The following is a 55,325-nucleotide window of genomic DNA, read 5'->3' on the forward strand; positions in this document are numbered from 1 at the left end:
CGGGCGCATGGACGAGCCCGAGGACCTGCAGCGCCCCGACGCCTACCTCTACCGCATGGCGCTCAACGTGGCGGCCGACCGCCGCGCCCAGGACGCGCGGCTGCTGACCGGTGCCGAGGTGCAGGTGCTGCTGGAAAGCGTCGAAGAGCCCCGCGACCCGGCAGCGATCGTCGGCGGCCAGGTGGAAATCCTCGCCCTGGTCGAGGCGCTGGCCGAACTCAGCCCGCGCCGCCGGCAGATCCTGGTGGCTTCGCGCATGGAGGAGGTCCCGCACCAGGAACTGGCCCGGCGCTTCAACATCTCCACCCGCACGGTGGAGAAGGAACTGAAGGCCGCCCTGGCGCATTGCGCTGGTCGGCTGGAAAGAAAAGTGGTGCAGCGGTTCGGTCCCGGCGCCGGAAAACAGTCCTAGGAACAGGCACGCGCCGAATCGATTACCCAACCCGAGTCCCCGCGCTTGAACGACGACCTCCAGCCCCTGACCGACCCCGACGGCCGCCACCCCCTGCGGGACGAGGCCCATGCCTGGTTGCTGCGCCTCACCTCGGGCGAAGCCACCGGGCGGGATGCCGAGGCCTTTCGCCAGTGGTGCGCGCGTAGCACCGCTCATGCAGCTGCGTTCCGCCAGGTCCATGGCCTGTGGCAGGCCCTGGGGCCGGCGGTCGAACGCCTGGCCTTGCCAGCCGCGCCGGTGATTCCGCTGCCATCCCGTCGCATTGGTCGACGCGCCTTCCTCGGAGGCGCCATCGCGGCCTCGGTGGCGCTGGTCATGCTGCGGCCTGCCTTGCACGACCGGGGTGACTACAGCACCGCCGTGGGTGAGCAGCGCCGCATCGAAGCGGGCGAGGGGCTGGTGCTGGAACTGAACACCGACACCCGCATCAAGCGGCAGGCGACGGGGGCCGGCCGGGTGAACCTGGAAGTGCTCGAAGGCGAAGTGGACGTACTGGCCCGCGTGCCGGTGCGGATCCTCGCTGCCGGCGGCACGGTGGACGCCCAGGGCGCGCGCTTCAACCTGCGTGCGCGGGAAGGGCAGGTGTGCGTCACCTGCCTGGCAGGCAACCTCTCACTGGTGCTGCAGGGCCATGCCCTGGTGCTCCCGGCGGGGCGCCAGCTGCGTTATGACCCGCAGCAGCGGGGCGAGCCGCAGCCCTTCGACGCGGAGCAGGTCACCGCCTGGCGACGGCAGATGCTGGTGTTCGACGACACCCCGCTGGCGGAGGTGATCGACGAGATCAACCGCTACCGGCCCGGGATGATCCTGCTGCTCAATGCCCAGCTCGGCCAGCGCCGGGTGCAGGCCCGCTTCCGCCTCGATCAGTTGGCCCAGGTGGCGGGGTTGATCCGCGATGCCTACGGCGCCCGGGTGGCCGAGCTGCCGGGTGGTGTGTTGCTGGTCGGCTAGCGCTTCAGCGTGGCGTGAGCAGTGCCTTGATGTGCCCGTCCAGTTGCTTCTGCTGGCTGATCCGCTGGTCGGCCTCACGAAGGATGGCGACGGCAGCGGCTGTGGCCTCCGGATGGTGGCGCAGCGACAGGCAGGTCACGTCCATCCAGATGCAGTCGCCATTGGCCTTGCGCACCTGGACGTAGCCGACTTTTTTCGCGCGAGGTCTCCCAGCAGGCACGCACTGCCGGCCATCTCCTCGGGTGAGGCCAGCAGCAGGCTGCAGTGGCGACCGAGCACCTCGTCCGGCCCATAGCCCAGCAACTCCAGCAGGGGTGGGTTGGCAGAAGCGATCAGACCGTTGGCCTGGGTGTAGAGCAACGGCAGTTGCAGGCGCAGGGCGTCTGCCAACTGGGTGTCCGGTGGGGTGGCTGGTTTGTTCGGGTCGTCCACGTCGTTCTCCCCTCGGGTGTGCTTGCAGGGCGCCTGGCCCGGTTCAACGGGCCTGCAGGGTGCTGGTGAAGCGCTGGATGGTGTCGACCACCCGCTGGGCGCCGTCCTGGATGCTCTGGATGGCTCGGCCTGCTTCGTGGGCCAGCTGCACGCCCTGGTCCACCTTGTCGCAGCTCTCGCGCATGCTGCTGACGGCTTCCTGGGCCAGCTCATGGTTGCGCTTGACCACTTCGACGATCTCCTCGGTGGCCCGTGCGGTGCGGGCTGCGAGGTTGCGCACCTCGTCGGCCACCACCGCAAAGCCCCGGCCCTGTTCGCCGGCGCGCGCTGCTTCGATGGCGGCATTGAGGGCCAGCAGGTTGGTCTGGTCGGCGATGCCACGGATGGACTGCACGATGCTGTTGATCACGTCGGACTGCTGGCTCACCGCGCCGATGCGTTCGGCGGCATGGTTCAGTTCGCCGGCGATGCCCTGGACCAGCGCCACGGTGCGGTTCACCACCTCCGCGCCGCCCTGGGCCTCGGCATCGGTCTGTCGCGCGGTGTCGTACGCCACATGGGCAGCTTCTGATTCGGCTTGCTGCTCCAGCACCTCGGCGGTGATGTCGGAGGCGAACTTGACGATCTTGTACAGCTTGCCCCGGGTGTCGAAGACCGGGTTGTAGCTGGCTTCCAGCCAGATCACGCCGCCGTGACGATTGCGCCGCTCGAAGCGACCGCTGACGTACTCCCCCCGGTTCAACCGCTGCCAGAACTGCTGGTAGGCCGGACTGCCGGACTCTTCATGGGAGCAGAAGATCCGATGGTGCTGGCCGACCACCTCCTGTTTGCGGTAGCCGGTAACGGCGAGGAAGTTTTCGTTGGCGGCGACCACCTCGCCAGCCGGGTTGAACTCGATGACCGCCATGGAACGGTTGATGGCGTTGATGATCGCGTCCTCCTCGTGCTCATGCAGGAGGTTGGCGCTGATGTCGGTGGCCAGCTTGATCACCTTGGTGACCCGCCCTGTGGCGTCGCGTACCGGGTTGTAGGTGGCCTCCAGCCACACGTCGCGCCCTTGCTTGTCCAGCCGCAGGAAGCGTTCGCGGATGAACTCGCCCTGGGCCAGCCGCTCCCAGAAGCGCCGGTATTCGACGCTGGCAGCCAGTTCCGGCTCGCAGAACATGCGGTGGTGCCGGCCGACGATCTCGTCCAGGCGGTAGCCCATGGTGCGCAGGAAGTTGTCGTTGGCCTTGACGATGGTGCCGTCGGGCAGGAACTCGATGATGGCCTGCGATCGCTCCAGTGCTTCGCGAAGGGCCTGGGCTTCTGCCAGCTCCTCCTGGCATCGAACCAGTTCTTGCTTGATGGCTGCACTGAACAGAATCATCTTGTTTGCTCCAGACGGGACGCCGGGTATGCGGGGGCACACCGATCGATTCAAAAGGGCCCACCGGCACCGGCGACGGAGTGGGGAAGTCGCCGACGACGTGTCGATGGGCCGCGAACTCAGGGGCGGTCGCCCCTCAGGATGTAGGCCGGGATCTGCTCCAGGGGGATTTCCCTGTGCACCGCGTCCAGCTTGCGGGCTTCCTTGGGCATGCCGTAGACCACGCAGGTGGCTTCGTCCTGCCCGAGGGTGTAGGCCCCGGCCTCGTACATTTCCCGCAGCCCGCGGGCACCGTCGTCGCCCATGCCGGTCATGATGATGCCGGTGGCGTTGGCCCCCGCCGCGCGGGCGGCAGAGCGGAACAGCACGTCCACCGAAGGCTTGTGCCGGGACACCGGCGGGCCGTCGACGATGTCCACCACGTATTGCGCACCGTTGCGCTTGAGCAGCATGTGGCGGCCACCGGGAGCGATCAGCGCACGGCCGGGAATCACCCGGTCGCCATGGCGCGCCTCACGCACCTCGATCTGGCACAGGGCATCCAGTCTCGCGGCGAAGGCCGCGGTGAACTTCTCCGGCATGTGCTGGACGATGACGATACCCGGGCAGACCCGGGGCAGGGCGGTGAGCACCTGCTCCAGGGCCTGGGTGCCGCCGGTGGAGGTGCCCAGGGCGACGATGCGTTCGGTGGTGCGGGTCATGGCGGCTGGCCCGCCAGCCGGCAGGATGGCGTCGGCGGTGAGCTTGGGCGCCAGGGCGGGTGCAGGGGCCGATGCGCTGCCGGGCATGCGCTTGAGGCGGGCCTGCGATGCAGCCTTGATGGCGCTCACCAGCTCTTCGGTGGCCTCGACGAGGAACTGGCGCAGGTTGCCCTGGGGCTTGGTGACGATGGCCACGGCACCGGCGGCCAGGGCCTCCATGGTGGTGGCCGCGCCTTTCTCGGTCAGGGTCGAGCAGATCACCACCGGTGTGGGGTGCTCGGCCATCAGCTTTTTCAGGAAGGAGATGCCGTCCATGCGCGGCATCTCCACGTCCAGCACGATCACGTCCGGCCAGTTGCGGTTCATCCGCTCCAGGGCGAAGAGCGGGTCGGCGGCTGCGCCGATCACCTCGATGCCACTGTGGCCGGACAGGCTGCCGGTCAGTACCTGTCTCACGACTGCGGAGTCGTCGACGATCATCACCTTGATCTTGTTCATGGCGAGCAGGCCTCGTAGCGCCGACTGGCAAGTTGTTGCGGATTGGGGTGGCGGAGCGCGATGTTGCCGCTCCACACGTCGAAGATCAGGTTGCGGTAGCCCTCGCCGCCCACATGGCGGGCGTGGCAGGTGAGGCCATGGGCGGCCAGCAGGGCCAGGCCGGCCTCGATGTTCTGCTGGCCGATGTGCCGGCGCTCGCGGGCGCCGAGCATGTTGCCGCCGCCGAACAGGCTGATGCGGTAGTCCGTGGCGCGGGTGCCGCTGTTGCGGATCTCCTGCAGCAGCTGGTGCAGGGCGGCATCGGCGTAGCGCCCGTCCGGTTCCACCCCGGGGTGGCGGCAGGCCGGCAGCATGTAGTGGCACATGCCCCCCAGGAGCGCCTCGCGGTGCCAGAGCACGATGGAGACGCAGGAGCCCAGCAGCGTGCGCAGGCGGGTGTAGCGGTCGCCGAAGTACAACTCGCCCGGCTGCAGGAACACCTCGATGACGCCCTTGGGCTTACGCATGGGGCCTCCGGTAGATCGAAGGGCGTACGGATTGCAGCTCTTCGCTGATGCCGTTGAGGCTTTCCGAATGGCTGACCAGGAAGTAGCCCCCCGGGCGCAGGCGTGCGCACAGCCGTTGCACCACCTGGCGCTTGGTGTCGGCGTCGAAGTAGATCATCACGTTGCGCAGGAAAATCACATCGAACACGCCCACGTCCGGCAGCGTGTTGTTGAGGTTGATCTGGCGGAACTGCACACGGCGCTTGAGGGCCGGGTCCAGGGTGAACAGCCCCTCGTTGCTGCCGGTGCCCCGCAGGCAGAAGCGCTGGCGCAGGTTGCCGGGGATGCCTTCGGCGTCCTCCAGCGGGTAGAGCCCGGCCCGGGCCTTGTCGAGGATGCGCGTGCTGATGTCCGAGGCGAGGATCTCCCAGGGGCGGCTTGCAACGGCATCGGCCAGCAGCAGGGCCAGGGTGTAGGGCTCCTCGCCGCTGGAGCAGGCAGCGCTCCAGATGCGCAGCGGGCCGCTGCCGCTGCGCAGCTCGGTGCCCAGCTTCTCGCGCAGGAACTCGAAGTGCTTGGGCTCGCGGAAGAAGTAGGTCTCGTTGGTGGTGAGGAGGTCGACGGCGATCTGCAGCTCCTCCTTGTCCTTCATCAGCAACTGGTAGTAGTCGCCGTAGCTGCCCAGGCCGAAATGGCGCAGGCGCTTGTTCAGGCGGCCGGCGATGAGCTGGCGCTTGGCCTCCGACATGGCGATGCCGGCGATCTCGTGGATCATTCCGCGGAACTGCTGGAACTCGCGGTTGGAGAGGCTGAGATCGGTCATGGCGGGCTCCTGTTCAGGCCGACTGTTGCAGGTCGCCGGCGTTGCCGACGTCGGCCAGGCGTTGCAGATCATCCAGGGACAGCGCCTGGCCGATGTTCAACAGCACCACCAGGTGGCCGTCGAGCTTGGCCATGCCGTGGATGAAATCGGTGCGGATGCGGGCACCGAAGCGGGGGGCCGGCTCAATGTCCTGGGCGGCGATCTCGATCACGGCGTTAACCGCTTCGACGACGATGCCCATCACCTGGCGCAGCTCATCACGCTCCACTTCCAGGATGACGATGCAGCTGCGGCGGCCGATGACGGTCTGACCGGCGCCGAAGCGCTGGCGCAGGTCCATGATCGGGACGACCCCACCGCGCAGGTTGATCACCCCCAGCACGCAGGACGGCATCATCGGCACCGGGGTCAGGTGGCCGTATTCGATGATCTCGCGGACGCTGCGGGTGCCGACGGCGAACACTTCGTCGGCCAGGGTGAAGGTCAGGTACTGCTGGGGCGCATCCGGCTGGGTAGCGTCGCCGGGGCGGCTGAAGAAGCTGGACATGCTTCGCTCCTGGGGGCACCGGTGGGTGCCCCGGTCACGGTATCGAGAGGTCGGTTCAGTGCTGGAAGCGGACGAAGCCAGCCGGTACCGCGTCGTCGAAGTCACTGTCGCTTTCGTCAACGACCGGGCGGGAGACCTTGCGCGCCTCACTCGCCTTGCCCTTGGCGCCGACGCTACGGCCGCCCTTGCCACCGTTGTTGACCTTGAAGAAGTCCATCAGCTGTTGCAGCTGCTCGGCCTGGCCGCTCATTTCCTCGGCGGTGGCGGCCAGCTCCTCGGCGGAGGAGGCGGACTGCTGGGTGATCTCGCTGAGCTGGCTCATCGCCGTGTTGATCTGGCTGACGCCGGTGGTCTGCTCTTCCGAGGCGGCGGCGATCTCCTGCACCAGGTCGGAGGTCTTGGCGATGGAGGGCACCATCTGGTCCAGCAGGGTGCCGGCGCGTTCGGCCAGGGAGACGCTACTCTTGGCCACTTCGCTGATCTCCTGGGCGGCCACCTGGCTGCGCTCGGCCAGCTTGCGCACCTCGGCGGCCACTACCGCGAAGCCCTTGCCGTGTTCACCGGCCCGTGCGGCCTCGATGGCGGCGTTGAGAGCCAGCAGGTTGGTCTGGTAGGCGATGTCGTCGACGATGCTGATCTTCTCGGCGATGGTCTTCATGGCCGACACGGTGTCGCGCACGGCCTGGCCACCTTCGTTGGCCTCGCGGGCGGCCTTGCCGGCCATGCCGTCGGTGACCTTGGCGTTCTCGGTGTTCTGGGCGATGGAGGCGGACATCTGCTCCATCGAGGCACTGGTTTCTTCCACCGAAGCCGCTTGTTCCGAGGCGCCCTGGCTCATGCTCTGGGCGGTGGCGGAGATTTCCTCCGAGGCGCTGCTCAGGGAGTCGGCGTTGCTGCGTACTTCACCGATGATCTGGCCGAGCTTCTCCACCATGGTCTTGATGGCGGCGAGCATGCTGCTGGTATCGCCAGGCTTGGTGTCCACGGTGGTGGTCAGGTCGCCGGCGGCGATGCGGCTGACCACATCGGCGGCGTAGGCCGGTTCGCCACCCAGTTGGCGCAGCAGGTTGCGGGTGATCAGGCCGCCAATCAGTGCGATCACGATCAGGGTGATGACGGACACGGTGATGGAGATCAGTGTGGCCTGCTGGCGAGTGGCCTCGGCGCTGAGACCCGCGTCATTGGCCATCTTCACGTTGTAGTCACGGTGCTTGTTCAGTGTGTCGCGCAGCGGATTGATGACGTTCAGGGTGAGGTGGATCATCCCGTCACGGGCTTGCTCGTTCTGGTTGGTACGCGACAGCACCAGGACCGCCTCGGCGCCTTGCAGGAACTCGCTGATGCCCTTGCGATCAGCGTCCAGCAGTTGCCGGTCCTCATCATCGGCGAGCAACTTGGCGTAGTCGTCGATGGCGACCTGGATGTCATCGCGGTTGGTTTTGATGGTGGCGTCGATCTCCCCCATGGTCTTGTCGTCGGTGGTGAGGATGTGGGTGTAGACCAGTTGGACCTGGGTGTTGACCGCATTACGCAGCTTGTTCAAGGCCACGATGCTCGGGACCGAGTTGACGTTGGCGAAGTTGGCTGCGGTGTAGACCTGGTTCATCTGCTGGTAGGCGATCCCGGAGAGCAGGATGATGCCGAGCAGGGCGGACATCACCAGGAGGATCATTTTTTTGCTGATGGTCATTTTCAGGACTCCTGTGCGCGTCTGCGCAATCAGACGAGGGACAGTCGGGGGGTGTTGCGCTGGCCGGCCAGGGCGGCGATCTGGTCGACGTTCAGCACCTGCTCCATGCGCAGCAGGGTGAGAAAGCGTTCGTCCACACGGGCGAGGTCTTCGATGTATTCCGGGGGTACGCGGCTGCCGAAGGCCGGGGCCTGGCGCAGGGCGGGCGGCTCGATCTCGGCGACGGCGGTGACGGCATCCACCAGGGCGCCCATCAACTGGGCCTCCTCGCCGTCCTGCAGCTCGATGATGACGATGCAGGTGCGCGGGCCCAGCTCGGTGCTGCCGAGGCCGAAGCGCTCGGCGAGGTCGATGATCGGCACCACGGCGCCGCGCAGGTTGATCACCCCGCGCACCAGCGGCGGCATCATCGGCACCTGGGTGATGGCGTGGAATTCGAGGATCTCCCGCACGTAGCGGGTGGCGACGCCGAACAGGTCACGGCCGACCCGGAAGGTCAGGTACTGGCGCTGTTCGTCGTCGACGAATTCCGGCAGGGGCAGGCTGGCGGTACTCATTGCAGGCTACTCCGTTGGCTGAGGGCGGCGCCGCTAGCGCCAGGGCGGCCAGGCTGCGCGAACTGGGCGAGCAGGCCGGGGATGTCGAGGATCAGCGCCACCGCGCCGCTGCCGAGGATGGTGAAGCCGGAGAGCGACGGGACCTGGCCGAAGACCTTGCCGAGGGGCTTGATGACGGTCTGGAACTCACCGTGGAGCTGGTCCACCACCAGGCCGGCGCGGACCCCGGCGTAGCTGACCACCACCACGTTCTCCCGGCGGGGCCGCAGGCTGGCTTCCTCGAACAGGTTGCGCAGGCGGATGAAGGGCAGCACGTCGCCGCGCAGGTCCAGCTGGTCGAGGTCGTCCAGCTCGCTGCTGGGCAGCTCGATGCATTCCTCCACCATGTCCAGGGGCACCACGTAGCTGGAGCTGCCGACGCCGATCAGGAAGCCGTCGATGATGGCCAGGGTCAGCGGCAGGCGGATGCGTACGCAGGTTCCGGCGCCCAGTTGGCTGTCCAGCTCCACCGTGCCGCGCAGGGCGGTGATGTTGCGCTTGACCACGTCCATGCCGACGCCGCGGCCGGAGAGGTTGCTGATCTGGTCGGCGGTGGAGAAGCCCGGCTCGAAGATCAGGTTGAAGGTGTCCTTGTCCGAGAGCTGCTGGCCTTCGGTGATCAGGCCGCGCTGCACGGCCTTGGCGATGATCTTCTGCGGGTTGAGGCCGCCGCCGTCGTCGCTTACTTCGATGACGATGCCGCCGGCTTCGTGGTAGGCGTTCAGGCGCACCACGCCCTGCAGGGGCTTGCCGCTGGCGCGACGCTGCTCGGCCGGCTCGATGCCGTGGTCCATGGCGTTGCGCACCAGGTGGGTGAGGGGATCGCCGATCTTCTCCACCACCGTCTTGTCCAGCTCGGTGTCACCGCCGCTGATGTGCAGGACGATGTCCTTGCCCAGCTCCTTGGAGACGTCGCGCACCACCCGCTGGAAGCGGTTGAAGGTGGCGCCGATCTGCACCATGCGCAGGGTCAGGGCGGAGTCGCGGACTTCCTCCACCAGGCGCGAGAGGGTCTCGGCGGATTCGCTCATGTTCACCAGGCCGCAGCCCTGGGCGAGCATGCGGGTGTTGGCGCCGGCGATGATCAGCTCGCCCACCAGGTTGATCAGCTGGTCCAGCTTGCCGGCGTCGACGCGGATCAGGTTGGCGTCGCCGCTGGCGCGGGCGGTTTCCTTGAGGGCCTTGCCGACGGCGGCGGTCTCGCCCGGTTCGGCGGCGGCCGCCGGTGCCTCGGGGCTGGAAACGGCCTGGGCTTCGTTGGCTTGCGGGGCATCGAGGCTGGCCAGTTCGGCTTCGCTCAGGGTGCCGCAACGCAGCAGACGCTGGCGTTGGGCCTCGCCTTCATCGGTCTGCTCGGCCAGCAGCTCGGCGTAGCGGGCAAGGGGCGCGCCGGGCGGCAGGATGCGGATGCGGCCCTCTGCGCGGACGAAGTCGAAGGCGCCTTCGATCACCGCCTGGTCAGCCTCGGTGGTGAAGGCCACTTCCAGGCCCAGGTAGCAGGCTTCGGGATCGAGGGCCTCGAAGCTGGGCAGGTGGTCGAGCACCGGTTCGATGTGCAGCAGGTCGCCGAAGGTGACGAGGTAGCGCAGGAAGGACACCGGGTCCATGCCGTCGCGCAGGCTGTCGGCACCGAAGCGCAGGGACAGGTGCCAGTGCTGGCTGGCGACGCCATCGTGGGGGGCGGCTGCGCATTCGGAAGGCGTTTCGGCGGTGGCGGCCAGGGTGTTGTTCAGGTACTGGCTGAGGCGTTGCACCAGTTCGGCTTCGTGGATGCCCATCACCTCCGGCAGCTCGGCCAGGTCGCGGCCCTCGGCGAGGTGGTTGACCAGGCCGGCCAGGTGGTCGCCCACCAGCAGCATCAGGGCGCTGAGGTCGGCGCTGAACGGCAGTTCGCCGGCGCGGACGCGGTCCAGCACGCTCTCGGCCACGTGGGTGAAGGCGACGATGGAGTCGAAGCCGAACAGCCCGGATGAGCCCTTGATGGTGTGGGCGGCGCGGAAGATGGCGTTGATCAGTTCGGGGTCTTCCGGGGATTGCTCGATCTGCAGCAGGGCGTCTTCCATCTGCTGCAGCAGTTCCCGGCTTTCGGCGATGAAGGTGCCGATCACGCTGTCGAGGTTCATCAGTGCAGCCCTCCGATGGGGAGCAGGTCGCGCAGGCCGCTCAGTTGCAGGATCTCGGTCATGGCCGGGCTGGCCCCTTCGAGGCTGAGGTTGACGTGTTGGCGCCGAGCCTCCTGGCAGGCCGCCAGCAGCAGCTGCAGGCCGGCGCAATCCACTTCCTCGATGGCGCTGAGGTCCAGGTGCAGGGCCACGGCGCCTTGCAGGGCGTTGGCCAGCAGCAGCTTGGTGTCGGCGGCGGTGTAGATGGTCAGCGCGCTGTCCAGGGCCAGGCGGCGGCTGCCATCGGGGGATTCCAGGGTGCTCATGGCAGTCTCCCGATCACGGCAGGATCAGCTTGGAAACGGCCGTCAGCATCTGGGCCGGCTGGAAGGGCTTGACCACCCAGGCCTTGGCCCCGGCGGCCTGGCCTTCGGACTTCATGGCGTCGCCGGCCTCGGTGGTGAGCATGATCACGGGGGTGAACTTGTAGGCCGCCAGTTGCTTGACGTTCCTCAGGAAGGTGAGGCCGTCCATGTTCGGCATGTTCACGTCGCTGATGATCAGGTGGACCTTGCGGCCGTCCAGCTTGGTCAGCGCGTCCTTGCCGTCGACGCCTTCGAGCACGTCGTAGCCGGCGTTTTTCAAGGTCATGCCCACCACCTGGCGGATGGAGGCGGAGTCGTCGACGATGAGAATGGTCTTGGCCATGATCGGTCCTCAGAAGAAGGTGATGTCGGAAGCGGAGTCGCTGGCGCCACTGGTGGTGCTCTGGCTGCTCTTGCGGCCTTGGTGGATGGCGTGCTGTTCGGGGGTGGTGTAGGTGCGGGAGAGCTCGTCGAGCCAGGAGCGGGCATCCACGTGGCGGGCGTCGTCCTCCTCCAGGTGCTGGGCCAGGCGGCTGATGTCGTCGCGCATGTGGCCGAGCATCTGGCTGACCCGGTCCTGGAACTGCAGGGCCACCAGCACCTCGGAGATTTCCTCGCCGACCACGGCGTTGTCGTTGCGCAGGGCGTTGCCCTGTTCCACCAGGCGGGTGGCGCCGGAGCGGAACTGGGCGATCACCTGGCGGATCACCTGGCTGGCGTTCTCCAGGGTTCCGGCGTCGCGGGTGGCGTGTTCGTTGGAGACCTGCAGGGTGCGCTCGATGGCGCCACTGACGGTCTCGATGGTGTCGCCGATGCGCTTGCCGGTTTCCTCGGAGAGGGTGGAGAGCTTGCGCACCTCGTCGGCGACCACGGCGAAGCCGCGTCCGGCTTCACCGGCGCGGGCGGCTTCGATGGCGGCGTTGAGGGCCAGCAGGTTGGTCTGCTTGGCCACGTCGCCCACTTCCTTGGCCATGGTGCGCAGCTGGGCGGTGTAGCTGTTCAGCCGCTCCACCTCCTGCAGCAGGCTCTCCTTGCTGGAGAGCGCCAGGCGCAGCTGGCTGACGATGTCTTCCAGCTCCACTTCGCTCTGGGCCAGCAGGGTGACCAGGGCATCGCTGTCGGCCTGCATGCCGCTGGAGACGGCGTCGCTGATGCGGCCGGCTAGGCGGGCAAAGCGCTCGGCGAGGGCTTCGATGGCGGTCTGGGTCTGGTGGCGGGCGGATTCGATCTGGGCCGACCAGATGGGGGCGATGCGGGTGCACAGCTCCGGCAGCCCCTGTACATGGTGCTCGGCCTCCTGGCGGGCACCTTCGGCCAGGGCCTCGTCATGGGTGCGGTGCAGGGCCTGCTGGTGGGCGCCGTCACGCTGGGCGATGACGACCCACAGCAGCAGCGTGGGCGCCACGGCCGCCAGGGCCCAGGCCGGGGAGGGGAACTGGCTGGCCGTCCAGAACAGCACCGCGCAACCGGCACCGCAGAGTGCGATGGGCAGCCAGGGGACGCTGGAAGTAGGGTTCGGGCTCGTCACGGTCGCGCTCCTTGAGGACACGGGGCCCGCAGCGGCAACGCGTTGCGGGGTTGTGTCCAGCATGGGCGCGGGGCGTGATCGGCCCTATCGTCCTATCCCGGTGATGGCCTCGGGACATCCTGCTTTTTTGTAGGGATTTCCCGAGGGGCCGCGTGATGGCGGGCCGTCGGATGTGGCGGGGCAGACGGCCCGGTCAGGCCGTCAGGCCGTGGGTCATGGCGTACTTGATGATGTCGGCGTTGCAGGTGAAGCCCATTTTCTCCATCAGCCGGGTCTTGTGGGTGCTGACGGTCTTGTTGCTGATCACCAGCTGGTCGGCGATCTGGTTGACGCTGAGGCCCTGGGCCAGCAGGCGGAGGATCTGGAACTCGCGGTCGGAGAGCTGGGCGGTCGCGTCGTCCGTGGGGCTGCTGCTGGCGAAGGCGAGCTGCTCGGCGATGCGCGGGTCGAGGTAGCGGCCGCCGCTGGCCACCCGATGGATGGCAGCCAGCAGGGTTTCCGGGTTGTGGTCCTTGGTCAGGTAGCCGCTGGCCCCGGCACGCAGGGCGCGTTGGGCGATCTGCGCCTCGTTGTGCATGCTCAGCACCAGGATCGGCAGGCGCGGGTAGCGGCCGTGCACGCGGCTGATCAGGTCCTCGCCGCTGAGCCCGGGCATGCTCATGTCCAGCAGCAGCAGGTCGAATTCGCCCGCCCGCAGCTGCTCCAGCACCTGGGCACCGTTCTCCGCTTCGGCCGCCACCTGCAGGCGGGCGTCGAACTCGATCAACTGCTTGAGGCCGCCGCGCATGATGGCGTGGTCGTCGGCAATGAGGATGCGGGTCATGGGGACTCCGAAGGCTCGTTGACGGGGAAGGTGGCCTGCACCGTGGTGCCCTGGCCCGGGTGGCTGAAGATCACCACCTCGCCGCCCAGGCTGGTGCCGCGCTCGCGCATGCCGGCCAGGCCCAGGGAGCGCTTGCCGACCTTGGTCGGGTCGAAGCCGTGGCCGTTGTCGGTGATGTCCAGCACGTAGCGGTCGTCGAGCCGCTCCAGGCTGATCACCGCGCGGCTGGCGCCGGAATGGCGGGCGATGTTGGTCAGCGCCTCCTGGACGATGCGGAAGGCGGTGGTGGCCTGGCTGTCGTCCAGCGCCGGCGCGCCGCTGTGGGCCACCAGCTCGCAGGCGATCTGCGTGTGGTGGCTGCGGAACTCGTCGATCAGCCATTCCAGTGCGGGGTACAGACCCATGTTGAGGGCGGCGGGACGCAGGCTGGTGGCGATGGAGCGGACCACGCCGATGGTGCGGTCGCACAGGGCCATGAGCCGCTCCACGCCCTCGCCGAGCCCCGGTGCCTGCTCGCCGTGCCGTAGACGCAGCAGGGAGATGCCCATGCGCAGAGCGGTGAGGTGCTGGCCGAGCTCGTCATGGATTTCCCGGGCGATCAGCTTGCGCTCCTCCTCGCGGGCGCTTTCCCGGCGGCTGGACAGTTCGCGCAGCTGGCGGTTGCTGGCCGCCAGGCGCCGTTCGGCCTTGCGGATGCCGCTGATGTCGCGGGCCACGGAGATGACGCTGGTCACTTCGCCCTCGGCATTGCGCTCCGGCACCAGTTGCATGAGGTAGTGGATCTGCTGGTCGCTCGGGCCCTCGATACCGTGGATCAGCTCCTCCTCCATGGACTCGCCGGTGGCGGCCACCTCGCGCACCAGGTCGGCCATGATGTCGACCTGCGAGTTGTCGCCGAAGGCTTCCCGTGCCGGGCGGCCGCGGGCCTCCACCAGGGGCAGGCGGCACAGCGCCTCCAGGGCCGGGTTGGCGTAGATGAGGCGGAAGTCGGGGGTCAGCCGGCCGATGGCGTCGGGGGTGTTCTCGATCAGCGCGCGGAACTGCCGCTCGTTGCGCAGCAGGGCGTCGGCGATGCGCCGCTGCTCGGTGAAGTCGTGGATCAGCGCCAGGCTGTAGGGGCGCTGGTTGTAGTGGAAGTGGCTGAACTGGAGGGTGACGTAGCGCGGCGAGTCCTCGCCGGGCACCTGCAGTTCGCAGCTGAGGATGCGCTGGCTCTCCACTGCCTCCTGCAGGCTCTCGTCGTCGGCCAGCAGGTCCGCCAGCTTGCCGGCCAGCGGCGCGAGGACCTGGGACAGGGACTGGCCCAGCAAGCGGTGGCGTGGCTGCCCGGTGAGGCGGCAGGCCGCCTCGTTGAGGTAGCGGATGTGCCGTTCGCCATCCAGCAGCAGCACCCCGTCGGCGGTGTAGTCCAGGGCGTAGCTCAGCAGGTACATCTGTTCGGCACGCTGGCGATGCCCCAGGGGCAGTTGCAGGCGCACCAGGTAATGGGTGGGCTGGCCATGGTCGTCCTCGACCATGCGCAGGCCCAGGTGCAGCCATTGGGGTGTGGCTGCCGAGGTGGCCAAGCGCACCTCGCCGCACTCCAGGTCCTCATGCTGGCGCTGCGCCCGGTCGAAAGCACGGAGGACCGCATGGCGGTCGCGCGGGTGCAGCAGGGCGTCCAGTGAGGTGCCGAGCAGGTCGGCTGCGGGTTGCCCGAGCATCTCCACCAGAGTCCGGTTGATGTGCTGGATGCGGCCATCTAGCCCCAGCAGGGCCAAGCCTACCGAGGACGACTCGAATGCACGGCGATAGATGCTTTCGTCTGCATGGTTGCCCATGAATCCCCCGATCACGTGCGATGCGACCGAAGGAGTATGGATCAGTGGCGAAGTACTGGCAGGTTTTTGCTCAGGCCAGCCATTCCCGCAGCAACGACAGCGTCTGCTCCGGCGCCTCCAGGGGCGGCAGATGGCCGCACTCGGGGATGACTGCGAGGCGCGAGCCGGGAATGGCGGCGTGCATCAGGCGCGCTTCGGCGGGCGGGGTGATCAGGTCGTCGGCGCCCACCAGGATCAGCGTGGGGAGCGTCAGCTGTGGCAGCAGGTCGAGGGCGTCCTGGCGGTGGATGATCGCCTGTTGCTGGCGGATGAAGCCTTCCCGCCCTACATCGCGGGCCATGGCGCGCACGGTGTCGGCCACTGGGGTGCCCAGGTGGCGGGGGTGGATCAGCCGGCGCAGCAACTGCGGGCTGACGCCGACGAAGCGGCCGTGGCGCGCCAGCTCCAGCAGGCCCTTGCGGTTGGCCGCACGCTCGGGGCTGTCCGGGCTGGCCATGGTGTCCACCAAGGCCAGGCGGGTGACCCGCTCCGGCGCCTGGCGGAGGATCTCGAAGGCCACGTAGCCGCCCATGGAGAGGGCGCCCAGGGCGAAGCGCGGCGGGGCCTCGGCCAGTACCCGGCGGGCCATGGCGGGAATACTGTCGTCACGGGTCAGGTCGGCGACGTGCACCGGCCGCTCCGCGCGCAGGGCGTCGGCTTGGTGGGCCCACAGGCGCGAGTCATTGAGCAGGCCCGGCAGCAGGAGCAGGGCATCGGGTGAAGGGGTCATGAGGTACTCGATACGGCGGCCCGGCGGGGCCGGGCATCGATGGGTTCAGGGGGTGGGCGGTTCGACGCCTTGTTCGCGGTAGATGGACACCACGTCGCCGTTGCGGCGCATGGCGTCCAGCTCGCGGCCGAGGCGATCGTAGAGCGCTGCGCGGCCGCTGTCATAAAGCTTCTGCGAGGCGGCGAAGCGGTTTTCGATGCGGATCGGCTCGCGCAACCCGGCGTAGGCGTAGTCGCGGAAGCGGATGTTATCGAAGGCAGTGTCGATGGCGGCCTTGTCCAACACGGCGATGGCGTCGATACGGCCGGCGCGGAACATCCGCACCAGGATGTCGTCGTCCACCGCCGGCTGCTTGTTCAGGGCGGTGTCGGCGTCGAAGCGCGGGAAGTACAGGCTGCTGCGCTTTATACCGATGCGCAGGGGCGCCAGGTCTTCGTAGCGTTCCACCTGCCGGGTGGGGCGGATGGCGAAGAGGATGTCCTTGTCCTGGGTGCCGATGCTCGGCAGGTAGTGCAGGTAGCGGTCGCGCTCGGGATCGGGCAGCACCCGGGGCACCAGGTCGATGCGGCCTTCGCGCAGGTCCGCCAGGCTGCGGGCGAAGGGCGCGTAGCGCCATTCCAGGTGCAGGCCTGCGCGCTCGGCGGCCACTTCCAGCACCTTGACCAGGGGGCCGGTGGGGCGCCCGTCGATGCTCCACATCTCGGGCGGGCGGTCGCGCAGGTCCACGCGCAGGGTATCGGCCCCGGCCAGCGCAAACGCCGGGAACAGCAGGATCAGAAAGGCAGAAAGGAATCGCATGGGAGGTTCTTCTGTTATGGCCCGCGTCCGTCGAGGGGCGTGGATGCCGGAACTGTGGAGCCGAAAGCGCAGGGGTGCAACCCGACTCCCGTAGGGGGGAGACCGCCCTCGGCGGCCCAGGGTCACACCGGGGTGCTGCTGGCCAGTTGCTCGCGCATCAGCGCCAGGTAGCGTCGGGCGCCGAGGCCGGTCGGGTTCGCCTTCAGCCAGACGATGTCGACGCCGATGCGCAGGTGGCTGCTCATGTTGTCGAAGCGCACCGTTTCCAGCGATCCACCGGCCACCAGCGGCGCCACCAGGGGTTCGGGCAGGTAGGCCCAGCCGACGCCGGCCTGCACCAGCTCCAGCGCCGCCAGGTGGCTGTCGCAGAGCCAGACGCGGTGGGCCAGGACGATCTGCGGGTCCGAGGCCGTGGGCGCGCCGCTGGCGACGATGATCTGCCGCCGCGTGGCCATCTCCCGCTCGTCCAGGGGGCCGGGGGCGAAGTCCGGGGCCGCCACGGCCACCAGCACCTGGCTGCCGGCTTCCTGGAAGGCCTCGCGCTCGTCGATGCCCGGCCGTTCGAACACCAGCGCCAGTTGCACTTCGCCGGCATGCAGCAGGCGGATGGCTTCGGCCTGGGGCGCCGAGCGGACTTCCACCTCCAGGGCCGGGAACTCCCGCGCGAGGCTGGCCAGCGGGCGGCTCCAGGGGCCGCTCTGCAGCTCCGGCGCCATGGCCAGGCTGAGCCGTCGCTCCAGCCCCTGGTGCAGTTGCAGGGCATGGGCGTCCAGCAGGTTGAGCTGGCTGGCGGCCTGGCGGGCCTGGGGTTCCAGGGCCAGTGCCGCCGGGGTGGGCAGGGCCTTGCGGGTGGAGCGGTCGAACAGCACCAGGTCCAGCTCCGCCTCCAGCTGCGAGACGGCCATGCTCACCGCCGAGGGCACACGCCCGAGCTGGCGCGCGGCGGCGGAGAAGGAGCCGTGGTCGAGCACGGCGAGGAAGGTGCGCAGGGTGTCGCGGCTGAAGGCCATGGTTGTCAGTTCGGCTGATGACGGTCGTCTTTTTCTATCAGCGAAAGGGGCCTAATTTCCAGCGCCATCACAACCAGCAGGAGCATGACCATGACAACCACAGGGTGGCAGGGGCAGGTGGCGCTGATCAGCGGCGCCGGAAGCGAGGCGGGCATCGGCATGGCCATCGCCCGACGGCTGGGCCAGGCGGGCGCACGCCTGGTGATCACCGCCAGCAGCGAGCGCATCGCCCAGCGGGTGGCCGAGCTGCGCGCCGAGGGGTTCGAGGCGGAAGGCCGCCCGGCGGACCTCACCGACGAGGCCCAGGTGGCGGAGCTGGCGAGCTGGGCCGAAGCCCGCTGGGGCCGCATCGACGTCCTCGTCAACAACGCCGGCATGGCCATGCAGGGCAGCCCGGAGCCCTTCGCCGAGGTCGCGGAGATGGACCTGGCGACCTGGAACCTGTCCCTGGCGCGCAATCTCACCACCGCCTTCCTGCTCACCCGTGCCGTGCTGCCGGGCATGAAGGCACGGGGCTACGGGCGCATCGTGCAGATCAGCTCCACCACCGGCACCCGTGGCAGCAATCCCGGCGAGGCGGCCTACAGCGCGGCCAAGGCCGCCATGGTGGGAATGAACATGGGGCTGGCGCTGGAAGTGGCGCGCCACGGCATCACCGTCAACAGCGTGGCCCCGGGCTGGATCGCCACTGCCTCCAGCACCGACGAGGAGCGCCATGCCGCCGGCTACGTGCCGGTGGGGCGCGCCGGCCGGCCGGAGGAGGTGGCGGCGGCGGTGGCCTTCCTGGCCTCACCCGAAGCCAGCTACATCACCGGCGAACTGCTGGTGGTGGATGGCGGCAACTGCCTGATCGAAAACAAGGCCCCCTGAGGAGCACCGCATGAACAGCATCATCATCACCGGCGCCGCCGGAGGCCTGGGGCGAAGCCTGGTGAAGCGCTTCCACCAGGCGGGCTGGAGCGTACTGGCCACCGACGTGGACGCCGCCGGCCTGGAGCAGGTGCGCGAGGCGTTCCCCGGGTGCGCCATCGCCGCCGCTGACATCCGTCGCCCGGACAACTGCGAGGCGGTGGTCGCGGCCGCGGTCAGCGCCTTTGGCCGGCTGGACGCGCTGGTCAATGCCGCCGGCATCTGGCGCGAAGGCCCGGTGGAGCACTTCAGTGAGGAGGACTTCGACCTGGTGCTGGGGGTGAACCTCAAGGCCGTGTTCTTCATGTGCAAGGCGGCCATCCCGCACCTGCGCGCCACCCAGGGCAGCATCGTCAACATCTCCAGCGATGCGGGGCGCCAGGGCAACCGCAACGCCGCCGCCTACTGCGCCAGCAAGGGTGGGGTGGCACTGCTGACCAAGACCCTGGCCCTGGACCTGGCGCCGGACGGCGTGCGCTGCAACGCGGTGTCCCCGGGGGACATCGTCACCCCGATGCTGACCTTCCAGGCCGAGCGCTACGGCAACGGCGACCCCGACGGCTACTACCGCGAGCTGCTGGCCAAGTACCCCCAGGGCGAACGGGCGCGCTTCATCCAGCCGGAGGAAGTGGCCGAGCTGTGCCACTTCCTCTGCCAGCCCCTGGCGCGCTCCATCACCGGGGCGGACCTGGCCATCGACTGCGGGCTGTCGGCCGGTAACTGACCCGGGCACCGCCAAGCCGCCCGGGTCGTCCTGCTAGAGGTCCAGCACCAGGCAGGTACTGCGGGCCCGCGAACAGCAGGGGGTGAACTGGTCGTTGCGGGCCCGCTCCGCGTCGGTGAGGAAGCTGTCGCGGTGCTCGGGTTCGCCGTCCAGCACCCGGGTCAGGCAGGTGCCGCAGATGCCCTGTTCGCAGGCCAGCGGGATGCACACCCCGGCGTCGTCCAGCACCTGGGCGACGCTGCGCTCGGCCGGCACCTGCAGGGTCAGGCCGCTGCGTGCCAGGCGCACCTCGAAGGCGCGCGCCGCGCCGGTGGGTTGCACGGGGGCGGCGAAGTACTCGCGGTGCAGGCGCGTTTCGTCCCAGCCGGCTGCGCGTGCACAGCCCAGCACGTGCTCCATGAAGCCGCCCGGCCCGCACACGTAGAGGTGGGCGTCGCCGGCGTCCCGCAGCAGCGCGGGGGCGTCGAAGGGCGTGGGGCCGTCGTCGGCGTGCAGGTGAACGTGCGCGGCGAAGGGGCTGGCCTCCAGCCAGTCGATGAAGGCCGCGAGCTTGCGCGAGCGCACGCAGTAATGCAGCTCGAATGCCTCGCCCCGGGCCGCCAGCGCCTGGGCCATGGCGAGGATCGGGGTGATGCCGATGCCGCCGGCGAACAGCAGGCTGCGGCTGCTTTCGACCACAAGGGGGAAGAGGTTGCGCGGTGCGCTGGTGGTCAGCCGCTGGCCGACCCGCAGCTGTTCGTGCACGACGCGGGAGCCGCCCCGGGATGCCGGGTCCAGCAGCACGGCGAGGCAGTAGCGGTGCGTCTCGCCGGGGGCGTTGCACAGGCTGTAGGGGCGCACCAGGCCGTCGGGCAGGTGCAGGTCCAGGTGCGCGCCGGCCTCGAAGGCGGGCAGGGGCGCGCCGTCGGCAGCCACCAGTTCCAGGCCGAGAATGCCCGGCGCCTCCAGGCGCAGGCCACGGATCATCAGGTCGAGCATCAGGCTTGCCTCCCGATGAGCTGGGCCTCGGCGGCGCGTTCGGCGTTGACCAGGCGCTCGATGATGCGCCGGGACTGCACGCCGCCGGCGTCGATGTTGAGCTTGAGCAGGGGCCGCTCGGGCCAGGCCAGCAGGTTGCGCTGCTGCTGTTCGAGCATCTCCAGGTCCTCGGCGAAGATCGCGCCCTGGCCCTCGCGGATGCGCGCGGTCAGTTCGGCGTCCTCGGGGCGGAAGCTGCGCGCCATGCCCCAGAAGTACCAGATGGAGGTGTCCGTCTCGGGGGTGATGAAGTCCACCACGATGCTGCTCGCCTTGCAGTCGGCGGGGGCGTCGTAGCCCCCTCGGCCGGCGTGGGCCACGCCGACTTCGATGAGCACATGGCTGGGCGGGGTGAAGCGGCAGATCTGCCAGCGGTCTACCGGCACGTCGTCGGCCAGGCCATTCCCGCGCAGGGCGGCGCGCCAGAAGGGCGGGGCCAGGATGCCTTCCATGAAGCGACTGGTGATGACGCTGTCGCCTTCCACGCGGGTGGACACGGGCGCCTCGTCGATTTCCTTCTGGCCGATGCTGGAGGCGTGGACGTAGGTCTCGTGGGTCAGGTCCATGAGGTTGTCGATCATCAGCCGGTAGTCGCAGGCGATGTGGTAGAGCCCGCCACCGTAGGCCCAGGCCGGGTTTTCGGCCCACTCCAGGTGGGGGATCAGGGCCGGGTCGGCGAGGGCGGCGTCGCCGGGCCAGACCCAGATGAAGCCGTGGCGCTCCTGGGCCGGGAACGCGCGGATGCAGGGAAACGCCTGCACCCGCTGGGCTGGCATGGAGGCGGTACGGCCGTCGCAGTCCATCACCAGGCCGTGGTAGCCGCACACCAGCTTGCCGTCCTGAATGGATCCAAGGGACAGCGGCGCGCCGCGGTGGGGGCAGAAGTCCTCCAGGGCCGCGACACGTTGGCCGGCCCCCCGGTAGATCACCATCCGTTCGTTGCAGATCATGCGGCCCAAGGGCTTGCCATCGATTTCATCCGGGGTGCAGGCGACGTACCAGGCATTCTTCGGGAACATGGGGTGGTCCTCGTTGTTGTTGTATTGGATCCAATGCTGGCGCTTCGGGCGGGTAGAATCCATGGTGTACGGCTGATTGGATCCAATAACCGTGCGATCAGCGAACGCTGAGACAAGGAAGGCCTGCGTCGGGCCCCTGGCAGGGGGTTGGGCGGCTGGCTAGAGTACGGGCCTTCGTGAAGTTGGATCCCAAGGGGCGCGCATGAGTGGAGCAGGGCAACGGGTGCTGAACCGCCTGCGGCAGATGATCGTGGATGGCGAGATCCCCGCCGGTGAGCGCATCGCCGAGATTCCCACGGCCGAACGCCTGGGGGTGTCGCGCATGCCGGTGCGCATGGCCTTCCGCGCCCTGGAGCAGGAGGGGCTGCTGATTCGCCAGGGCGCACGCGGCTTCGCCGTGCGCCAGGTGACCTTCGACGACCTGGTCGGTGCCGTGGAAGTGCGCGGTGTGCTGGAAGGGCTGGCGGCGCGCCAGGCGGCCGAACGGGGTGTGTCGGAGGCGGCACGGGCCGTGCTGCTGGCATGCCTTGCCGACGGCGACCGGCTGTTCGAGAAGGGCCATGTCAGCGAAGACGACCTGGCCGAATACCACGACATCAACAAGCGCTTCCACCAGGTGATCATCGAGGCCAGCGGCAACCCGGCCATCGCCGATGCCCTGGCGCGCAACGAGCACCTGCCGTTCGCCTCGGTCAGCTCCCTGGCGGTGGATCGCAACGACCTCGCCCGTGAGTTCCGCCGCTTCAACTTCGCTCACCTGCAGCACCACACGGTGGTGGACGCGCTGCTGGCCGGGCAGGGCGCCCGGGCCGAGGCGATCATGCGTGAGCACGCCAACGCGACGCTGCGCTATGCACGCCTGTTCGGTGGCCAGGACGGCCCGGTGGAGGGGCTGAAGATCCTTTCCTGAGGTGACTCAGTCGCGCGGCGGCAGGGCGCGCATGCCGTCGAAGATCAACTGGGTGGTGCGGCGGACCTGCTCGCGGTGGGCGGCCAGGTCCGGCTCGTCGGTGCTGGTCAGGCGCAGCAACTGCAGGTGGGAATAGTCGTTGAGCAGGAAGGCGGCCAGCTCCACGTCCAGGTCGGCGCGCAGCCTGCCGCGTTGCTGCAGGGCGCGCAGCACCCCGGCGATTTCCCGTTGCAGGTTGCTGTTCAACTGGCGGTAGGCCTCCGGCAGGCCGTCGCTGCCGCCGATGAGCACCAGCGGCAGCAGCTCGCGCCACAGCGCCGCCGGCAGCATGGTCAGGGCATAGCCGACGATGCGCTGCTCCAGCTGGCAGAGCACGTCCACCGGCTCGCCGTCCAGCGGCAGTTCGTGGCTGTCGAGGATGGCGCGGCGGTCGGCCTCCTTGAGCATCTCCAGGATGATTTCCTGCTTGCTGCCGAAGTACTTGAACACCGTGGGCACCGAGACGCCGGCCTGGCGCGCGATCTGCTCGACGGTGGTGTTGCCGTACCCCTGGCTCTTGAACAGGGCGACGGCGCTCTCGGCGATGGCCTGGCGGCGCAGTTCCTTCTGACGTTCTCGTAGTCCGCTCACTGAATTCCTCGGCTCGGGTGCATGTGGCGGCGATGATAGACGGAGTGCGTTGATCGGTACAAAAACTTTATTGACTTAAATAAATAATCGGATTAATCATTTCTGGGCATCTGCTCCACACGCAGAGTCACCTGTCCAGGAATGCCGAGATGAGTCACCCCAACGCCCACCCCCTTGTCCCGCTGTATGAGCACGCCCGTCGCCTTGTCCAGGCCGGAGAGCCCGAAACGCCGCTGATGCAGGGCTTCCCCGCCGCACCCGAACAGCGGGTGACCTGGGGCAACTGGATGAGCCCGCCCTACAACCGCTGGGGCTTCCGCTCCCTGGCGCGGCTGCGCCCGAGCATCGATGTGGAGGCGGGCCCCGGCCCGGCCAGCGTGTTCCCGGCGGCCACGCGCAGCCTGGAAGGCCTGCATTTCGAAAGCGTCAGCGGCGCGTCGGTATCGGTGCAGGAGCACCTGCTGGCCAGCCACACCGACGCCTTCCTGGTGCTCAAGGCCGGTGAGGTGGTCTGCGAGCGCTATTTCGGCGGCCAGCGTCCGCAGGACCGCCACATCATGTTCTCGGTCACCAAGTCGCTGATCGGCACGCTCGGCGAGCAACTGGTCAGCGATGGCGTGCTGGATCCGGCCTTGCCGGCCGCCCACTACGTGCCGGAACTCGCCGGCAGTGCCTTCGGCGATGCCAGCGTGCGCCAGCTGTTCGACATGGCCGTGGGCATCGACTACAGCGAGGTCTACGACGACCCCGACTCGGAAAGCTCCCAGTACGGCTACGCCTGCGGCTTCCAGCCGGCGCCCGTGGCCTACGCGCGCTACGCTTCGCTCTACGAGTACCTGCCGTCGCTGCAGAAGAAGGGCGAGCACGGCGGCTTCTTCCACTACGTCACCGCCACCACCGAGGCCCTCGCCTGGGTGATGGAGCGCGCCAGCGGCGAGAGTTGCCCGGCGATGCTGCAACGGGTCTGGCAGGAGCTGGGCTGCGAGCGTGACGGCTACTTCATGGCCGACCCCTGGGGGCGGGGCGTGGCTGGTGCCGGCTTCAGCGCCACCCTGCGTGACATGGGGCGCTTCGGCCTGCTGCTGGCCAATGGTGGACGTCACCAGGGCCGCCAGCTGCTGGGCGCGGACACCATCGAGCGCATCGCCGCCGGCGCCGATCCGGCGATCTACGCGGCCAACGCCGACTTCTCCGAGTGGACCCCCGGCGCCTCGTACCGCAGCCAGTGGTACGTGTTCAACGACCACAGCCTGGCGCTCATGGCCGGCGGCATCCATGGCCAGTACCTGTTCATCGACTGGCCGTCGCGGGTGGTGATCGTCAAGCAGTCCTCGTTGCCCGAGGCCGTTACCGACCTCGACGCCGACAGCGTCCGCATGCTGAGGGCCATCGCCGCACACCTGAAGGCCTGACCTGATTCCAACACGGAACACCGATTCCGGATTCGCCCGCCCCGGCGGGCGTTCGGCGGCCCAGCTGCCCACTTCCACTGCCCTGTAACACAAGAACAAATGCACAGGAGCTCACCATGTACCGCACCCTGCGTTTCCAGCGGGCGCTGACCGCGCTCGCCCTCCCGCTGGCCAGTCAGGCCGCACTGGCCGGCTACACCTTCGAAGAGGGCGACCTCTCCGGCGAGGCGACCCTCACGGCAGGCGCCTCCACCGTCATGACCCGCAACGTCAACTTCGGCGCCGGCCGCGTCGACCAGCGCAACGGCCGCAACGGCGGCACCCGCGTCGACTGGCAGGAGATGTACCTGAAGCCGGGCGTGACCCTGAAGTACGGGGTCACACCGGACTTCGACCTGATCGCCGGTGGCTCGGTGGTCGCCTCCAAGACCCTGGGCGACGGCGATGCCGGCGGCTTCACCCGCAGCTCCGATGGCCAGGTCTCCACCGAGGAACTGTACGCAGGGTTCCGAGCCGGCGAGTGGACCTTCACCGCCGGCCGGCAGAACTACAAGGTGGGCACCGGCTTCATCGTCATGGACGGCAACCTCGACGCCCTGGATGACGGCGCCTACTGGCTCGGCCCGCGCACCGCCTTCCGTGACTCCGGGCTCCTCGCCTGGGACCACGGCGCCCTGAAGGTCCAGGCCTTCAGCCTGCGCACCGACACCCAACTGGGCGACTACCGCCTCAACGGCGCCAACCTCGACTACGACCTCGACGGCCAGGTCACCCTGGGCGCCATGGCGATGAGCGTGGATTCGCTGACCCGCCACTACAGCACGCCGATCCGCCGCGACGGCATGCACGTCTACAACCTGCGTGCACTGAACGGCAAGCTGCCAGGCCTGGATGCGCTGACCCTGAACGGTGAATATGCGGTGCAGCGCGGCAGCGGCGACGGTGTCGACTACGACGCCAAGGCCTGGTACGCCCAGGCCGACTACGCCTTCGAGACGCTGCCGCTGACCCCGGTGCTGGGCTATCGCTACGCGGTGTTCTCCGGCGACGACGACGTCACCGACACCACCCAGAAATCCTGGGACCCGCTGGCCAAGGGCTTCGTCGACTGGAGCACCTGGCTGGTGGGCGACGTGATGGGCAACTACGTGCTCTTCAACAGCAACGAGCAGGTGCAGCAGTTCTCGGTGAAGACCCGGCTGAGCCAGACCCTGGCCCTGGGGGCCATCCACTACCAGTTCTGGCTGGACGAGAAGAACTACCAGGGCGTGGCCGTCGATGACCGCCGCTTTGCCGACGAGAGCGTGGTGTACCTCGACTGGACGCCCACCGAGCGGCTGTACACCTCGCTGTCGTACAACTGGGTGGACCCGAAGGCGGCCGCCAAGCAGGTGTTCGGCAACGACGACCGCTTCAGCGCCCTCGAGCTCTATTTCACCTACCGTTACTGATCGCGCCAGGAGACCTCGCCATGAAACCCTTCCGCATCGCGGCCGCCCTGACCCTGGCGCTTGCCACCCTGGCCGGCGCCCACGCCGACGAGCGCACCGTGCGCATCTACAACTGGATCGAGTACCTGCCGCCCGACGTGCTCAAGGACTTCCAGAAGGAGACCGGCATCCGCCCGGTGTACGACGTGTTCGACAGCGTCGAGACCCTGGAGTCCAAGCTGCTCACCGGCAACTCCGGCTATGACGTGGTGTTCCCCAGCAGCGCCAACATCGGCAAGCTCATCACTGCCGGCGCCTTCGAACCGCTGGACCGCGCCAAGCTGCCCAACTGGCAGCACCTGGACCCCACCTTCATGACCAGCCTCGAAGCGGTGGGCGATGCCGGCAACCGCTTCACCGTGCCCTACCTCTGGGGCACCACCCTGATCGGCTACAACGTCGACAAGGTGCAGGCGGCCCTGGGGCCTAACGTGGCGATGAACACCTGGGACATCATCTTCAAGCCCGAGAACCTCTCGAAGCTCGCCAGCTGCGGGGTCGGGTTCCTCGATGCCGGCAACGAAATCCTGCCCATCGCCTTGCACTACCAAGGGCTGCCGCCCAACAGCGAGGATCGCGGCGACTACAAGAAGGCCGCCGAGGCGCTGCAGGCGATCCGCCCCTACGTCACCTACTTCAACTCCTCGCGCTACGGCATGGACCTGGCCAACGACGAGATCTGCGTCGCCGTCGGCTGGTCCGGCGGGGTGGCACTGGCGCGCAAGCTGGCCAACGCCGCCGGCAAGGGCGTGAAGGTGACCATGGCGATGCCGAAGGAGGGCGCGCCGATGTGGTCCGACGTGATGGCCGTGGCGGCCAAGGCCCCGCATCCTGACGAGGCCCACGCCTTCATCAATTACATCCTGCGGCCCGAGGTGATCGCCCGCATCAGCGATGCCATCGGCTATCCCAACCCCAACAAGGACGCCACCGCCCTGGTGTCGCCGGAGATCCGCAACGACCCGAACATGTACGTCTCCGACGAGGTGCGCCGGACGCTGTTCCCGCTGGAACCGGTGTCTTCCGCCACCGAGCGGGTGCGTACCCGCACCTGGACGACCGTGAAGACCTCCCACTGACCCCGCCGGCCCGGGGCGACCCGGGCCCCTTGCGAGGAGCGACCCATGCAAGACGACATGAGCGTGCCGGCACCGGCGCTGGAGTGGGTGATGACCCTGGACGTGGCCATCGGCGAACCCCAGACCCTGGGGGAGGCCATCGACGGGCGTCGTGCCAACTACCCGATCCTCGGTGGACATTTCGTCGGCCCGGACCTGCAAGGCGACGTGCTGCCCGGTGGCGCCGACTTCTACTGCCTGCGTCCGGATGGGGTCGGCGACCTGGACGCCACCTACAGCCTGCGTACCGACCGGGGCGAGCTGATCAACGTGCACAACCGGGGCTTCCTGGTGCTCAGCGAGGAGGGCCGCCGCCGTGAAGACGAGGGCACTTGGCCGTTGCCGGAACACCTCTATCGCTGCACCTGCAGCCCGCGCTTCCAGGTGGCACGGGGCGCGCTCGGCTGGCTCACCGAGGCCGCCTTCATCGGGCGGGTGACCTACCCCGGCGAGGACCGGGTCGTCATCCGCATCTACCGGCTGGACTGACCCGCCCGGGCCTCGCGCCCGCCTTTCAGGATTCGACACCATGATCACGCATCACTCGCGAGCCGCCCGCGCGGCCTGCATCTTCGTGGCCGCCATCGCCATCCTGGTGGTGGGCATCCAGCCGGTCTTCATCGGCCTGATGGCCGAACGCCTCGGCCTCTCGCTGCCCCAGCAGGGCACCCTGATCGCCGTGGAAATGTGTGGCTCGGTAATCGGCACGCTGCTGGTTCCGCTGTTTGCCGCGCGCCTGGGCAATCGCCTGGCTTGCCAGTCCATGGCGGCTGCCCTGGTGCTGTTCAACGCCGCTGCCTGCCTGGCCAACGCCCTGGGGCCGCTGCTGGCGCTGCGGTTGCTGGCCGGAATGGCTTCCGGTGCGCTCTATGCACAGGCGGTGTTCGCCCTGGGGCAGATGCCGGGGCCGGACCGCTCCTTCGGCCTGCTGCTGTTGACGCAGACCCTGGTCTTCGCGCTGATGGCGGCCGTCGTTCCGCAGCTGGCCGAGCACCTCGGAGGCGGGGTTGCCCTGGGGGTGATCACCGGCTGGTTCGCGCTGGCGTGGTGGGCGTGTGGCGTGCTGCCGCGCCAGCTGGAGGTTGGCGAGGCGGTGCTGAGCGGCCCTGCTGCCTGCGGCTCGGCAGGTGTCGGCATCGCCGCGCTGCTGGGCATGCTCTGCCTGCAGTTTTCCATCTACGCGGTGTGGGGCTTCGTCGACGGGCTGGCCGGTGAACAAGGGCTGGATGCCGCCCAGGTGGGCTGGGCCGTCAGCCTCGGGCTGCTGGGCGGGCTGCCCGGTGCCGGCCTGCCGAGCCTACTCGGCCGGCGGGTCGGGCGCTTGCCGATGATCCTCGTCGGCAGCCTATGCGTCGCGCTGTCCGTGGTGCTGCTGGCCCGTGGCGTCGAACACGCCGCCGGGCTGGCGGGCGTGGTGTTCCTGATGAACTTCGGCTGGGTCCTGGCGCTGACCTACTACATGGCCGCCGTGGTCACCCATGACCCGGACGGGCGCCTGGCGCGCCTGATCAGCGTGGTGCAGGTGAGTTCGGCTGCCAGCGCACCCACCTTGCTGAGCCTGGCGATGGGCAGCGACGGCCAGGGGCTGATCTTCACCTTCTCCCTGGTGGCGGTGCTGTTCGGCGGTGTGCTGCAACTGCTCGCACGCATGGCCCAGCGCCGACCCGTCGGGCGCTTTCTTGCGGATTGATCGGCATGCCGTGCGCCTTGCTTCCAATGCAGCCCCTGGTCGACAGAGGTGCGGCCGCGCCAAGGGCGGGGCAGGGCGCAGGACCGTCGCGAACCGTTGCCGCGACGGTCGGTTGCCGGCGGCTACCAGATCGGCAGGGTGTAGGTCACCAGGAAGCGGGTCTGGTTCTCGTCGCGGAAGGCGGCACCGGTGGGGAAGTCGTTGCGGTAGAAGGACTGCCGCACGCGGAAGCCGACGTTGCGCAGCGGCCCTTCCTGGATCACGTAGCCGGCCTCCCACTGCAGCTCGCGCTCCTTGCGGTCATCGGCGCGCAGGGCCGCCAGCTCGATGTGGTCCCCGCGCACGTAGCGCAACCGTGCGGTCAGGCCCGGCACGCCGGACGCCGCGAAGTCGTAGTCCCAGATCGCCTGCCACATGCGCTCCCGGGCGTTGAGGTAGTCCGAGCTCATGGTCATCTCGCTGATGCCCATCAGCTCGGTGCCGGAGAGGTAGGGCGTGGCGGTGTCGCCGGACTGGTGCGCATAGCCCAGGGTCCAGCGGTGCCCGCCCAGGCCGTAGGCGAACTGCAGGGAGAGGTGGCGGTTGTCCACCTTGCCGGCTTCGGCGCGGCCGTTGTCGTCGCTGAAGAAGGCGCGCACGTCGGTACTCAGGTTGCCGGGGCCCACGGGCAGCTTGTGCAGCAGGCCGAGGTAGGCCTGGTCGTAGAGGTCAGGGGCTTCCAGGTAATGAGCCTTGAGCGTGAGCGCCGGGCTGACGGCGTAGTCGGCCCCCAGCAGGTCCACGTGGGACGTGGTGGCGCGCCCGTTGAAGCGCCCGTTGGGCGAGGCGATGGACATGGCCTCGTAGTCGGTGGAGTTGCGCTTGGCGATGCGGTCCAGGTAGCCGGCATGCAGGGTCAGGCCCTCCACCTGGCCGGAGGTCAGGTACGCCCCGCGAAAGGTCTGCGGCAGCAGGCGCGAGGGGCTGGAGAGCGCCGAGGGCAGGGCCAGGTTGAGGTCACCGGCCTGCAGCAGGCTCTTGTCGACCTTCACCTTGCCGGTCAGCCCCAGGCGTGCGTACTCGTCGGCGGCGCGGCCGCTGCTGGGGGACACCGGCAGCAGCTCGGTGCCGCTGCGCGAGGGCGAGGAGTCGAGCTTGACCCCCAGCAGCCCGGTGGCATCCAGGCCGAAGCCCACCGGGCCGGGGGTGAAGCCGGACTGGAACTTGAGGATGAAGCCCTGGGCCCACTCGCGGGCTTCGGACTTGGCGCCATCGTCCTGGTAGTCACGGTCCAGGTAGTAGTTGCGCAGGGTCAGGCTGGCGTGGCTGTCGTCGACGAAGCCGTCCGCCAGGGCGGTTCCGGTGGCCAGGCTGAGCAGCAGCGGCGAAAGGTGGCAAAGCGGGTGCGGGCGCTGGGCGCGACCAGGGCGTGCAGGCATGTGCGGAGTCCTTTTGTTGTTCTTGTGGGCATGCGACGGCGCAGGGCCGATCGCGACCGCAGGATGGAAGTGCCGATCCGGCTTATCAATTGGGAGTGGCCGTTAATCGAACATTAAAAACATTAACTTGTTTGCCTGATTCGTGGTGGCAGGACGCCAAGTCCTTGTCACAGAAGGAAGATCCGTTGCCAGTGGCAGGCGGAGGCTGGGGGCTGTTTTTTTAGTTTTGTTTGTTAATCTTCTGAAGCCGGACGACGGCCTGTCGTCCCTTCACAAGAACAATAAAAGCGAGGCCTTCCATGCACGCCACTACCGGCCGCTCGCGGCTGACCATCCTGCTGTGCTTCATCGTCGCCCTGATCGAGGGGCTTGACCTGCAATCCGCCGGCATCGCCGCTGCCGGCATCCGCGCCGCCTTCAACCTGGACCCGAAGATGATGGGCTGGATGTTCAGCGCCAGCATCATCGGCCTGCTGCCCGGGGCCTTCCTCGGCGGCTGCATCGCCGACCGCATCGGCCGCAAGAAGGTGCTGGTGGCGGCGGTGGTGCTGTTCGGCATCTTCTCCCTGTGGACCGCCTACGCCGGCAGCCTGGCCGGGCTCCTGGCGGCGCGCTTCCTGACCGGGCTGGGCCTGGGCGCGGCGCTGCCGAACCTGATCGCGCTGTGCGCCGAAGCCGTGGAGGAGCGCCAGCGCAGCACCGCCATCAGCATCATGTACTGCGGCGTACCCCTGGGCGGGGCGGTTGCGGCCCTGGTGGGCATGCTGGCCGGCGAAGCCTGGCAGTGGGTGTTCATCGTCGGGGGCGTCGCGCCCCTGGTCATCGCCCCGCTGATGCTGCTGATGCTGCCCGAGTCCGCGGCCTTCCATCACCAGCGCGACCAGGGCGGCGCGGTGCGGCCGTCCACCGTCGAAGCGCTCTGCGGCGACGGTCGCACGCGCATCACCCTGTCCCTCTGGGTCAGCTACTTCTTCACCCTCACGGTGATGTACATGCTGCTCAACTGGCTGCCTTCGCTGCTGCTGGAGCTTGGCTTCAGCAAGCCCCAGGCGGGCATGGTGCAGATGGTCTTCAACGTCGGCGGGGCCCTGGGCTCGCTGATGGGCGGCGTGCTGCTGGACCGCTTCCGCCGCACGCCGGTGGTGCTGTCCATCTACACCGGCCTGTTGCTGGCCCTGGCCGGCATCGGCTTCTCCGGCAGCGTCGCGAGCATGGCGGCGGCAGGCTTCGCCGCAGGTGTCTTCGTGATGGCTGCGCAGCTGGTGCTCTACGCCCTGGCGCCGGCCTACTACCCGACCCGGGTCCGGGCCACTGGGGTCGGGGCTGCAGTGGCCGTCGGCCGGCTGGGCTCGGTCAGCGGGCCCCTGGCCGCCGGGCAGATCCTCGCCGCCGGCGCCGGCACGGCCGGCGTACTGATGGCCGCAGCGCCCGGCCTGCTGGTGGCGGCGCTGGTGGTGGTGGCCCTTGGCAGCCGTGCCGGAAGGCCGCTGGCTTCGGCCTGAAGTCGTGTGCTCAGGGCTGGTTTGGTTACGCAGGCTAATCAGTGGCCGGGTGCCGACCCGCTCTGGTTCGCTGATCGCACAGCGCGAATTAATTGTTAATTGACATAACTAAATGGCCGACATACCTTGAGGCCATTCCAAAACAAGAGCAGGTACGCGACATGAGCAACTACGAGAACCGCTGGCAGACCGTGAAAGTCGACGTGGAGGAGGGCATCGGCTGGGTGACCCTCAACCGCCCCGAGAAGCGCAACGCGATGAGCCCGACGCTGAACCGCGAGATGGTCGATGTGCTCGAAACCCTGGAGCAGGACCCGGACGTGGGCGTGCTGGTGCTGACCGGCGCGGGCGAGTCCTGGACGGCCGGCATGGACCTGAAGGAATACTTCCGCGAAGTGGACGCCGGCCCCGAGATCCTCCAGGAGAAGATCCGCCGCGAAGCCTCGCAATGGCAGTGGAAGCTGCTGCGCATGTACGCCAAGCCCACCATCGCCATGGTCAACGGCTGGTGCTTCGGTGGTGGCTTCAGCCCACTGGTGGCCTGCGATCTGGCCATCTGCGCCGACGAGGCGACCTTCGGTCTGTCGGAGATCAACTGGGGCATCCCCCCGGGCAACCTGGTGAGCAAGGCCATGGCCGATACCGTGGGCCACCGCCAGTCGCTGTACTACATCATGACCGGCAAGACCTTCGATGGCCGCAAGGCCGCCGAGATGGGCCTGGTGAACGAGAGCGTGCCGCTGGCCCAGCTGCGCGAGACCACCATCGAGCTGGCGCGCAACCTGCTGGACAAGAACCCGGTGGTGATGCGTGCCGCGAAGAATGGCTTCAAGCGTTGCCGCGAGCTGACCTGGGAGCAGAACGAGGACTACCTCTACGCCAAGCTCGACCAGTCCCGCCTGCTGGACAAGGAAGGCGGCCGCGAGCAGGGCATGAAGCAGTTCCTCGACGACAAGAGCATCAAGCCCGGCCTGCAAGCCTACAAGCGCTGACAGCGCGCGCTCCGGGGGCGCTCGCCTGGTTCGCCAGGCACCGTCCCCGCAGAACAATCACAACAGGAGCAGATCATGTTCGACGTGCCTTTGCTGATCGCCGGCCGTACCCGTCCTGCCGCCACCGGCGCGGTGTTCGAGCGCCACAGCCCCTTCACCGGTGAAGTCGTCAGCCGCGTGGCCGCCGCCACCCTGGAAGACGCCGATGCCGCCGTGGCCGCCGCCCAGGCCGCCTTCCCGGCCTGGGCCGCCCTCGGTCCCGCCGAGCGCCGGGCGCGCCTGCTGGAGGCGGCCCGCCTGCTGGAGGCCAGCCGCGAGCGCTTCATGGCGATGGCCGTGGAAACCGGCGCCACCGCCGACTGGTACGGCTTCAACGTGAAGCTGGCCGCCAACATGCTGCGCGATGCCGCCGGTATGACCACCCAGATCAAGGGCGAAGTGATCCCCTCCGACGTACCGGGCAGCTTCGCCATGGCCCTGCGCCAACCCTGCGGCGTGGTGCTGGGTATCGCGCCCTGGAATGCGCCGATCATCCTCGCCACCCGTGCCCTGGCCATGCCCCTGGCCTGTGGCAACACCGTGGTGCTCAAGGCCTCGGAGAACAGCCCGGCGGTGCACGCGCTGATCGGCGAGGTGCTGCAGCAGGCAGGCCTGGGCGATGGCGTGGTCAACGTCATCAGCAATGCCCCGGCGGACGCTGCCGCCATCGTCGAGCGGCTGGTGGCCAACCCGGCGGTGCGCCGCGTCAACTTCACCGGCTCCACCCATGTCGGCCGCATCATCGGCCAGCTCGCCGCGCGCCACCTCAAGCCGGCGGTGCTGGAGCTGGGCGGCAAGGCACCGCTGCTGGTGCTGGACGACGCGGACCTGGACCAGGCCGTGGCCGCCTCGGCCTTCGGCGCCTACTTCAACCAGGGGCAGATCTGCATGTCCACCGAGCGGCTGTTGGTGGACGCGCGCATTGCCGACGACTTCGCCGCGCGCCTGGCGAGCAAGGTCGGCACCCTCAAGGCCGGCTTGCCCGGCGAGGCGGTGCTCGGCTCGCTGATCGACGCTCAGGCGGGCGCACGCATCATGGCCCTGGTGCAGGACGCCCTCGACAAGGGTGCGGTCCTGCTGGCCGGTGGCGAATGCAGCGGCAGCGTGATGCAGCCGGTGCTGCTGGACCGGGTCACCCCGGCCATGCGCCTGTACCGCGAGGAATCCTTCGGCCCGGTGGCGGTGATCCTGCGCGGGCAGGGTGACGAGGAGCTGCTGCGCCTGGCCAATGACTCGGAGTTCGGCCTGTCGGCGGCGATCTTCAGCCGCGATGTGTCCCGTGCCCTGGCGCTGGCCCAGCGCGTGGAGTCGGGCATCTGCCACATCAACGGCCCGACCGTGCATGACGAGGCGCCCATGCCCTTCGGCGGGGTGAAGTCCAGCGGCTACGGCAGCTTCGGTTCCAGCGCGAGCATCGAGCAGTTCACCCAGTTGCGCTGGGTGACGGTGCAGAACGGCCCGCGTCACTACCCCATCTGAGCGGCACGAACTGAATACGCCGGGCCCTGCCCGGTATCGCACCGCGCCCGCCGTCCGGGCGCGGTCGGAGGTGATAACAGTGAACAATGAATCCTCCGTCCAGCCCGCCGCCCGCTACCGGCCGGTGTCCCTGGGCATGCCCGACGTGCGCATCGAGGCGCGCGCCGGCAACCTCTACCTCAACCCCCGCGAAGTGCTGCAGCCGCTTCCCGGGCGCCTGCTGGACCGCCTGCTGCACTGGGCCGAAGTGCGCGGCGAGCAGACCTTCGTGGCCCGCCGCGACGCCCAGGGCGCCTGGCAGGCCATCAGCTACCGCGACATGCTCGGGCGCATCCGCCGCATCGCCGCCCACCTGCTGGACTACGGGCTGAGCCCGGCGCGGCCGCTGGTGATCCTCTCCGGCAACGACCTGGAGCACCTGCAGCTGGCCCTGGCGGCCTACTACATCGGCGTGCCGTACTGCCCGGTGTCGCCGGCCTATTCGCTGGTGGCCCGTGATTTCGCCAAGCTGCAGCACATTGTCGACCTGCTGCAGCCCGGCCTGGTGATGGCGGCGGATGGCGACGCCTTCGCCCGCGCCATCGAGGCGGTGATACCGGCCGAGGTGCCCCTGCTGCTGGTGCAGGGCGACGTGGCGGGGCGCCCGCAGCAGCGCTTCGATGCGTTGCTGGCCCCCCGCGACCCGACGGCTGCCGATGCCGCCTTCGCCCGCACCGGGCCCGACACCATCGCCAAGTTCCTCTTCACCAGCGGCTCCACCAAGCTGCCCAAGGCCGTGGTCACCACCCAGCGCATGCTCTGCGCCAACCAGCAGATGCTGCTGCAGACCTTCCCGGTGTTCGGCGAGGCACCGCCGGTGCTGGTGGACTGGCTGCCGTGGAACCACACCTTCGGCGGCAGCCACAACGTCGGCATCGTCCTCTACAACGGCGGCAGCCTGTACCTGGACGACGGCCGCCCGACGCCCCAGCTGTTCGGCGAGACCCTGCGCAACCTGCGGGAAATCTCCCCCACCGCCTACCTCACCGTGCCCAAGGGCTGGGAAGAGCTGGTGGAGGCCCTGGAGCGGGACGCCGAGCTGCGCGAGCGCTTCTTCGCCCGCATCACGCTGTTCTTCTTCGCTGGTGCCGGCCTCAGCCAGCCGGTGTGGAACCGCCTGGACCGCATTGCCGAGCAGCACTGCGGCGAGCGCATCCGCATGATGGCCGGCCTGGGCATGACCGAGACCGCGCCGTCCTGCACCTTCACTACCGGGCCGCTGTCCCTGGCCGGCTACGTCGGCCTGCCGGCGCCGGGCTGTGAAGTGAAGCTGGCGCCGGTGGACGGCAAGCTGGAGGCGCGCTTCCGTGGCCCCCACGTGATGCCCGGCTACTGGCGCCAGGACGAGCTGAACCAAGAGGCCTTCGACGAGGAGGGCTTCTACCGCTCCGGCGATGCCCTGCGCTTCGCCGACGCCGAGCGACCGGAGTGGGGGCTGATGTTCGATGGCCGCATCGCCGAGGACTTCAAGCTCAGCACCGGCGTCTTCGTCAGCGTCGGGCCGCTGCGCACCCGCGTCATCCTCCAGGGCTCGCCGTACGTGCAGGACGTGGTGGTCACCGGGCCGGACCGCCAGCGCATCGGCCTGCTGGTGTTCCCCAACCTGCCGGCCTGCCGCGAACTGGCCGGGCTCGGGCCCGAGGCCGGCGTCGAGGCGGTGCTGGCCGCGCCCGCGCTGAAAGCCTGGCTGGCCGGCTTGCTGGCCGCCCTCAACCGCGAGGCCACCGGCCTGGCGTCGCACATCGCCTGGGCCTGCCCGATGGTGGAGCCGCCGAGCCTGGATGCCGGGGAGATCACCGACAAGGGCTCGCTCAACCAGCGGGCCGTGCTCGGCCGCCGCGCCGAGCTGATCGACCGGCTCTACGACGATCCGGCGCGCCACTGCGTGCTGGCGGAGGCGGGCGCATGAAAGGCCAGTTCGAGCTGTTCCGCGAAGTGGCGCTGCTGGCCGGCGCCCGCACGCCCTGGGTCGACTACTGCGGGCCGCTGGCCCAGGTTTCGCCCATCGACCTCGGCATCCACGTCGCCCGTGCCGTATTGGCGCGGGCCGGCGTGGCGGGCGGGCAGGTGGACAGCGTGCTGGCCGGCAGCATGGCCCAGGCCAGCTTCGACGCCTACATGCTGCCCCGGCACATCGGGCTTTATGCCGGCGTGCCGTTGGAGGTGCCGGCCCTGGCGGTGCAGCGGATCTGCGGGACCGGCCTGGAGCTGCTGCGCCAGGCCGGCAACCAGCTGGAGCGCGACAGCGCACGCCTGGCGCTGTGCGTGGCCACCGAGTCCATGTCGCGCAACCCCATTGCCAGCTACGAGCACCGGGGCGGCTTCCGCCTCGGCGCACCGGTGGGCTTCAGGGATTTCCTCTGGGAAGCGCTGCTGGACCCGGCCATCGGCCAGACCATGATCGACACCGCGCAGAACCTCGCCCAGCGCTACGGCCTGCGCCGCGAAGAGGTGGACGCCTTCGCCCTCGGCAGCTTCCGCAAGGCCCTGGCGGCCCAGGCAAGCGGCTGGTTCGACGCCGAGATCGCCCCCGTCGAGCGTGCCCGATTCGAGCTGCCGGGCTATCAATCCCGCGCCCTGGACCTGCCGCGCAAGGTCACCCGGCTCAGTCATGACAGCCACCCCCGCGAGACCAGCCTGGACGCCCTTGCAGCCCTCTCTCCGGTCAGCCCCGGATCGGTACAGACCGCCGGCAACAGCTGTGCCCTGGTGGACGGTGCCGCCGCCATGCTGGTGGGTGACGCCCGGGGTGCCAAGGCGCCATTGGCATTGCTGCGGGCCAGCGCCGTGATCGGGGTGCCGCCGGAGATCATGGGCATCGGCCCCGCGCCGGCCATCCGCCTGCTGCTGGAGGGGGCCGGCCTGACGCTGGACGCCATCGACAGCCTGGAGATCAACGAAGCCCAGGGCGCCCAGGTGCTGGCCGTGCAGCGCGAGCTGGAGCTGGACCCGGAGCGCCTCAACCGCCACGGCGGCGCCATCGCCCTGGGGCACCCCCTGGCCGCCACCGGCCTGCGCCTGGCCCACAGCGTCGCCCGCCAACTGGCCGTGCGCGGCACCCGCTACGGCATTGCCGCCGCCTGCATCGGCGGCGGACAGGGTATGGCCCTGCTGCTGGAAAACCCCGCCCCTCGCTGAAGGATTCGCCCATGACGCACTACCGTGCCCCGCTGGATGACATGCAGTTCGTCATCGAACATTGGCTGGACGCCGAACAGGACTGGGCACGGCTGCCGGCCTTCGCCGAGCTGGACCATGCCCTGGCCGCCCAGGTGCTGGAGCAGGCCGCGCGCTTCGCCGAGGACCGCCTGGCACCGCTGAACACCCCCGGGGATCGTCAGGGATGCCGGCTGGAGAACGGCCGGGTGCTCACCCCGGACGGCTTCGCCGACGCCTACCGCGCCTTCGTCGAGGGCGGCTGGCCATCGCTCGCCTGCGACCCGGAATGGGGCGGGCAGGGCCTGCCGCAGCTGCTCAACGTCGGTCTGCTGGAGATGCTCTACGCCACCAACCATGCCTGGGCCATGTACCCGGGCATCGCCCACGGCGCCTACGAAGTGCTGCGGCGCTTCGCCAGCGCGGAACTCCAGGCTGCCTGGCTGCCGACCCTGGTGAGCGGCCGTTGCGTGCCCACCATGTGCCTCACCGAGCCCCAGGCCGGCAGCGACGTGGGGCTGCTGCGGTGCCGTGCCGAACCGGCGGAGGCGGGCAGCTACCGCCTGCATGGCAGCAAGCTGTTCATTTCCGGGGGCGATCACGACCTGGGCGACGCCATCCTCCACCTGGTGCTGGCGCGCCTGCCCGATGCGCCCGTCGGCACCCGCGGCATCTCGCTGTTCCTGGTGCCCCGGGAGCTGGACGGGCAGGCCAATGGCGTGTGCTGCGATGGCCTCGAACACAAGCTCGGCATCCGTGGCAGTGCCACCTGCAGCCTGCGTTTCGACGGTGCCCGGGGGTGGTTGCTGGGCGAGCCGAACCAGGGGCTGGCGGCGATGTTCGTGATGATGAATGGCGCGCGGTTGCACGTGGGGTTGCAGGGGCTCGGGCATGCCGAGTTCGCCCGCCAGCAGGCCGGCGCCTATGCCGCCGAGCGCCGGCAGATGCGCGCGGTGCCGCGCCCGCCCGGAGCCAGCGGCGAGGCCGATCCGATTGCCGCACACCCGGCCATGCAGCGCATCCTCCGGACCCTGGAAGCGCACAGCCAGGGCATGCGCATGCTGGGCTACTGGGCCGCGCACCTGCTGGACATCGCCGAGCAGGCGCCGGAGGCCTCCCGCCGGGCGGAGGCCCACGCCCTGGCATCCCTGCTGACGCCGGTGGTCAAGGCCTGGTTCACCGAGCAGGGCTTCCAGCTCGCCAGCCAGGCGCTGCAAGTGTTCGGCGGCTACGGCTACTGCACCGAATACCCCATCGAGCAGACCCTACGGGACAGTCGCATCGCGCTGATCTACGAGGGCACCAACGAGATCCAGGCCAACGACCTGCTGCTGCGCAAGCTGCTGCCGGACGATGCGCCAGGCCTGGCTGTGCTGGTGGCCTGCATCCGCGCAGAGTGCCAGCGGGCCGAAGGCACCGCCCTGCACGATGAAGGGATGGCGGTGGCGCAACTGATGGCCGATTGGCAGGCCGCGCTGGCCACGTTGCGCGAGGCCCAGGCGAGTGAGCCGCAACGCCCCTACGAGGCCGCCACCGACCTGCTGCAGGTGACCGCCTTGCTGCTGCTGGGCCATGCCTGGCTGCGTGCCGCACGGGTCAGCCGCGAGCGCAGCCTCGGGACGGCGCGGGAAGCCACCGCGCGCTTCTTCTTCCGTCGCCTGTTCCCCGAGGCGCAGTACCGGTTGCGCCTGGCCCTCGCTTGATCGCGCGCCCTGGCCTTCGGGCTGGGGCTTCGCTTCAGGTGACGATCAGCGGCAACGTGTGCATGCCCCGGCGAGCAATGGCTCGCCTGCTGTGCGTTGAGAAAGTTCCTACCGTTCATCTCCTATTTACTACCGATTGTCTTGGCTTTCGCCATCAAGGTGCTACCAGTTGGCAGAGGGCTTCCTACACTTTTTTCAATCAGAACGCGGACTTGGCACCTGCTTTCCGATGTCTTGGAAAAGCGTCAAACAACCGTATGACGAGGGCCAGGAGGGATTGCTCGATTCTTGAAGTGAACTAAAACTCCAAAATGACAATTCGTACAGTTCGGCGCGTAAATCGACGTCGGACATTAACCAGTTGGCTGGGAGAAGAATCGTGGCGATCGACAAGCAAGACGAGGAGCAGGAGGAGGGGGGAGTTTCCAGGCGGCTGTTCCTGGGCATGGCGGGGGTGACCCTGGCAGCCTCGGTGCTGCCCAACGCGGCACAGGCCGCCAGCACCCCAGCGCCTGGCGCGAAGGCGGCAGCGGTGGGCAAGCGTGCCGGTAGCCCGAACGTGCTGTTCATCTTCACCGACCAGGAGCGCTTCTCCCGCACGCTGCATGAAGACCTGGCCCTCAGCGGCCATCAGCGTCTGATGGGCAGCGGCACCACCTTCCACAACCACTACAGCTCGGCGGTGATGTGCACCAGCTCGCGCGCGGTGCTGATGACCGGCCTGCAGACCGCCGACAACGGCATGTTCGAGAACGTCGACATGCCCTACGTGAAGTCGCTCTCCACCGACATCCCGACCATCGGCCACATGCTGCGCAAGCACGGCTACTACACGGCCTACAAAGGCAAGTGGCACCTCAATTCCGCCTTCGACCCGGAGACCCCGGAGCGCCTGTTCACCCCCGAGATGGATGCCTACGGCTTCTCCGACTACGCCTGGCCCGGCGACGTGCTGACCCACACCCTGGGCGGCTACCAGAACGACCACATGATCGCCGGCAGCGCCATCTCCTGGTTGCGTGGCACCGGCAAGGCGCTGGCCGACGAGGGCAAGCCCTGGTCGCTGTTCGTCAGCCTGGTCAACCCCCACGACATCATGTACTTCAACACCGACCACGGCGCCGAGCAGGTGCAGGACAACGGCAAGCTGTTGATGCCGGCGGCCCGCGCCCCGAAGCACCCGGCATACGAGAAGCGCTGGTCCCTGCCGCTGGCCGCTACCCGCTACCAGAGCCTGACCGAGGCCGGCCGGCCCAAGGCCCATGGCGAGTTCGACCGCGCCTGGGGCTACACCCTGGGCCACATCCCCAACGAGGACGCCCGCTGGCGGCGCTTCAACGACTTCTACTACAACTCCCTGGTGTCGGTGGACAGTCAGCTCAACCGGCTGCTCGACGAGCTGGACCAGTTGGGCCTGGACCAGAACACCCTCGTCATCTTCACCTCCGACCACGGCGAAATGGGCGGCGCCCACGGCCTGCGTGGCAAGGGCCCGTTCGCCTACGAGGAGTCCGTCCACGTCCCGATGATCGTCCGCCACCCGGATGTGCGGGGCGGGCAGCGCTGCCTGTCGCTGACCAGCCACCTCGACCTGGTGCCTTCAGTGCTCTCACTGTGTGGGGTCGAGGCGGGCAAGGTGGCCGACGTCGCCGGTCGCGACCTGCCGGGGCGCGACATTTCCCGCGCGCTGAACAACGTCCAGGCGAGCGGGCTGCACACCGTGCGTGAACAAATCCTCTTCACCTACAGCGGCATCGCCACCAACGACAGCGAGCTGATCCGCATCGTCTCCGAGGGCCGTACACGGGGCGTGCCGCCCAACGTGGCGATGCAGGAGGCCGGCTACCGCCCCGACATGAAGAAGCGCGGCAGCCTGCGCACGGTGTTCGACGGGCGCCACAAGTTCACCCGCTACTTCGCGCCGGTGGAGCGCAACACGCCCACCACCCTGGAGGCCCTGCGGCGGTGGAACGAGCTGGAGCTGTTCGACCTCGCAGCCGACCCGCTGGAGAAGACCAACCTCGCCGCCTCGGCGGACAGCGCACTGCTGATGTCGCTCAACGCCAAGCTCAACACCGTGATGGCGGCCGAATTCGGCGCCGACGACGGCCGCGAGATGCCCGACTTCAAGGGCATCGACTGGGCCATCTCCAGCATCGACCTCTGACCGCCAGGAGCCTGCAGATGGACGCACGCCATGTTTTCGCCCTCGCCACCCTGCTGCTGGGTGGCGCGATCACCAGCGTTCCCACCCAGGCGGCCGACCGCGCCGATCCCGATGCCTGGGCGGTGAAGATCAACCCCTATCTCTGGGCCACCCGCATGCACGGCAGCACCCGGATCCGCGACCTGCCCGAGGCCCAGGTGGACATGAGCTTCTCCGACATTCTCAACACCCTGGATGCCGGCTTCATGGGGGCCATGGAGTTCCAGAAGGGGCGCTGGGGCATCCTCGTCGACAGCCTGTACATGAAGACCTCCGACTCGGTGGGCGTCGCCTCACCCGGCGGGCGCGCCAGGGTGGATGCCGACATGACCACCAGCCAGCTGATGCTCTCTAGTGCGCTGGCCTACAGATGGCTAGACTCGCCAGTCGTTTCGGACGGCTTCGTCGGCATTCGCTACAACCGCATCAAGGCGTCCCTCGACCTGGATGCCTCGGTCTTCGGTGCCACGGCCGAGCTGGACCACACCCAGAGCGTCGACTGGGTCGAGCCCTTCATCGGTCTGCGCGGGCGCGTTCCGCTCACCCGCGAGGTGGCGGTGGTGGCCAGTGGCGATGTCGGCGGGTTCGGGCTCGGGGCGGACCTCACCACCCAGGCATCGCTGGGGCTGTCCTGGATGCTGAGCGACCAGTTCGAGGCGGAAATGGGGTTCCGCTACATGAAGGTCGACTACGACAAGGGCGATTTCGTCTACGACATGGAGAACGAGGGCCCCTACCTCGGGATGTCCTATCACTTCTAGGAGGCTTTGATGCATCAGGTGGCACGTGCCTGATCACCGCACCAAGGTGGGCGCCGAGCGCCGCCAGCGTACCCGTCGCAAGTTGGTCATCACGGCGTTCCGCCTGCTGGCGGAGCGGGGCATCGACGAGCCGATCATCGACCTGGTGATCCGCCAGGCGGAGCTGTCGAGAGGCACTTTCTACAACCACTTCCGCTCGGAGCGGGAGCTGTTCCTGGCGGTGGCGGCAGAGGTGAGCGTGGAGATCATCGGCTCGGTCGACCCGATCGTGCTCCGCCACGACAACCCGGCTGTGCGCGTGGCCTGTGGCGTGACCTTGTGCGTGAAGCTGGCGCGGCGCTACCCGGTCATTGCCGCGTTCCTCGCCAAGGGTGGTGCCCAGGCGGTGTTCGCCGGTGGCAGTGCCATGGCGGTGATCGGGCGCGAAGTGCTCAGCGGTCGCGAGCAGGGGTTGTTCACGGTGCAGGAGACGTCGCTGGCGATCGACCTGGTGCTCGGTCCGGTGCTCTGCACCTTTGGCACGTTGCTGCAGCGGGAGATCGACGAGGCCTACATCCGGGCGCTGGCCAGAAGCATTCTCCTGGCGCTGGGGCTGGAGCCGCAGCTGGCCGAACAGGCCAGTGGGATCGACTTCGGTGAGCCCGAGCCCGCAGCGGATTCGATTTTCCGGGAGCTGTAGCCGGTTCCCGGCTGTTCTTGACGCAGGTTTCAACGATTTGGGGCCCGGCCATGGCAAGGGTGCCGGCATCCGTACGCCCCGAGAACGATGATTTCACCCCTGGAGGAACACCCGCATGAACCCGATCCGCACGCTGCTCCCCGTTGTCCTCGCCGTGGGTGTCGCCCTCGGTGGCTGCACCAGCAAGACCGTGAGCCAGGACCAGTATTCCGGCTTCCTCTCCAGCTACGAAGGCCTTGAGCCGACCCGCTCCGCCTCCGGTGTGCCGGTGATGCGCTGGGTGGACCCCGGCTTCGACCTGTCCCGCTACGACAGCCTGGTGCTGCAACCGCTGGGCTTCTACCCGCAACCCAAGCCCGATGCCCGCATCGACCAGGCCACCCTGGATGCCGTGCTGGCCCGTGCCAACCAGCAGATGGCCGCCGTCCTGGGGCAGCGCCTGCGCCTGGTCCGCCCCGAGCAGGCCGGCCCGCGCACCCTGGTGTTCCGTGGCGCCATCACCGGCGTCGCCGCCGCGAACCAGGGCCTGCGCCCCTACGAGGTGCTGCCGATCGCCCTGGTGCTGGGCGGCGCCATGGCCGCCACCGGCGAGCGCGACCAGAACACCGAGCTGTACCTGGAAGGCGAGCTGGTGGAGAACACCACCGGCAAGTCAGTGCTGCGGGTGGTGCGCAAGGGCTTCGGCAAGACCCTGAGCAACGACCGGCAGAAGGTCACCGCCGCCGACCTGGCCCCGGTGATCGACCAGCTCACCCGCGACGCCCTGCAGTTCCAGACGGCCAAGACCGCGCCGTAAGCCGCCTGCCTGCCGGTTTCCCAGCGGGGCCGGCAGGCTGCTCGATACCTCAATCCGCGACGCCGGCCGCTGCCTCCAGGCGGGCCAGCAGCCAGTCGCAGAAGCTGCGGGTGAGGGCATCGCCCTCGCTGTCGCGGTGCACCAGCCAGCTCCAGTTCGGGCCGCGGACCTCACGCGCCGACAGCGCCACCAGCAGGCCCTGTTCGCGCACCCGGGCCGACAGCAGCCGGCTCACCAGGGCAATGCCCAGGCCCTGGCTGGCCGCGTCCAGCAGCAGGCCGGGGTCGGAGAAGTTCAGGCCCTGGCTCTGTTGCCCCACGTCCTCACCGCCTTGTACCTGCCAGTGACTCCAATCCATTTCCCGTTCGCCGTGCAGGGTGGTGCGTGCGGCTGCGGGCGTGGCCAGCAGTTCGGGGTGGCAGGCCGGCTGCAAGCGGTCTTCCAGCAGTACGCGGAAGCTGCATTCAGCCTGGGCGCTGAGGTCGTCGCGCACGGCGATGTCGATGGTCTGGGTGGCCATGTCCGGGGTTTCGTCGGTGGTCAGCAGCCAGAGGTCCACCTCGGGGTGGTGCCGGTGGAAGTCCGCCAGGTTCGGTACCAGCCAATGGCGGGCGAAGGCCGGCGTGGTGTTCACCACCAGCTGGTTGGGCTTGCGGTACTGGTCCAGTCGGCGGATGCCCACGGCCAGTTGCTGAAGCATCGACTGGGTGGTGCTGAGCAGGTCCAGGCCGGCGTCGGTGAGGGCCACGCTGCGCCCGTTGCGGAAGAACAGCGGCTGCTCCAGGTAGCTTTCCAGGCTGCGGATCTGCTGGCTGATGGCCGACTGGGTCAGGTGCAACTCATCCGCCGCCTTGTGGAAGCTGCCCAGCCGTGCGGCGGCTTCGAAACCCCGCAGGGCGTTCAGGGGAGGCCAGTGCTTGAGCATGATTGATAAGCCTGTCTAATCAGAAATACGGAAAAAGCATCGTTTGTTGGCCCGAATCATCGGGCCTAGCATGCAGCCCATCACCGCGGCCACGGTTTTCAGTGATAACAAATCTTTAACTGAAGGCACTTTGTATGCAAATCGACGATGCACGCGACGGCTGGTTCATGCCGGCGGAATGGGCGCCCCACGCCGCCACCTGGATGGCGTTTCCCCACAACCAGGCGCTCTGGGAGCACGGCTGGGGCGTGACCCTGGCGGACGTCCAGGGCGACTTCGCCCGGGTGGCCAACGCCATTGCCCGCTTCGAACCGGTGAAGCTGGTGGTGGACCCGTCCGTCGTGGAGCGGGCGCGGGCCTTGTGCGGGCCGAATGTGGAGCTGGTGGTGATGGCTATCGACGACAGCTGGTGCCGCGATTCCGGCCCGAGCTTCGTGCTGCACCCGCGCCTGGGCGCCGCCGGCGTCAGCTGGCGCTTCAATGCCTGGGGCGGCAAGTCGGCCCATGGCCTGGACGCCACCCTGGGGGCGCGCATCCTGGCGGACCTGGGCCTGGACTGCCTCCATGCGCCGCTGGTGAACGAGGGCGGCGCGATCCATGTGGACGGGCAGGGCACGCTGATCACCACCGAGTCGGTGCTGCTCAACGCCAACCGCAACCCCGGCGTGAGCAAGGCCGAGATGGAGGCGCTGTTCGCCCGCCTGCTGGGGGTGCGCAAGACCATCTGGCTGCCGGGCGACCCGGACCACGTCACCGGCGACATGACCGACGGCCACGTGGACGGCGTCTGCGCCTTCGCCCGGCCCGGCGCGCTGCTGGTGGACGCCACCCGCGACAGCGGCTCGGTGTACGCCGACGTGGTGCGGGAGAACCGCCGTGCGCTGGAGCTGGCCACCGATGCCCGGGGCCGTCGTTTCGAGATGCTGGAGCTTTTCGAGGCCACCGACGCGGTGGACACCGAGGCCGAGGTGTTCTGCGCCTCCTACACCAACTTCTACATCGCCAACGGCGCCATCATCATGCCGGCCTACGGCATTGCTGCGGACGACGAAGCGGCTGCCACGCTGCGCCTGGCGTTCCCCGGCCGCGAAGTGGTGCCGGTGCGCATCAACCACCTGGCCCATGGCGGCGGCGGGGTGCACTGCATCACCCAGCAGCAGCCGGCCTGGCCGCTGGAGGGTTGAGCCGATGAGCCTTCTCACCGTCGCCACCACCCAGTTCGCCTGCAGCTGGGACCTGGCGCGCAACCTGGACCGGGCCGAAGCGCTGGTGCGCGAAGCGGCCGCCCAGGGCGCCCGGCTGATCCTGCTGCAGGAGCTGTTCGCCACCCCGTACTTCTGCATCGAGCAGGACCACCGCCACCTGGCCCTGGCCCAGGAATACGGACGCAGCCCGATCCTCGCGCGCTTCGCCGACCTTGCCCGGGAGCTGGGCGTGGTGCTGCCGCTGAGCTGGTTCGAGCGGGCCGGCAACGCCTACTTCAACACCCTCAGCGTGGCCGATGCCGACGGCCGCCTGCTGGGCGTCTACCGCAAGACCCATATCCCCAACGCCATCGGCTACCAGGAGAAGGAGTACTTCAGCCCCGGCGACACCGGCTTCCGCGTCTGGGATACCGCCCATGGGCGCATCGGCACCGGCATCTGCTGGGACCAGTGGTTCCCCGAGACCGCGCGCTGCCTGGCGCTGATGGGCGCCGAGGTGCTGCTGTTCCCCACGGCCATCGGCTCCGAGCCGGGGGCGGCCGGGCTGGACTCCCGCGACCACTGGCAACTGACCCAGCGTGGCCACGCGGCCGCCAACATCCTCCCGGTGATCGCCGCCAACCGCGTCGGCGAGGAAGTGGCCGGCAGCGACGCCGACCTGCGCATGCGGTTCTACGGCTCGTCCTTCATCACCGACCACAAGGGCCGCCTGCTGGCCGAGGCGGACCGTGAATCCGAAGGCGTGTGGGTGCAGGCGCTGGACCTCCCGGCCATGGCCGAGGAGCGCCTCACCTGGGGCGTCTACCGCGACCGCCGGCCGGAGATGTACCGCCCGCTGCTGGGCCTGGACGGGCGTCACAGCCACTGCCACTGGCACCCCACGGAGGCCGGCCGATGAACATGGGCAGATCCCTGCTGGTCCTGGCCCTCGGGCTCGGCCTGGGCAGCGCGCACGCCGAGGAGAAGCTGCTGCGCCTCTACAACTGGGCGGACTACTTCGCCCCCGACACCCTGGAGGCCTTCACCCGCGAGACCGGCATCCGCGTCATCTACGACGTGATGGACAGCAGCGAGACGCTGGAAGCCAAGATGATGTCCGGCCACAGCGGCTACGACCTGATCTTCCCCGGCGACACCGTGGCCGAGCGGCTGATGCGTGCCGGTGCGCTGCAGCCGCTGGACCCGGCCAGGCTGGAGCACCTGGACGAGATCGAGCCCGGCCTGAAGACATTGCAGACCCGCTACCCGTACTCGCGCCACGCCACCGTGCCCTACACCTGGGGCACCATCGGCCTCACCTACAACCAGGCGCAGATCGATGCGCGCCTGCCCGGTGCGCCGGTCAACAGCCTGGACATGCTGTTCAAGCCCGAGCTGGCCGCGCGCTTCGCCGATTGCGGCATCTCCCTCATCGACTCCCCCGACGAGGTGCTGGCGGTGGTGCTCAACTACCTGGGGCATGACCCGCGCAGCGCCCGGCCGGAGGACCTGGCCGAGGCCGTGACGCTGCTCAAGAGCATCAAGCCCTACATCCGCAAGTTCCAGTCGCAGCCGGTCACCCAGCTGGTCAACGGCGACATCTGCCTGTCCCTCGGCTACAGCGGCGACATGACCCAGGCCCAGCGCAGCGCCGACGAAGCCGGCAAGGCCGTGCGCTTCCAGTACCGGGTGCCCCGCGAAGGCACCACGGTGTGGATGGACACCATGGCCATTCCCGCCGACGCCGTGCACCCGGAGTACGCCTACGCGCTGATCAACTTCCTCATGCGCCCCGAGCGCATGGCAGCCATCAGCAACGCCACCGGCTACCCGACCTCCAGCGCGGCGGCGCGGCCCCTGGTGGCCGAGGACATGCGCAACAACCCGGACATCTACGTCGACGCGGCCACCTACCAGCGGCTGATTCCCGGCAAGGACATCCCCCAGCGGGACATGCGCGCGCGGATGCGTGCCTGGACCACCTTCAAGACCGCCCGGTCCCAGTGACCGCCCGTTGAACGGAGCACGTGCAATGACGACACGACGCGATTTCATGAAACACATGATGGTGGTCAGCGGGCTCGGCGCCACGGCCACCCTGGGCCTGGGGTTCGGCGCGGCGCGGGTGCCGGCGGCGCTGGCCGCCAGCTGGTACATGCCCGGCGAGCACCACCGCCAGGAGCGGGTGATCATCGCCTACGCCGCATCCTCCGCCATCTGGGAGGACTGGGCCGGCGCGGTGAACGCCACCCTGGGCAAGCTGGCCCGCACCATTGCCAAGTACCAGCCGGTCACCGTGCTGCACCGCCCCGGCCAACTGGCCCAGGCGCGCAGTGCCTGCGGCACGGTCAACGTCGAGTACCTGCCGGTGGCGCTGGATGACGTGTGGGTGCGCGACTACGGCGGCTGCTTCGTGACGGACGGCGCTGGCGGCCTGGGACTGGTGGACTTCAACTTCAACGGCTGGGGGCGCAAGCAGGCAGCCGGCAACGACACCCGCGTCGCCGACCTTCTCAGCGAGGAGATGGAAGCCAACTACCTGCGCAGCGCGCTGGTGGGCGAGGGCGGCGGTATCGAAGTGGACGGCGCCGGCACGGCGATCCTCACCGAGAGCTGCTGGATCAACGGCAACCGCAACCCGGGGCTGGGCAAGGCACAGATCGAAGCGGAGCTGAAGGCCAACCTCGGGCTGCGCAAGATCATCTGGCTGCCCGGCATCAAGGACAAGGACATCACCGACGCCCACGTGGACTTCTACGCGCGCTTCGTGGAGCCGGGCGTGGTCATCGCCAACCTGGACAACGACCCGAAGTCCTACGACTACGCGGTGACCCGCCGCCACCTGGAGATCCTCAAGGCGGCCACCGACGCCGATGGCCGTCGCCTGGTGGTGCACACGCTGCCGCCGCCGCTGAAGGTGCGCAGCAATGTGTACACCCAGGGCAACCCGGACTTCGCCCCCGGCTACATCAACTTCCTGCTGCTCAACGGCGCGGTGATCGCCCCGCAGTTCGGCGATGCGGCGGCGGACGCCTACTGCAAGTCGCTGCTGACCCGGCTCTACCCGGGGCGGGTGGTGGAGCAGCTGAACATCGACCCGATCGCCGCCGGGGGCGGCGGCATCCACTGCGTGACCAAGCACCTGCCGCAGGTCTGAGGGCAGGTGCAACCCGGCGTGATGGCCGGGTGCTACCCACAGAAACGGTGGATGACTCTGTGGATAAGCGGTTGACCGACGACCTCGGCGCCCGGCAGGCGGGGCCTGTGCCGGGCTGGTGGTTTTCTGAACGGTGGGTGTGCACAAGGTTGCGGGGCGGGGAGCCCGTGCGCGCCGGGTTGCACCGGCGCGCACGGTGTTTCAGCGCCTGCGCCGCCGTGGGCGCAGGCGGCGCCAGCCGATCACCACGCCGCTGAGGCAGATCGCCAGGCCACCGAGGCTGAAGCCGATGACCAGCGCCTCGCGCAGCAGGGGTCGCTCCAGCAGCGGGGGCCAATCCCAGCTGTGCAGCAGGTTGAACAGCCAGCGGCCGGCCCGGCGATTGCCGTCCAGCACGTCCAGCACCGCGCCGGTGTGCGGGTCCAGGTGGACCCAGCTGTGGCCGTCGTCCTCGAACCGGAGCCGCAGCATCGGCAGGCGGCGGGGCTGGCCGCCGTACATGCTGGCGTCACCCCGGGCGTAGTAGTACGCGTCGTAGTGCTGCAGCCATTCGGCGTGGGCCACCGGGATCGGCGCAGCCGCTTCCAGGGTCGCCTGGGGCAGCTGTTCCAGCGCCGGGCCGGTGCCGTCCAGTGGCAGCACGCGGCTGTTGCCCTGGGCATCCAGCGCGCTGAGGTAGGCATGCCCGCCGAGCATCCGCCATTCCAGCTCCACCGGTGCGAGGCCCGATTGCTCCAGGCGCTGCAGGGCGCTCGTCAGGTCGCCTTGCAGTGTCGCCGCGCTGAGTGGGGCGCCCTGGAAGGCTGCCAGCGTCAAGGTCGAGCGGCCTTCGGTGAGGTGCCAGGGGCGCATGGACATCAGCCCGCTGAAGATCCACAGCACCAGCAGGGTGCCGAACAGCAGCCCGCTGATGTGGTGCCAGCGGCCGAACCCGGAGGGGTAGGGCGAGCGCGAGCCGCTGCGGTAGGGCTTGGAGAAGCGCCAGCGCAGCAACCCGACCACCATGCCCAGCAGGGCCATCAGCGTGGCGGCGAGGGCGAGGTAGATGACGATGTTCGACCAGGCGCCATCCAGCCATCCACCGCGCAGCGGATACAGCCAGTGCAGCCAGGCCCCGAGCAGGTTCCAGGCGCGCTCGTGGGCGCTGGCGTCGCGCACCACTTCACCGGTGCGCGAGGACAGGTAGAGCTGGGTGCCGGCGGCATCGCGCAGTTGCACGCGGTGCAGGGGCCGGTCCGCGTCGAGGGCGCGGCTGTGGCTCCAGAGGTCTTCCTCGACCAGGCCGAGGTGGTCCGCCTCGGCGCCGCCGAAGTGCCGGGCGATGCCCAGCGCTTCGGCGGAACCGACCCCGTCCAGCACCTGGCCGCTGCGGGCGTCCACCGCGCGGTTGCCGCTGGCGTAGCCGAGCAGGTAGCGCGGCTGGCCCGCCACCTGGGCCAGGCGCAGGCTGCGCGGCGGCTCGCCGCCGGCCGCCTGCAGGGCCTGGGCCGGCGACACGCAGCCGGTACAGGCCAGCGGCGCCTGGTGCTGCAGGCGCTCGGCCTGGGTCAGCTTGGGGTAGCCGACGTAGAGCATGACGATGCCGGAGACGAACCACAGCGCCATGAACAGGCACAGCGCGATGCCCAGCCAGCGGTGCCAGAGGTAGAGGTGGCGTTTCATCACGGCCGCCTCAGAAACGCAGGTCCAGCGCTACTTCGAGGCTGCGCGGCTCACCCAGGTAGTACTGCGCGTTGCTCTGGTGGATGAAGCGCGCGTAGACCTCGTCGGTCAGGTTGCGCAGCCGCGCGCTGACCTTGGTGTTGGCGTCCAGTTGGTGCTCCACGAAGGCGCCGTAGAGGGTGTAGGAGGGCACCCACTGGGTGTTGGCGTTGTTGGCGTACACCGCCGACACGTAGCGCGCGTCCACGCCGGTGCGCCAGCCTTGCACCGGCTCCCAGGTGAGCCAGAGGTTGGCCAGTCGGTCGGGGATGTTCACCGGGGTCTTGCCCTTGCGCGAGACGTTGACGCCGCCGACGGTCTCGTTGAAGTCGTCGAAACGGGCGTCCACCCAGGAGAAGTTACCTTCCAGGGTCCACTGCGGGGTGAAGCGGTAGGAGGCCGCCAGCTCCACGCCGTCGGAGGTCTGCTGGCCGGCCTGGACGGTGCCGTTGGGGTTGTTGACGTCGCTGATGGGGAAGTCCTTGCGAACGATCCGGTAGGCGGCGACGGTGGCGCTGCCACGGCCTTCGTCGAAGTCCAGCTTGCTGCCCACTTCCAACTGCTTGCCGGTGCTCAGGTCGTAGTCGCGCACCTGGGTGAAGGAGGCGCCGGTGAGGGTGCCGCCCGGCGGCTCGGCCGAGGTGCTGTATTGCACATAGAGGTTGGCGTCGGAGGTGAACTGCCAGACCAGCCCGGCACGCCCGGTGATGGCGTCCCAGCGGCGCTCGAAGGAGGATGGCGCGTTGGCGCTGACGGCGCCGTGGTTGGTGGCGTCCAGCTCGATGTGGTCGTAGCGCAGGGCGGTGATCAGCGAGAGGCTGTCGGTCAGCTGCTGGCGGTTTTCGGCGAAGCCGGAAGTGGTGCGCACCTCGTTGCTGCGGGCCTTGACCAGCCCGCTGGCCATGCCGGGGATGTCGTCGAAGCTGCCGGGGTCGGGGTTGCCCGGGGTGACGATGTCGACGGTGCCGCTGCTGGAGCGCGGGTAGACGCTCTGCTGGTTGACGCTGTAGTCGAGGCCGAAGGCCCAGTCGCTGACGCGGCCGAACAGCTCGCCCTTGTGCAGCAGCTCCAGGCGGTTGCCGTTGAGCTCCTGGTCGTGGCGCTGCAGGTAGGCGCTGCTGCGGACGATGTTGCCGGCGGCGTTGTACTTGTAGACCTCGAGGTTGCGGTAATCGCGCTGGCCTTCGTAGTGGTAGAAGGTGTTGCGCAGGCTGGTGGCGTCATCCACCTGGTAGTCGGTGATGGAGCGCAGCCAGCGGGTGCGTTGCTCGTAGCGGCCGTCGTCGACGTTGTAGTTGCTGAAGCGGTCGTGGCGGTCGATCTTCAGCTCGCCGGTGCGGTTGGCGTTGAGCGTCGGTGCGCCCCAGTAGGGGCTGTCTTCCTTCTCTTCCAGGTACTCCACCGCCAGGGTGTGGGAGAGGCGGTCGGTGAGGTCGCTGAGCAGGGAGAAGGCGACGTTGCTGGCGCCGCGCTCCTGGCGGTCGATGTAGCCGTTGCTGTCGTTGCGGCTGAAGTCCAGGCGCGCGTAATGACGCGGGCCGGGGCCGTCGTTGAGGGCGCGGTTGATGCCGATGGAGGTTTCCCGGTCATCGAAGCGGGCGTAGCGGATGCGCGCTTCGCCGCTGTCCTCGCGGCTGGCCAGGCGGGTGATGTAGTTGAGGCTGCCGCCCACCGAGCCGCTGCCGTGGAGGAAGGAGGAGGGGCCGCCGACCAGCTCGACGCGGTCGTAGATCCAGGCGTCCACCGGGCGGTTGGCGGCGCTGTACTGCAGGCTGATGCCGTTGAACAGCTGGTTGACCTGGGCACCGTTGAAGCCGCGGTAGGCGACGTAGCCGCCCCAGCCGGGCGGGGCGGAGGCGTTGACGCCGGGCAGGGCGTTGGCCACGTCGAGGAAGTTGCGCGCGCCGATGCGGTCGATCTTCTCGCGGTCGGCCACGGCCACCGAGGCGGGGTTCTCCCGCAGGCTCAGGCCCAGGCGCGAGGTGCCGGGGGACTGGCTGTCCAGGTCCAGGCCGGGTTGCTTCTCACGGTCGGCGTTGACGGTGCTGGTGGGCAGTTCGAGGGCGTCGTGCTTGTTTTCAGTGGCGTAGGCGAGGTTGCAGGCGCAGATCGCCAGCGCCAGGCAGGTGTACTTCGGAGTCATGGAGGCTCTTTCCTTGCAAGCGTGCAGCAGCGAGCCGGCGCGTCAGGCGCCGGGGCGGTTCAGGCGGGCAGGAAAAGAGCGGGGGAGGCGCGGGGGTTGAGCGAGGGCCAGCGTTCGCGGGGCGGCGGCTGGGGGTGCTGGTTGGCGTCGAGGGACACCACGCGCGGGGCGATGCCCAGGTCGAGCTGCCAGGCGTCGCTGTTCAGCGCAACGGCGGCAGCGTAGGAGGAGCACAGCGGGCAGGTGAACTGCATCTGCGCGTGGTCGCTGCCGTTGTCGCCGAGGCTGTCGGACGCATCGTGGCCGAGGCTGCAGTAGCCGCCATCAAGACCGCTGAGCTCCAGGCCGGTCATCTGGCCGTGGTGCAACCCGCAGGCGAACAGGCTGAACAGGACGCTCGCGTAGAGCAGCCAGGCGGTCAGTGTCCGGGTCGAGGGGGCGGGTTTCATGGGCGGCGACTTTATCAGTCGGCGGTACTGGCGCGATACGGACGTGTCCGAAATTTCCTTGCCAAATGAAGGAGTTGGGCCTCTGGCGCGGCCTTGGAAGCGGGGCTGCGACCATTGGGCGCAGCCCCGTGGCACGCGCGGCTACTGCCCGCCGCCGCTGCCGCCACTGGCGCCCCCGGTGGCACCGCCACTCGCGCCCCCTGTGGAGGAGCCGCCCGTGGAGCCCCCGGAGCCGGTGCCCGTCCCTGAACCTGTGCCCGAGCCGCCGTTACCCATGCCGTCGCTGCCCATGCCGCCGGACCCGTTGCCGCCCGGGGTGGTGGGGCTGCCCGAGGTGCCGGTCCCGTTACCGGTGCCGTTCGACGAGCCATTGCTGCCAGGGCCGGTGTTGTTGCCTGGCAACGCGCCCGGCGAACTGGGCGAGGCGGGGGAACCGGGGCTGGTGGCGCCGGGCTGGGTGGGGCCGGTGCTGCCGTCGTTGGCAGCGAGCGCCGGCAAGGCGCTGGCACCGAGCACGGCGCCGAGCAGCAGGGTGTAGAGGGGGCGTTTCATGTCCATGGTCGTCTCCTGGGTTGCATTGACTGACACAGGGTTCGGCCTGTGCCGGTCCCAGGAGGTTCGGGTCAGGTGGACCAGCGGTCGCCCAGCGCGGCGCAGGCGAAACGCAGCCTTGAACGAGGCCCCGCATGGCGCATAAGGTGTCCGCCTCGATGGAACCGGCTCCCGACGGAGCCCCGCACAGGGAAAGCCCATGAGCACTGCACCGGACCGCGTCCTGGACACCGAACGCTCCCAGGCAGTCGTCCGCCTGGTGATGGCGGTGGCCGCCAGCCTCTACATCAGCTTCATGTTGTTCACCGGCCTGGCGACGCCGGCGCAGACGGTGCCCATCCTCATCTACTTCGGCTGCTTCTTCTTCGCCAGCCTGGTGCTGCTGGCCTGCATCGTGCGCTGGCCCGGGCATTACCCGGCGCGGCGGCTGTTCAGCATGCTGCATGACTATTCGGCGCTGACCTTCGGCCTGGTGGTGGGCGGTCCGCCCCTGCTGCCGGTGTATGGCGTGCTGCTGTGGGTCACGGTGGGCAACGGCCTGCGCTATGGCTCGCGCTACCTGACCATCGCCACCGGCCTGGCGCTGTGCTGCCTGGCCACCGTCACCCTGACGTCATCGTACTGGCGGGAGCAGCCCTACCTGGTGCTCACCCTGGTGGTCACCACTCTGATCGTGCCGGCCTACGTCAACGTGCTGCTGGCCCAGGCCAAGCGCGCCAGCGAGGCGGAACGTGCCGCCAACCTGGCCAAGTCGCGCTTCCTCGCCCAGGCCAGCCATGACCTGCGCCAGCCGATCCACTCCATCAGCCTGTTCACCGCCTGCCTGCGCGATGCCGAGCTGGGCCAGGACGAGCGCCGCCTGGTGGACAGCATCGACAAGTCGCTGCACAGCGTGGCCCAGCTGTTCCGTTCGATCCTCGACATGTACAGCCTGGACGGCGGCAAGGTGGCGCCGCGCCTGCAGCCGGTGTCGGTGTCCGAGCTGCTGGGCGAGCTGGTGGAGCAGAACGCCCAGGCGGCGCGCTGGGCCGGGGTGGACATCCGCCTGCGGGTGCCGGGTGACGTGCATGTCTCCTGCGACCCGAACCTGCTGGCGACCATGGTGCAGAACCTCATCTCCAACGCCCTCAAGTACGCGCCGGGCAAGCCCATGCTGGTGGCCTGCCGGCGGCGCAACGGCGGCTGGTCCGTCGAGGTGCACGACCGGGGCAAGGGCATCGCCCCGCAGCACCTGGAGAACGTCTTCGACGAGTTCTACCGGGTGCGCCAGGCCCGTGACCACGACATCGAGGGGGTCGGCCTGGGGCTCGCCATCGTGCGTCGGCTCAGTGGCCTGATGGGGCTGGAGATCCGCATCGCCTCACGGCTCGGGCGCGGCACCAGCGTGGCCATCGAGGGCCTGCAGGCGGTCCAGGCGCCGCAGCGCCAGCCGGCGACCGCGAGCAGCCTGCCGCTGCGCCTGCTGGACGGGCTGCGGGTGCTGCTGCTGGAGGACGACCGCAACGTGCTGCATGCCACCGCCAGCCTGCTGGAGCGCTGGGGCTGCCGGGTGGAGGCCAGCGCGGCCCTGCCGAAGGCACCGGAGGCGTGCGACCTGGTGATCACCGATTTCGACCTGGGCACCGAGGCCTCCGGTGCGGACTGCATCGCCCGCCTGCGGGACCAGGCCGGCTGGCCGGTGCCGGCGGTGGTGATCACCGGGCACGACGTGCGCCGCGTGCAGGATGCGCTGGGCGACCCCGACGTGCCGGTGCTGTCCAAGCC

At 68.9% G+C, this 55,325-nt stretch carries 52 protein-coding genes and 1 pseudogene (2 of these 53 running past the window's edge); 25 read left to right on the plus strand and 28 right to left on the minus strand.

Annotated features, from left to right (window positions below):
• Both FBY21_RS04350 and FBY21_RS04355 read left to right on the plus strand, forming a co-directional pair.
• A protein-coding gene (locus FBY21_RS04350) for an RNA polymerase sigma factor (RefSeq protein ID WP_142008902.1) crosses the window boundary here: on the plus strand, positions 1 to 412 show its 3' portion. Its footprint begins 134 nt before the window's first position; the window shows 412 of its 546 coding nt (coding positions 135–546); its start codon lies off the left edge, out of view; its stop codon occupies positions 410 to 412.
• A gap of 45 nt (positions 413 to 457) precedes the next feature.
• Positions 458 to 1,405, plus strand: coding sequence for a FecR family protein (locus FBY21_RS04355; RefSeq protein ID WP_253543640.1), 948 nt, complete (start codon positions 458 to 460; stop codon positions 1,403 to 1,405).
• 4 nt (positions 1,406 to 1,409) lie between these two features.
• Here FBY21_RS04355 and FBY21_RS29325 read toward each other — a convergent pair whose 3' ends face one another.
• The 19 genes and pseudogenes from FBY21_RS29325 to FBY21_RS04440 form a co-directional block, all read right to left on the minus strand.
• Positions 1,410 to 1,550, minus strand: coding sequence for a hypothetical protein (locus FBY21_RS29325; protein WP_160158561.1), 141 nt, complete (start codon positions 1,548 to 1,550; stop codon positions 1,410 to 1,412).
• Complete coding sequence (locus FBY21_RS04360) at positions 1,541 to 1,837, minus strand: PAS domain-containing protein (RefSeq protein WP_074971794.1); 297 nt, start codon at positions 1,835 to 1,837, stop codon at positions 1,541 to 1,543. Before FBY21_RS04360 ends, FBY21_RS29325 begins: the two co-directional genes overlap by 10 nt.
• Before the next feature lie 43 nt (positions 1,838 to 1,880).
• On the minus strand, positions 1,881 to 2,429 hold the full coding sequence (locus tag FBY21_RS30160) for a methyl-accepting chemotaxis protein (RefSeq protein ID WP_253543859.1): 549 nt from the start codon (positions 2,427 to 2,429) through the stop codon (positions 1,881 to 1,883).
• A pseudogene (locus tag FBY21_RS30165) lies at positions 2,427 to 3,206 on the minus strand (PAS domain-containing protein); the annotation flags it as partial. The gene FBY21_RS30160 and the pseudogene FBY21_RS30165, both read right to left, overlap by 3 nt.
• Before the next feature lie 119 nt (positions 3,207 to 3,325).
• On the minus strand, positions 3,326 to 4,405 hold the full coding sequence (locus FBY21_RS04370) for a chemotaxis response regulator protein-glutamate methylesterase (protein ID WP_074971793.1): 1,080 nt from the start codon (positions 4,403 to 4,405) through the stop codon (positions 3,326 to 3,328).
• Positions 4,402 to 4,911: a chemotaxis protein CheD gene (locus FBY21_RS04375; protein WP_044404629.1), complete on the minus strand. Its 510-nt coding sequence runs from the start codon at positions 4,909 to 4,911 to the stop codon at positions 4,402 to 4,404. Before FBY21_RS04375 ends, FBY21_RS04370 begins: the two co-directional genes overlap by 4 nt.
• Positions 4,904 to 5,713: a CheR family methyltransferase gene (locus FBY21_RS04380; RefSeq protein ID WP_142008907.1), complete on the minus strand. Its 810-nt coding sequence runs from the start codon at positions 5,711 to 5,713 to the stop codon at positions 4,904 to 4,906. Before FBY21_RS04380 ends, FBY21_RS04375 begins: the two co-directional genes overlap by 8 nt.
• A gap of 13 nt (positions 5,714 to 5,726) precedes the next feature.
• Complete coding sequence (locus FBY21_RS04385; RefSeq protein WP_142008910.1) at positions 5,727 to 6,260, minus strand: chemotaxis protein CheW; 534 nt, start codon at positions 6,258 to 6,260, stop codon at positions 5,727 to 5,729.
• Between the two features lie 55 nt (positions 6,261 to 6,315).
• The gene (locus tag FBY21_RS04390; protein ID WP_142008912.1) at positions 6,316 to 7,950 is read right to left on the minus strand and encodes a methyl-accepting chemotaxis protein; all 1,635 of its coding nucleotides are present in this window, start codon (positions 7,948 to 7,950) and stop codon (positions 6,316 to 6,318) included.
• A gap of 29 nt (positions 7,951 to 7,979) precedes the next feature.
• Complete coding sequence (locus FBY21_RS04395; protein ID WP_044404618.1) at positions 7,980 to 8,507, minus strand: chemotaxis protein CheW; 528 nt, start codon at positions 8,505 to 8,507, stop codon at positions 7,980 to 7,982.
• Positions 8,504 to 10,669 (minus strand): chemotaxis protein CheA, encoded by a 2,166-nt coding sequence (locus FBY21_RS04400; protein WP_142008915.1) that lies wholly within the window; start codon positions 10,667 to 10,669, stop codon positions 8,504 to 8,506. Before FBY21_RS04400 ends, FBY21_RS04395 begins: the two co-directional genes overlap by 4 nt.
• Complete coding sequence (locus FBY21_RS04405; RefSeq protein WP_044404612.1) at positions 10,669 to 10,974, minus strand: lipid asymmetry maintenance protein MlaB; 306 nt, start codon at positions 10,972 to 10,974, stop codon at positions 10,669 to 10,671. The genes FBY21_RS04400 and FBY21_RS04405 overlap by 1 nt, the downstream gene beginning before the upstream one ends.
• 13 nt (positions 10,975 to 10,987) lie before the next feature.
• A complete protein-coding gene (locus tag FBY21_RS04410; protein WP_074971784.1) occupies positions 10,988 to 11,356 on the minus strand; it encodes a response regulator in 369 nt (122 codons plus the stop codon).
• 9 nt (positions 11,357 to 11,365) lie between these two features.
• Positions 11,366 to 12,604 (minus strand): methyl-accepting chemotaxis protein, encoded by a 1,239-nt coding sequence (locus FBY21_RS04415; RefSeq protein WP_142008917.1) that lies wholly within the window; start codon positions 12,602 to 12,604, stop codon positions 11,366 to 11,368.
• A gap of 130 nt (positions 12,605 to 12,734) precedes the next feature.
• A complete protein-coding gene (locus FBY21_RS04420; protein WP_142008920.1) occupies positions 12,735 to 13,364 on the minus strand; it encodes a response regulator in 630 nt (209 codons plus the stop codon).
• Entirely contained in the window at positions 13,361 to 15,184 is a 1,824-nt protein-coding gene (locus FBY21_RS04425) for a PAS domain-containing protein (protein WP_142008922.1), read from the minus strand. Before FBY21_RS04425 ends, FBY21_RS04420 begins: the two co-directional genes overlap by 4 nt.
• Before the next feature lie 70 nt (positions 15,185 to 15,254).
• Positions 15,255 to 15,953 (minus strand): alpha/beta fold hydrolase, encoded by a 699-nt coding sequence (locus tag FBY21_RS04430; protein ID WP_142008924.1) that lies wholly within the window; start codon positions 15,951 to 15,953, stop codon positions 15,255 to 15,257.
• A gap of 45 nt (positions 15,954 to 15,998) precedes the next feature.
• Positions 15,999 to 16,751: a substrate-binding periplasmic protein gene (locus tag FBY21_RS04435; protein WP_142008926.1), complete on the minus strand. Its 753-nt coding sequence runs from the start codon at positions 16,749 to 16,751 to the stop codon at positions 15,999 to 16,001.
• Between the two features lie 122 nt (positions 16,752 to 16,873).
• Positions 16,874 to 17,761, minus strand: a complete 888-nt coding sequence (locus FBY21_RS04440; RefSeq protein WP_142008928.1) for a LysR family transcriptional regulator — start codon at positions 17,759 to 17,761, stop codon at positions 16,874 to 16,876.
• 90 nt (positions 17,762 to 17,851) lie between these two features.
• Here FBY21_RS04440 and FBY21_RS04445 point away from each other — a divergent pair, with 90 nt between their 5' ends.
• Together FBY21_RS04445 and FBY21_RS04450 are read left to right on the plus strand one after the other, a co-directional pair.
• Complete coding sequence (locus tag FBY21_RS04445) at positions 17,852 to 18,631, plus strand: SDR family NAD(P)-dependent oxidoreductase (protein WP_142008930.1); 780 nt, start codon at positions 17,852 to 17,854, stop codon at positions 18,629 to 18,631.
• A 10-nt stretch (positions 18,632 to 18,641) separates the two neighbouring features.
• A complete protein-coding gene (locus tag FBY21_RS04450; RefSeq protein WP_142008933.1) occupies positions 18,642 to 19,394 on the plus strand; it encodes an SDR family NAD(P)-dependent oxidoreductase in 753 nt (250 codons plus the stop codon).
• 33 nt (positions 19,395 to 19,427) lie between these two features.
• Here FBY21_RS04450 and FBY21_RS04455 read toward each other — a convergent pair whose 3' ends face one another.
• Positions 19,428 to 20,372: a PDR/VanB family oxidoreductase gene (locus FBY21_RS04455; protein WP_142008935.1), complete on the minus strand. Its 945-nt coding sequence runs from the start codon at positions 20,370 to 20,372 to the stop codon at positions 19,428 to 19,430.
• Positions 20,372 to 21,430 (minus strand): aromatic ring-hydroxylating oxygenase subunit alpha, encoded by a 1,059-nt coding sequence (locus FBY21_RS04460; RefSeq protein ID WP_142008937.1) that lies wholly within the window; start codon positions 21,428 to 21,430, stop codon positions 20,372 to 20,374. Before FBY21_RS04460 ends, FBY21_RS04455 begins: the two co-directional genes overlap by 1 nt.
• Positions 21,431 to 21,632: 202 nt before the next feature.
• On the opposite strand from FBY21_RS04460, the gene FBY21_RS04465 reads away from it, so the two are divergent.
• On the plus strand, positions 21,633 to 22,340 hold the full coding sequence (locus tag FBY21_RS04465; protein WP_142008939.1) for a GntR family transcriptional regulator: 708 nt from the start codon (positions 21,633 to 21,635) through the stop codon (positions 22,338 to 22,340).
• Between the two features lie 6 nt (positions 22,341 to 22,346).
• On the opposite strand, the gene FBY21_RS04470 is transcribed toward FBY21_RS04465, so the two are convergent.
• Entirely contained in the window at positions 22,347 to 22,970 is a 624-nt protein-coding gene (locus FBY21_RS04470; RefSeq protein ID WP_074971774.1) for a TetR/AcrR family transcriptional regulator, read from the minus strand.
• 236 nt (positions 22,971 to 23,206) lie between these two features.
• Here FBY21_RS04470 and FBY21_RS04475 point away from each other — a divergent pair, with 236 nt between their 5' ends.
• The 5 genes from FBY21_RS04475 (at position 23,207) to FBY21_RS04495 (ending at position 28,680) form a co-directional block, all read left to right on the plus strand.
• Positions 23,207 to 24,382: a serine hydrolase gene (locus tag FBY21_RS04475; protein ID WP_232060853.1), complete on the plus strand. Its 1,176-nt coding sequence runs from the start codon at positions 23,207 to 23,209 to the stop codon at positions 24,380 to 24,382.
• 116 nt (positions 24,383 to 24,498) lie between these two features.
• Positions 24,499 to 25,833 (plus strand): alginate export family protein, encoded by a 1,335-nt coding sequence (locus FBY21_RS04480; RefSeq protein ID WP_142008943.1) that lies wholly within the window; start codon positions 24,499 to 24,501, stop codon positions 25,831 to 25,833.
• 20 nt (positions 25,834 to 25,853) lie between these two features.
• The gene (locus tag FBY21_RS04485) at positions 25,854 to 26,951 is read left to right on the plus strand and encodes a polyamine ABC transporter substrate-binding protein (RefSeq protein WP_142008946.1); all 1,098 of its coding nucleotides are present in this window, start codon (positions 25,854 to 25,856) and stop codon (positions 26,949 to 26,951) included.
• Positions 26,952 to 26,996: 45 nt separating this feature from the next.
• A complete protein-coding gene (locus tag FBY21_RS04490) occupies positions 26,997 to 27,479 on the plus strand; it encodes a DUF3237 domain-containing protein (protein WP_142008948.1) in 483 nt (160 codons plus the stop codon).
• Positions 27,480 to 27,519: 40 nt separating this feature from the next.
• A complete protein-coding gene (locus tag FBY21_RS04495) occupies positions 27,520 to 28,680 on the plus strand; it encodes an MFS transporter (RefSeq protein ID WP_142008950.1) in 1,161 nt (386 codons plus the stop codon).
• A gap of 122 nt (positions 28,681 to 28,802) precedes the next feature.
• Here FBY21_RS04495 and FBY21_RS04500 read toward each other — a convergent pair whose 3' ends face one another.
• Positions 28,803 to 30,098, minus strand: coding sequence for an OprD family porin (locus tag FBY21_RS04500; RefSeq protein WP_142008953.1), 1,296 nt, complete (start codon positions 30,096 to 30,098; stop codon positions 28,803 to 28,805).
• 299 nt (positions 30,099 to 30,397) lie between these two features.
• On the opposite strand from FBY21_RS04500, the gene mhpT reads away from it, so the two are divergent.
• The 10 genes from mhpT (at position 30,398) to FBY21_RS04550 (ending at position 43,450) form a co-directional block, all read left to right on the plus strand.
• Positions 30,398 to 31,600 carry a 3-(3-hydroxy-phenyl)propionate transporter MhpT gene (gene mhpT, locus FBY21_RS04505; protein ID WP_142008956.1) on the plus strand — a complete coding sequence of 401 codons (1,203 nt, stop codon included), beginning with the start codon at positions 30,398 to 30,400 and terminating at the stop codon, positions 31,598 to 31,600.
• A 161-nt stretch (positions 31,601 to 31,761) separates the two neighbouring features.
• Complete coding sequence (locus FBY21_RS04510) at positions 31,762 to 32,592, plus strand: p-hydroxycinnamoyl CoA hydratase/lyase (protein WP_074971767.1); 831 nt, start codon at positions 31,762 to 31,764, stop codon at positions 32,590 to 32,592.
• 75 nt (positions 32,593 to 32,667) lie between these two features.
• Entirely contained in the window at positions 32,668 to 34,110 is a 1,443-nt protein-coding gene (locus FBY21_RS04515) for an aldehyde dehydrogenase (protein ID WP_142008957.1), read from the plus strand.
• A gap of 136 nt (positions 34,111 to 34,246) precedes the next feature.
• Positions 34,247 to 36,058 (plus strand): feruloyl-CoA synthase, encoded by a 1,812-nt coding sequence (locus FBY21_RS04520; protein ID WP_174244751.1) that lies wholly within the window; start codon positions 34,247 to 34,249, stop codon positions 36,056 to 36,058.
• Complete coding sequence (locus FBY21_RS04525) at positions 36,055 to 37,287, plus strand: thiolase family protein (RefSeq protein WP_142008961.1); 1,233 nt, start codon at positions 36,055 to 36,057, stop codon at positions 37,285 to 37,287. Before FBY21_RS04520 ends, FBY21_RS04525 begins: the two co-directional genes overlap by 4 nt.
• Positions 37,288 to 37,298: 11 nt before the next feature.
• A complete protein-coding gene (locus tag FBY21_RS04530; protein ID WP_142008964.1) occupies positions 37,299 to 39,008 on the plus strand; it encodes an acyl-CoA dehydrogenase in 1,710 nt (569 codons plus the stop codon).
• A 379-nt stretch (positions 39,009 to 39,387) separates the two neighbouring features.
• Entirely contained in the window at positions 39,388 to 41,175 is a 1,788-nt protein-coding gene (locus FBY21_RS04535; protein ID WP_222119513.1) for a sulfatase-like hydrolase/transferase, read from the plus strand.
• 17 nt (positions 41,176 to 41,192) lie between these two features.
• Positions 41,193 to 41,975, plus strand: a complete 783-nt coding sequence (locus FBY21_RS04540) for a hypothetical protein (RefSeq protein WP_142008966.1) — start codon at positions 41,193 to 41,195, stop codon at positions 41,973 to 41,975.
• A 25-nt stretch (positions 41,976 to 42,000) separates the two neighbouring features.
• The gene (locus FBY21_RS04545; RefSeq protein WP_074971761.1) at positions 42,001 to 42,654 is read left to right on the plus strand and encodes a TetR/AcrR family transcriptional regulator; all 654 of its coding nucleotides are present in this window, start codon (positions 42,001 to 42,003) and stop codon (positions 42,652 to 42,654) included.
• Between the two features lie 115 nt (positions 42,655 to 42,769).
• A complete protein-coding gene (locus FBY21_RS04550) occupies positions 42,770 to 43,450 on the plus strand; it encodes a DUF3313 domain-containing protein (RefSeq protein WP_142008969.1) in 681 nt (226 codons plus the stop codon).
• 49 nt (positions 43,451 to 43,499) lie between these two features.
• Here FBY21_RS04550 and FBY21_RS04555 read toward each other — a convergent pair whose 3' ends face one another.
• Positions 43,500 to 44,375 (minus strand): LysR substrate-binding domain-containing protein, encoded by an 876-nt coding sequence (locus tag FBY21_RS04555; RefSeq protein WP_142008970.1) that lies wholly within the window; start codon positions 44,373 to 44,375, stop codon positions 43,500 to 43,502.
• Between the two features lie 134 nt (positions 44,376 to 44,509).
• Here FBY21_RS04555 and FBY21_RS04560 point away from each other — a divergent pair, with 134 nt between their 5' ends.
• From FBY21_RS04560 to FBY21_RS04575, 4 genes are read left to right on the plus strand one after another with little or no spacing between them, the layout of a single operon-like run.
• Positions 44,510 to 45,559, plus strand: a complete 1,050-nt coding sequence (locus FBY21_RS04560; protein WP_142008972.1) for an agmatine/peptidylarginine deiminase — start codon at positions 44,510 to 44,512, stop codon at positions 45,557 to 45,559.
• A gap of 4 nt (positions 45,560 to 45,563) precedes the next feature.
• Positions 45,564 to 46,478, plus strand: coding sequence for an N-carbamoylputrescine amidase (gene aguB / locus FBY21_RS04565; RefSeq protein ID WP_142008975.1), 915 nt, complete (start codon positions 45,564 to 45,566; stop codon positions 46,476 to 46,478).
• Entirely contained in the window at positions 46,475 to 47,566 is a 1,092-nt protein-coding gene (locus FBY21_RS04570) for an extracellular solute-binding protein (protein WP_142008977.1), read from the plus strand. The genes aguB and FBY21_RS04570 overlap by 4 nt, the downstream gene beginning before the upstream one ends.
• 25 nt (positions 47,567 to 47,591) lie before the next feature.
• Entirely contained in the window at positions 47,592 to 48,716 is a 1,125-nt protein-coding gene (locus FBY21_RS04575; protein ID WP_142008979.1) for an agmatine/peptidylarginine deiminase, read from the plus strand.
• Between the two features lie 201 nt (positions 48,717 to 48,917).
• Here FBY21_RS04575 and FBY21_RS04580 read toward each other — a convergent pair whose 3' ends face one another.
• From FBY21_RS04580 to FBY21_RS04595, 4 genes are all read right to left on the minus strand, one after another.
• A complete protein-coding gene (locus FBY21_RS04580; protein ID WP_142008981.1) occupies positions 48,918 to 50,378 on the minus strand; it encodes a PepSY-associated TM helix domain-containing protein in 1,461 nt (486 codons plus the stop codon).
• Positions 50,379 to 50,388: 10 nt separating this feature from the next.
• Positions 50,389 to 52,560: a TonB-dependent receptor gene (locus FBY21_RS04585; protein ID WP_142008983.1), complete on the minus strand. Its 2,172-nt coding sequence runs from the start codon at positions 52,558 to 52,560 to the stop codon at positions 50,389 to 50,391.
• Between the two features lie 59 nt (positions 52,561 to 52,619).
• Positions 52,620 to 53,009 (minus strand): DUF2946 domain-containing protein, encoded by a 390-nt coding sequence (locus tag FBY21_RS04590; protein ID WP_142008985.1) that lies wholly within the window; start codon positions 53,007 to 53,009, stop codon positions 52,620 to 52,622.
• Between the two features lie 141 nt (positions 53,010 to 53,150).
• The gene (locus FBY21_RS04595; RefSeq protein ID WP_142008988.1) at positions 53,151 to 53,597 is read right to left on the minus strand and encodes a hypothetical protein; all 447 of its coding nucleotides are present in this window, start codon (positions 53,595 to 53,597) and stop codon (positions 53,151 to 53,153) included.
• Between the two features lie 163 nt (positions 53,598 to 53,760).
• Here FBY21_RS04595 and FBY21_RS04600 point away from each other — a divergent pair, with 163 nt between their 5' ends.
• Positions 53,761 to 55,325, plus strand: partial view of a hybrid sensor histidine kinase/response regulator gene (locus tag FBY21_RS04600; RefSeq protein WP_142008990.1) — the 5' portion only. The gene runs 76 nt beyond the window's last position; the window shows 1,565 of its 1,641 coding nt (coding positions 1–1,565); the start codon lies at positions 53,761 to 53,763; its stop codon lies beyond the right edge, outside the window.

It is taken from the genome of Pseudomonas sp. SLBN-26, from assembly GCF_006715895.1.
In the GTDB taxonomy this organism is placed as follows: domain Bacteria; phylum Pseudomonadota; class Gammaproteobacteria; order Pseudomonadales; family Pseudomonadaceae; genus Metapseudomonas; species Metapseudomonas otitidis.

Excerpts from the sequence above, each read along its gene's own strand:
- FBY21_RS04450 (WP_142008933.1), top strand. The coding sequence starts at position 18,642 with ATGAACAGCATCATCATCACCGGCGCCGCCGGAGGCCTGGGGCGAAGC.
- FBY21_RS04440 (WP_142008928.1), bottom strand. The coding sequence starts at position 17,761 with ATGGCCTTCAGCCGCGACACCCTGCGCACCTTCCTCGCCGTGCTCGAC.
- FBY21_RS04525 (WP_142008961.1), top strand. The coding sequence starts at position 36,055 with ATGAAAGGCCAGTTCGAGCTGTTCCGCGAAGTGGCGCTGCTGGCCGGC.
- FBY21_RS04415 (WP_142008917.1), bottom strand. The coding sequence starts at position 12,604 with ATGCTGGACACAACCCCGCAACGCGTTGCCGCTGCGGGCCCCGTGTCC.
- FBY21_RS04370 (WP_074971793.1), bottom strand. The coding sequence starts at position 4,405 with ATGAACAAGATCAAGGTGATGATCGTCGACGACTCCGCAGTCGTGAGA.
- mhpT (WP_142008956.1), top strand. The coding sequence starts at position 30,398 with ATGCACGCCACTACCGGCCGCTCGCGGCTGACCATCCTGCTGTGCTTC.
- FBY21_RS04490 (WP_142008948.1), top strand. The coding sequence starts at position 26,997 with ATGCAAGACGACATGAGCGTGCCGGCACCGGCGCTGGAGTGGGTGATG.
- FBY21_RS04495 (WP_142008950.1), top strand. The coding sequence starts at position 27,520 with ATGATCACGCATCACTCGCGAGCCGCCCGCGCGGCCTGCATCTTCGTG.
- FBY21_RS04485 (WP_142008946.1), top strand. The coding sequence starts at position 25,854 with ATGAAACCCTTCCGCATCGCGGCCGCCCTGACCCTGGCGCTTGCCACC.
- FBY21_RS04570 (WP_142008977.1), top strand. The coding sequence starts at position 46,475 with ATGAACATGGGCAGATCCCTGCTGGTCCTGGCCCTCGGGCTCGGCCTG.
- FBY21_RS04480 (WP_142008943.1), top strand. The coding sequence starts at position 24,499 with ATGTACCGCACCCTGCGTTTCCAGCGGGCGCTGACCGCGCTCGCCCTC.
- FBY21_RS04405 (WP_044404612.1), bottom strand. The coding sequence starts at position 10,974 with ATGAGCACCCTGGAATCCCCCGATGGCAGCCGCCGCCTGGCCCTGGAC.
- FBY21_RS04445 (WP_142008930.1), top strand. The coding sequence starts at position 17,852 with ATGACAACCACAGGGTGGCAGGGGCAGGTGGCGCTGATCAGCGGCGCC.
- FBY21_RS04430 (WP_142008924.1), bottom strand. The coding sequence starts at position 15,953 with ATGACCCCTTCACCCGATGCCCTGCTCCTGCTGCCGGGCCTGCTCAAT.
- FBY21_RS04385 (WP_142008910.1), bottom strand. The coding sequence starts at position 6,260 with ATGTCCAGCTTCTTCAGCCGCCCCGGCGACGCTACCCAGCCGGATGCG.
- FBY21_RS04530 (WP_142008964.1), top strand. The coding sequence starts at position 37,299 with ATGACGCACTACCGTGCCCCGCTGGATGACATGCAGTTCGTCATCGAA.
- FBY21_RS04585 (WP_142008983.1), bottom strand. The coding sequence starts at position 52,560 with ATGACTCCGAAGTACACCTGCCTGGCGCTGGCGATCTGCGCCTGCAAC.
- FBY21_RS04475 (WP_232060853.1), top strand. The coding sequence starts at position 23,207 with ATGCAGGGCTTCCCCGCCGCACCCGAACAGCGGGTGACCTGGGGCAAC.
- FBY21_RS04435 (WP_142008926.1), bottom strand. The coding sequence starts at position 16,751 with ATGCGATTCCTTTCTGCCTTTCTGATCCTGCTGTTCCCGGCGTTTGCG.
- FBY21_RS04590 (WP_142008985.1), bottom strand. The coding sequence starts at position 53,009 with ATGAAACCCGCCCCCTCGACCCGGACACTGACCGCCTGGCTGCTCTAC.
- FBY21_RS04555 (WP_142008970.1), bottom strand. The coding sequence starts at position 44,375 with ATGCTCAAGCACTGGCCTCCCCTGAACGCCCTGCGGGGTTTCGAAGCC.
- FBY21_RS04550 (WP_142008969.1), top strand. The coding sequence starts at position 42,770 with ATGAACCCGATCCGCACGCTGCTCCCCGTTGTCCTCGCCGTGGGTGTC.
- FBY21_RS04455 (WP_142008935.1), bottom strand. The coding sequence starts at position 20,372 with ATGCTCGACCTGATGATCCGTGGCCTGCGCCTGGAGGCGCCGGGCATT.
- FBY21_RS04515 (WP_142008957.1), top strand. The coding sequence starts at position 32,668 with ATGTTCGACGTGCCTTTGCTGATCGCCGGCCGTACCCGTCCTGCCGCC.
- FBY21_RS04460 (WP_142008937.1), bottom strand. The coding sequence starts at position 21,430 with ATGTTCCCGAAGAATGCCTGGTACGTCGCCTGCACCCCGGATGAAATC.
- FBY21_RS04395 (WP_044404618.1), bottom strand. The coding sequence starts at position 8,507 with ATGAGTACCGCCAGCCTGCCCCTGCCGGAATTCGTCGACGACGAACAG.
- aguB (WP_142008975.1), top strand. The coding sequence starts at position 45,564 with ATGAGCCTTCTCACCGTCGCCACCACCCAGTTCGCCTGCAGCTGGGAC.
- FBY21_RS04575 (WP_142008979.1), top strand. The coding sequence starts at position 47,592 with ATGACGACACGACGCGATTTCATGAAACACATGATGGTGGTCAGCGGG.
- FBY21_RS04400 (WP_142008915.1), bottom strand. The coding sequence starts at position 10,669 with ATGAACCTCGACAGCGTGATCGGCACCTTCATCGCCGAAAGCCGGGAA.
- FBY21_RS04560 (WP_142008972.1), top strand. The coding sequence starts at position 44,510 with ATGCAAATCGACGATGCACGCGACGGCTGGTTCATGCCGGCGGAATGG.
- FBY21_RS04510 (WP_074971767.1), top strand. The coding sequence starts at position 31,762 with ATGAGCAACTACGAGAACCGCTGGCAGACCGTGAAAGTCGACGTGGAG.
- FBY21_RS04390 (WP_142008912.1), bottom strand. The coding sequence starts at position 7,950 with ATGACCATCAGCAAAAAAATGATCCTCCTGGTGATGTCCGCCCTGCTC.
- FBY21_RS04500 (WP_142008953.1), bottom strand. The coding sequence starts at position 30,098 with ATGCCTGCACGCCCTGGTCGCGCCCAGCGCCCGCACCCGCTTTGCCAC.
- FBY21_RS04580 (WP_142008981.1), bottom strand. The coding sequence starts at position 50,378 with ATGAAACGCCACCTCTACCTCTGGCACCGCTGGCTGGGCATCGCGCTG.
- FBY21_RS04380 (WP_142008907.1), bottom strand. The coding sequence starts at position 5,713 with ATGACCGATCTCAGCCTCTCCAACCGCGAGTTCCAGCAGTTCCGCGGA.
- FBY21_RS04410 (WP_074971784.1), bottom strand. The coding sequence starts at position 11,356 with ATGGCCAAGACCATTCTCATCGTCGACGACTCCGCCTCCATCCGCCAG.
- FBY21_RS04520 (WP_174244751.1), top strand. The coding sequence starts at position 34,247 with ATGCCCGACGTGCGCATCGAGGCGCGCGCCGGCAACCTCTACCTCAAC.
- FBY21_RS04425 (WP_142008922.1), bottom strand. The coding sequence starts at position 15,184 with ATGGGCAACCATGCAGACGAAAGCATCTATCGCCGTGCATTCGAGTCG.
- FBY21_RS04420 (WP_142008920.1), bottom strand. The coding sequence starts at position 13,364 with ATGACCCGCATCCTCATTGCCGACGACCACGCCATCATGCGCGGCGGC.
- FBY21_RS04540 (WP_142008966.1), top strand. The coding sequence starts at position 41,193 with ATGGACGCACGCCATGTTTTCGCCCTCGCCACCCTGCTGCTGGGTGGC.
- FBY21_RS04375 (WP_044404629.1), bottom strand. The coding sequence starts at position 4,911 with ATGCGTAAGCCCAAGGGCGTCATCGAGGTGTTCCTGCAGCCGGGCGAG.
- FBY21_RS04465 (WP_142008939.1), top strand. The coding sequence starts at position 21,633 with ATGAGTGGAGCAGGGCAACGGGTGCTGAACCGCCTGCGGCAGATGATC.
- FBY21_RS29325 (WP_160158561.1), bottom strand. The coding sequence starts at position 1,550 with ATGGACGTGACCTGCCTGTCGCTGCGCCACCATCCGGAGGCCACAGCC.